This window comes from Streptomyces sp. JH002, assembly GCF_050916115.1.
Taxonomy (GTDB): Bacteria; Actinomycetota; Actinomycetes; order Streptomycetales; family Streptomycetaceae; genus Streptomyces; species Streptomyces xiamenensis.
Genome location: NZ_CP087989.1, coordinates 3,568,766 through 3,626,436 on the forward strand (window position 1 = coordinate 3,568,766; position 57,671 = coordinate 3,626,436).

Genomic DNA, 57,671 nt, shown 5'->3' on the forward strand with positions numbered 1-57,671 from the left:
GGAGGTGGGTAGACATGAGGTGCGTGCCTCTCCTGAGGATCGGGTGGCCCGTTGTGGGGCGTCGCCGATCCTCTCCCCGGGTTACCCGGCGTTGTGCCCAGCAGTGGGCACTCGGGCGGTGAGGGCACTCACACTCGAGACGCCATGCCGGGGCGGCGGCAGAGGGGGCACGGCTTCGCCTCCCGATGTCTGGCGTGCAGACACGGGTAGCCCGCCCACGCTCCCAGCGTGCCCGGATCGATGATGTCGATGATCCTGCGGGCGGTCGTCACCGCGCCGGCGTCGCGGAGGTGTTGCAGCGCTTCGGCGACGCTGTTGCGCGAGCTGCCGACTGCCTGGGCAAGCTCTTCCTGGGTGAGTCCGGCTAACTGTCGGGATTCGGCGAGGCCGGAAAGCCGGAGAAGGGTGCGTGCGAGCCGCTCGGGAACCGATAACGTGACCAGCTCAGCACGGTGCTCATCAGACTCTCGGGTCTTTTTCATCGCATGGTCCAGCAGTTCCGCCTCGAGGCGGTTTGCCTGGACGAAACGCCGGAACCAGTCCGCGTGCAGCACACGCGTCACACATCCCGTGACAGCGACGACATCCGCGCCCCGGGGCAGACGCCCTTTGCTGAGCACTGACACCTCGCCGAGCAGTTCGCCCGGGCCGCGGAAGGCCAACCACAGGCAGGTTCCGTCCGGCCGGTGCTGGATGACCTTGGTCAGCCCGGCGGAGAGCGCCAGCAAGTGTGTTCCGGGGGCGCCCTGCCGTAACATCACCGCGCCTGCCGCGAAGCGTCGTTCCACGCCCTGCCCGGCCAGTGCTTCCCACATTTGATCCGACCGCACGTTCGCGCCCTCCCGCCACAAATGGCCAACTTCGGGTCGGACAGGTCCGGAATATCGGGACCACGCGCCACTCACTGCCACCACTCCGGAGCCTGCCCGGAACAGCCTGGACCGAAATCACCGGATCGAAACTGCCCATCGATCGAAGTGGCCTGACGCGGTGTCTATGGACGCGCTTGGACCGTGAGGGTACGGCCATGCAGGTTGTGGGTGGTCGCATGGATGTGCGTACGGTCCGGGAGGCGGCGCACCCGCACGCCCTCGTCGGCGGATGTGGCGTGCAGGCTGTGTCCTATCAGGGTGACCGAGATGGTGTCGCGCTTCGTGGTGGGGTCCGCGATCGCGATCGAGAGGGTGCCGTCGGGGGTGGTGTGGAGGAGGACGGAGGCGGGGCCCTCGATGGTCAGGGAGCCCGCTTGGTGGCGGCCGGGGGTGAAGGTGTTGGCCATCAGGAGGGAGAGGTCTTTGTGTTCGACGGCCTGGAGGTGGGAGGTGTTGGACAGGATGGTCAGGGGGCTGTCGGCGTATGAGGCCAGTTGGGCGCGTGTGGCGTTGGGGAGCAGGGCGTAGGCCAGTGAGTGGGGGTGGGGCGTCGGGGGGTGTTCCTGGAGGAGGGTGAAGATCTGTTTTGTGATCAAGGTGTCGGGGTTGGCGGTGCGGATCAGGCGGCGGGAGTTGGTCACCGTGGTCAGGTGTGCGGTGGGGGTGGTGTCGGTGAGGAAGAGGTAGCCGATCGAGAAGTCGGGGCCGGTGCAGTGCAGCCAGCCGGGGCCCTCTTCGAGGGTCATGGGAGAGGCGGGGTCGGTGATGCGGGTGTCCAGGGTGGTGGTCAGGGGGCGGCCGGCCGGGTCGGTGATACCGGTGGTCAGGATGACGATCTCGTCGTCGAACATGAACCAGGACTTCGTGGCGCGGGCGTTGGCGTAGGTGACGAAGTCCGGGGGGAGTTCGTGGCGGGCGGCGTGGGCCGCGTCGTCGCCGAGGACGAGGGATGCCGTGCCGTACGGGCCGAGGTGGGCGCCGCCGGAGTGGGTGTTGGTGGCGAGGGGGAAGTAGACGTACTGGTTTTGGCGCGTGGACGAGGCCGTGAAGCCGGCCTCCGGGTTGTCGTACCAGGGGGTGCCGTAGAGGTCCGGGATCGTGCGGCGGGGTTCGACCGGGGTCGTGACACCGGCGAGGTGGTAGGGGGAGACCGTCGTGAAGTGGTGGATGCCGAAGGTCTGCGACTGGTCCTGGCCGGTCAGGTAGAGGTAGTGGGCGCCGTCGCCCTGGAACCAGGGGGTGAGGTTCTCGCCGTTCATGTACTCGTACTTGCTGATCCGCCGCGAGCTGCGGGCCAGGGCGAAGGCGTAGCCGGGGCGGCGGTGGACCGTGCGGTCCATCGCGTTGAAGGCCGCGTGATGTTCCGCGGGTACGAGGTCCTCGGCCGGGATGGTGGGGTCGGCCAGGATGTCGGCGTACGCGGCGATGGTGACCGGGGAGACGAAGTCCTTCGGGTCGGGGGGCGAGGGGGAGACCTGGGCGAGGGATTTCGCGTAGGACTTGAGGACGTGGGCGTCCTGGTCTGAGGTGTGGGAGGAGAGGTCGGTGACCGCTTCGACGATGGTGGAGACGTCCGCGTACCCGGTCTGCGGGCGGGAGACGGTGCGGCCCTTGACGATCTCCATCAGCCAGCCCTCGAAGATGACCGGGGCGAAGCTGTGGGTGATCCAGCCCTGGATGACCGGGGCCAGGGGTGTGGCGGGGGCGAAGCCCGTGCCGTGCAGGAGTTTGAGGGTCTGGACGGCACGGGTGAGGAGGTTCTTGCCGTAGGCGCCGGTGTAGGCGACCGATTCGTGCTGGATGAAGGAGCCGTCTGCGTGGAAGCCGTCGCCCTCCTCGACCGTGGCGTAGACGGTGAGTTGGTCGGCGACCGCCTTGGTCACGCGGGCGCCGTCGCCCGTCAGCGCGCCCTGGAGGATGCGGTTGGTGGTGATGTCGGCGAGGTTGGCACCGGTGTGGAAGCGGGAGTCCAGGTCGACATCGCCGTTCTTGCCGTTGCGCAGGTAGGCGTCCATCGAGGCGAGGTAGGTGGCGGTCAGGGTGGGGTGGTGGGTGGCGAGTTCGTCCCGCAGCAGGATGAGGGCCTTGGTCACGTGGGTGGAGATGCCGATCTCCCAGGTGAACCAGTTGCCGTAGTAACCCAGGGACTGGTCGCCGTAGTACGTGTCGTGGAGCTGGGCCAAGGCGTCGATCACGCGGCGCTGGGTGGCCGGGGACGGGGTGGCGAGGGCGATCTCGTACAGGTAGCGGTAGGTGGTGTGGAGGTTCGGGTCGCTCGTGCCGAGGGGGAGGTTCGGGAAGAGTTCGCCCGGTGCGGCCCCGTCCATCGCGGTGAGGTGACGTTGGGCGGTGGACGCGATGTCGGCGAGTCGCGCCGCCACTTCGGGGCGGGCGTTGGACTCCGGGGTGCCGGTCAGGATCGCGAGGGCGTTGGACAGGATTCTGTCGTGGTCGTCCACTCCCGGCGCGGCGGCAGGGGAGCGCGCGGGCACCGCCACGCTCAGCAGGGCGGACGCGGGCAGGGTGGTCAGCAGGGCGCGGCGTGAGAAATCCATGGGGCCTCCCCCGTCCAAGCAACCACGCCCGGACGGGGGCGGCAAGACACCCGTCAGGTGGTGGAGAGGTCCAGCAGGACCTTGGAGGCGAGTTCGCGGTTGCCGGCCAGGTCGAAGGCTTCGGTGGCCCGGTCGAGCGGGTACGTGTGGGTGATGACCGGGTCGACGGGGAGGCCCTGAGCCAGGAGGGACAGGGCCTCGTCGAATTCGGTGTCGAACCGGAAGGCGCCGCGAAGGTCGAGTTCGCGGGTGACCGCGACGTTGCCGAGCAGGCCCACTTCGCCGGGCGGCAGCAGCCCGAGCAGGACGACGGTGCCGCCGCGGCGGGTGCGTTCCACGCAGGTGCGCAGGCCGGCCGGGGCGCCGGATGCCTCGATGGTGATGTCGAACGGGGCCGCCCAGGCCGGGTCTTCGGGGTGGTCCGCCCGGACGGTGGCGGTGGCGCCCACCTCGGCGGCGATGCGCAGGGGTTCGTCCACGAGGTCGGAGGCCACGATCTCGGCGGCGCCGTGGTGGCGCAGGGCGGCCACGACGAGGCAGCCGATGGGGCCGGCTCCGGTGACCAGGACGCGCTTGCCCCGTACGTCCCCGGCCCGGTTGACCGCGTGCAGGGCGACGGACAGGGGTTCGGCGAGGACGGCTCGGTGCAGGGTGAGGCCGGGCGGGAGGGTACGGATCTGGGCGGCGGGCACGGTGACGCGCTGGGCGAACCCGCCCTGGACGTGCGGAAGGTGGGCGGCGCTGCCCAGGTAGCGGGTGTGCCCGCAGATGTTGCGGCGATCGGCGGCGCACTCGGGGCAACTGCCGCATGGGGTGGCGGGGTGGATCGCGACGGCAGTGCCCACGGCGGGGCCCTCCGTCTCGGGGCCGAGAGCCGCTACGTGGCCGACCACTTCGTGGCCGAGCACCATGGGCTCGCGCACGGCGAAGTCGCCGACCCGGCCCCGGTGGTAGTAGTGCAGGTCGGAGCCGCAGATTCCGCCGAGCGCGATGGCGACCGCGATCTCCCCGGGGGCGGGTGCGGGGGTGGGCCGTTCCTCGATCCGCAGATCGCCGGCGCCGTGGACGGTGCAGGCGCGGATGGTCGTGGGGTGCATGAAGGGCTCCAGAGGGTTACAGGACGGAGAGCATGCCGCCGTCGACGTACAGCAGTTGTCCGTTGACGAAGTCAGATGCGGGCGAGGCGAGGAAGATCAGGGCGCCCACGAGATCGTCGGTCTGGCCCCAGCGGCCGGCCGGGGTCCGCTTGCGTACCCAGGCGCTGAACTCCTCGTCCGCGACCAGCGCGGAGGTCAGCTCGGTGTCGAAGTAGCCCGGGCCGATGCCGTTGACCTGGATGCCCGAGGGCCCGAGGTCCGCGCACATCCCCTTGGTGAGCATCTTCAGGCCGCCCTTGGTGGCGGAGTACGGGGCGATGCCGGGCCGGACGGCCTCGCTCTGGAGCGAGCAGATGTTGATGATCTTGCCGTGGCCCCGGGGCACCATGCGGCGCGCGACCTCGCGGCCGACGAGGAAGGCGCTGGTGAGGTTGGTGTCGAGCAGGCCGTGCCAGTCCTCGTCGGTGAACTCGGTGAAGGGGGCGCGGCGCTGGGCGCCGGTGTTGTTGACCAGGATGTCGATCGCCCCGGCCCGCTCCTCGATGCGGCCGACGGCGGCGGCCACGGCGGTGGAGTCGGTGACGTCGAAGGCTTCGGCGAGGACGGTGGCGTCGCCGAAGGTCGCGGCGAGCTCCGCGCGGGTGGCCTCCAGGGTGGCGGCGTCGCGGCCGTTGAGGACGACGGTGCAGCCGGCTTCCAGGAGTCCCTGGGCCAGGGCCCGGCCGATGCCGCGGCTCGATCCGGTGACCAGGGCCACCTTGCCGGTGACGTCGAACAGGGGGTGGCTCATGGGGTCGTCCTCTCAGGTGCGGCACGGCCCGCCTTGCTGGTTTCCCATTGAGTGGAAAACATATCTGCTGACCGGAAATCATCGTTGGCATGATGCCCGCGCGCTGTCAAGCCCAGAATGGGAAGCATTTCCATTCAGTGGTAACTTTTCGGGCGTGAGCACCAGCGAATCCAGCGCAGTCCCGGCCGATGTCGTCGGCCGGGCGATCCGGCTCCTCGTCCTGGTCGGCGAGCATCCGCACGGCATCACGCTCTCCGAGCTGTCCCGGGCCAGCGGCGTCCCCGTCAGCACGGCCCACCGGCTGGTCAACTCGCTGGCCCGCGAGGGACTGGTGGACTTCGAGGCGAGCGGCAAGCGCTACAAGCCGGGCCTGCGCCTGTTCCAGCTCGGCCAGCAGGCGGGCCAGGCGTACGGATTCGCCGGCACCGCGCTCCCCGTGATGCGACGCGTGACGGAGCGCACCGAGGAAGCCACCCTCATGTCCGTGCTCGACGGCACCCGCCACCTGTACGTGCACTACGTGGACGGTCCGCTGCCGGTCGGGGTGCGCAGCGAGCCCGGGCGCCACGGCCCGCTGCACTGCACCTCGATGGGCAAGGTGCTGATGGCCTTCGCCCCCGAGGAGGTGCGCGAGGACCTGCTGGAGGGCGTGGAGCTGACCCCGTACGGGCCGCACAGCATCACCGACCGGGACGTGCTGCGGGCGGAGGTCGCCCGCGCCGCCGCACACGGGTACGCGACGGCCGACGAGGAGCACCACGCCGGGCTGCGCGCCGTGGCGGTCCCCATCCTGCGGCCCGACGGCAGCCTGTTCGCCTGCCTGTCCACCGCGGCCCCCGCCTTCCGCCGCTCCCTGGACGACCTGATCGCCCTGGTGCCGGTGCTCCGGGAAGCGGCCACCGAACTGGGCGTCCGGCTGCCCGCACGCTGAGGGCGGTACGCCCCCGCCGAAACAGCTCGTAGGCCCGGTCCGGCGGTGGATAGAGTGCCGGTGCGGCAGGGGGAGGGGTGACCCATGGGGATGGGTGAGGACGAGCTCGCGGCGTTCGGCGCCACCGTCGCCCGGCTGCGGGCCCTGCCCGCCGACGATCCGGTGCGGCTGCGGGCGGAGCAGATGGTGGCACCGCTGACCCGCGAGGCACGGCGGCGGCGCGGCAGGGCGCGGCGGGCCGAGGCACGGGAGGCGGACGCGCTGGTGCAGGGGCGCACCGCGACCGGTGACGCCGGACGGATCGAGGACGCGCCCCTGACGGTGGGCGGGGAGACGCCCGGGTGGTACGTGAGGCCACGGCGCTGCTACGTGTGCAAGGAGCCCTACCGCGAAGTCCATCGCTTCTATCACGCGCTGTGCCCCGGTTGTGCCGCCGACCATGCCGCGCGGCGCGAGGCGGGGACCGACCTGCGCGGGCGGCGGGCGTTGCTCACCGGCGGCCGGGTCAAGATCGGCTTCCAGCTGGCGCTGATGATGCTGCGCGACGGCGTGGAACTGATGGTGACCAGCCGGTTCCCGGCGGATACGCTGCGCCGCTTCCGTGACGTGCCCGGCAGCGGGGAGTGGTTCGGACGGCTCACCGTGATCGGGATCGATCTGCGCGACCCGCGCCAGGTCGCCGGGCTGTGCGACGCGTTGCTGCGCGAGGGCAGGCCGCTGGACGTTCTGGTGAACAACGCGGCGCAGACCATACGGCGTCCCCCGGGTGCCTACGCGGTGCTGTCCGCCGGGGAGCGGGCGGCAGCCGAACTGCCGCCAGCCGGGCGGACCCTGGCTGCGCCCGGGTTCCGGGGCACCGTCGCAGCGGAGCTGCCGGCCGGTGTCCTGGCGGAAGTGGACCAGGCCGGGCTGCTGCCGGACCACTCGCCGGTCAACTCCTGGTCGGTGCGACTGGGCGAGCTGGACGGCGCGGAGATCCTGGAGACGCATCTCATCAACGCCATCGCTCCGCTGCTGCTGTGCGACCGGCTGCTGCCGCTGCTGCTGGCCTCGCCCCGGCCACGCCGCTACATCGTCAACGTCTCGGCGGTGGAAGGCCGTTTCGCCGTACGGAACAAGGCGCCCCGGAAGGCATCGATGGCCGCCGCCGGATTCCGTACCCCACTGGACGTGGTGGACGGCGCGGCACGGGTGTACGACCCGATCGTGCGCGGCGAGGCGGGGGATCCGGTCGCGGGGGTGTTCTTGAAGGACTACCGCGAGGCGGCCTGGTAGCGGGGACGGTGGTACGTGGCACGTGTCTGTGCACCGACACGTGTCCGGGGCGCGCGAGGAGTTGGTTCAGGCCGCGAGGGCGGCGGGCTCGGGTGGGGTGAGGCGGAGTTCGAACCAGACGGTTTTGCCGCCCGGGCCCCAGGGGCCGTCTTCGAGGGCGCAGCCGCCCCAGTGGTCCGCGAGGGCGTCGAGGAGGAGCAGGCCCCTGCCGTTGTGGGAGTCCGGGGGAGGGGCCGGGCGGGGTGTGCCGGGGGTGTCGGGGAGCGCGGGGCTGGTGTCCCACACGCTGACCCGGAGGACGGGGTGCCGCCAGTGAAGTTGTACGGAGGCCGGTCCGCCGGTGTGGCACACGGCGTTGCAGGCCAGCTCGGAGGTGAGGAGTTCGGCCCGCTCGGTGAGTTCGGTGAGGCCGTGGGCGTGCAGGACGGTGCGGAGGGTGAGCCGGGCGATGCGCGGGGCGCGCGGGTCGCGGGGGAAGTGGAGTTCGTAGCGCCAGGGTTCGGCGAACGGGATGGGGGCGAGGCGGGGAATCCCCGCGCAGGTGGCGTTCTGGGCGGGCACGGTCGGCTGTTGGGGTTCTGGGGACATCTGCGCCTCCTGAGACGCGATCAGGCGGGGAACGGACGCTGGCCACAGGCTGGTTGTCCGGGCGGTGTCATTGCCGCCTCGCGGGGAGACGGTGCGCTTCCGCTCGGGAGCAGGATGAGTGGCACAGGTCACAGGCTAGCCCGAAATTACAACAGGTAGTAATGGATTCACTCCAACGTGTTTAGGTAACTTCACTGAGTCGACCGAGGGCGTCACGGACGGCCACAATGGGCGCGAGCGGAGAAGGAGAGCACATGGCACAGCGGGAAGGGCCGACGATCCTTCAGCGTCGCTTCGGTGCGGAGCTGCGGCGCATGCGAGAGTCGACCGGGATGTCGGCGTCCGCGGCGGCTGAGGCGCTGAGCACCGATCGCACCACGATTTCGAACATTGAGTCCGGCCGTTTCGGTATCAGCGAGGCGCGGTTGCGTCGATTCGCGACGATCTACGCGTGTGACAACCCCGCTCTCGTCGATGCGCTGGCCACCATGACGGGTGGGCGCAAGAAGGGCTGGTGGGACGAGTACCGGGGAAAGATCCCGCCGGAGTTTCTCGACGTCTCGGAGCTTGAGGGCTTCGCCGAGCGGATGCGGACGGTGCAGACGGCACACCTGCCGGCGCTCTTCCAGACGGAGGAGTACGCGCGGGCCTTGTTCAACCTCTTGGATCCGCCTCTGTCCCGCCTCGAAGTGGAGTTGCGGGTGGCGCATCGACTGGCCCGGCGGGCCAGGATCGCCGTGGACGCCGTGCCCTATGTCGGGGTGATCCACGAGGCGGCGCTGCGGATGCAGGTGGGCGGCAGGAAGGCCGCCAGGCGGCAGATCGGCCAACTGCTGGAGGGCAGCGAGTGGGACAGTGTGACGCTTTTGGTGATTCCCTTCAGCGCCGGTGAGTTCCCCATGATGGGGGAGTCGGTGCTGTATGTGGAGGGCAAGGGCGGGCAGCTTGACACCGCACACATGGGCTCACCTGCCGGTGCCATCTTCATCGACGTGCCGGAATCGCTGGCCGTCGTCCGGAGTGGGATGGACGCCAACGAGCGGGTGGCGCTGTCGGCTGTTGAGTCCCGGGACCTGATCCGTTCCATTCGGCAAGAGCTGTAGGAGTGAGGGAAGCATGACCGAGTACCGCTGGCAGAAGTCTTCGTTCTCCGAGCACGACGGCAACAACTGCGTGGAGATAGCCGTGGTGGGGCCAGGCGTCGCGCTTCGGGAGAGTGATGAGCCGGGACGGGTCATACAGGCGGATCCCGTGGCCTTCCGCGCCCTGACGGGCTGGATCAAGGCGGGTCGGTGGGGCGCGCCAGGTCGGTGAGGAGGTCGGGGGGACCCGTTCTTCCTCGATACGGCGGCCGTGGGCCGCGAGGACGGCGGCCAGGGGTGGGCCGCCAGGGCCTGCTCGCCGTCGGTCTCGTCATCGGGGTGGTGGTAGCGCCGGGGGCGACGGAGTCGGGGCGGAGTCACCGGCCGGGCGCGGCCGTCAAGGGGCCGCGCCCTTCGGTGGGTCAGGCGATGCGCCGGGAGGCGACCGGCTCGTGGGTGTCCTGCGGTTCCAGGGCGTGGAAGGGGTGGACGGGGCCGAAGCGGGAGATCAGCTGCTCGTACCAGCGGGTCTCGGTCTCGCGCCGCAGGTGGCTGGGAGGGTAGCCGTAGGCGGCCCGGAAGACCCGGCTGAAGTGGGCGTTGTCGGTGAAGCCCCAGCGCACCGCGATGGACTGGATGGGCTGGGCGAACTTGGCCAGGTCGGTGAGGTCGCGCCGGCAGCCTTCGAGGCGCTGGCGGCGTATCCAGGCGGCGACGGTCAGGCCGTGCAGCCGGAACAGCCGGTGCAGGTGGCGCAGCGAGATGTGGTGGGCACAGGCGATGGTGCTGGGTGAGAGGTCGGGGTCCGAGAGACGCTCACGTATGTACTGCTGGATGACGAGGAAGAGTTCCCGTTGCGGCGGCAGGAGTAAGGAGGGGCTCAGCTCCCCGTGGGCCGAGGGCGTCGGCGGCTGATGGTTCTGGCTGTCGCTGTGGTCGGCTGGGAAATCCATTTTTCCCCCTAGGTGTTCTTTGCGCCTTCTTGCAGATGTACCGGCTCGGTTATCGCGTTCCCGTGCGGCGGCGGGCGGTGATGGGCACGTGCTTGTACCCGGAGACGAAGTTGGAGACCATCCGCTCCGGCTTTCCCGCGGGGCGGAAGTCATCAAAACCCGCCAGCAGTTCCTCGAAGAGGGTCCTGATGGTGATACGGGCGACGCTGTGCCCCACGCAGTAGTGCGGGCCGATGCCGAATGCCAGGTGCTTGTTCGGCTTGCGCCGGATGTCGAACCGCCCCGCGTCGGGGAATTCCCGCTCGTCCCGGTTGGCGGAGCCGATCCACACCACCACGGCGTCCCCGGCCGCGATGGTGGTGCCGTGCAGTTCCAGGTCCCGGGTGGCGTAGCGCAGCATGTGGTTGACCGGCGAGGACCAGCGCAGCGCCTCCTCGACGGCGGTGGCGCCCACCTCGGGATGCGCGGCCCAGTCCTGGAGCACCCCGGACTCGATGAACTCGGCCATCACGTAGTTGGGGGCGTGCGGTGTGGTGACGTTGGCGCCCAGCAGCAGGCTGTAGCAGTTGGCGACGATCTCGCCCGGCGACATGTGCCGCCCCTCGAACCGGGTGGAGATCAGTGCGCTCAGCAGGTCATCACCCAGCTGGTCGCGCCGGAAGGAGACCAGGTCCTGGAAGTAGGCGAACAGTTCGCGGTGCGCCGCGGCCAGGGTCGCCTCCTTGCCGCCCGGATCCTGGTACTCGGGGTCATCCGCGGCGATGCAGGCGGTGGTGGCGCGGATCAGCCAGGGCCAGTCGGAACGCGGCAGCCCGATCATGGTGCCGGTCACCGACATCGGCATGTCGATCATGGCCTGCGCGAAGTCGAAGACCCCGCCGTCGCCCAGCGGTTCGATCAGCTCCAGGACGAGGCCGCGGATCATGTCCCGCTGCTTGTCGACGGTCTTCAGCGCCAGGGCCTTCTTCAGCCGGGCCTGCATGATGGTGTGCCGGGGCGGATCGGTGACCACCAGCTGCTGTCCGCCGGCCGGGTCGTCCATGCCGAGCAGTTCGAGCATGGTGCCGCGTTCGGAGGTGAAGTCGGCGGTGGTGCGCAGGACATGTTCGGTGTCGGCGAATTCCACCACCGACCAGAAGCCCCGGTCGGCGTCCACCTGGGTCCAGCTCAGGGTGTCCAGACCGCGTAAGGCCGCCCACTGGCGGTGCGGCTCGCCTGAGGTGTAGAAGGCGGGGTCGATCAGGTCGGTCGTCCCCAGGTGTACCGGGCAGCCCGAGGTGGTCCGATGGGCGGTCATGTCCGTTCCTCTCTGTCGAACGTCATCGGTTCCCGGCCGGTAGGGCCGGGCGGGAACCGGCGACGGCGCGGCGCGTGGGGCGCGCCGCGCCGTCGCCCGGTCACGGGCGCCGGGGCGGTCGTGGCTAGAAGGCCGTGTCGAGCCGGGCCCGCTGGTCCGCGGTCAGCTCCAGGTCCACGGCGGCCAGGCTCTCGTTGAGCTGGGCCACCGAGGAGGCGCCGGTGATCGGCAGCACCGGGATCTCGCCGCCCATCAGCCAGGCCAGGACGACCTGGTTGGGGGTGGCGTCCGCCTCCTTGGCCACCTCGCGCAGCGCGGCCAGCCGGATCGGCGTGCCCGGGTGCTCGTAGTCGTGCTCCAGCGGCTTGTCCTCGCGTACGTAACTGCCGGAGAGCAGCGGTGAGTAGGCGACGAGGGTCAGCTCCGGGTGGGCGCGCAGATAGCTCAGCAGCTCACCGTCGAGCAGGCCGGGGCTGCCGTCGGGGGAGCGGCGGGCGGGCAGATCGGTGCGCGGGCGCAGGTAGCTGTGCTGGTACTGGAGCACCTCGTAGCCGGGCAGTCCGGCGGCGGCGGCGATGGATCGGGACCGCTCGACCTTCCACGCCCAGTGGTTGCTGACCCCGGCGATGCCGACGAGGCCGTCCGCCACCAGGTCGGCGAAGGCCTGCACGGTCTCCTCGAGGGGGGTGCCGGGGTCCTCGATGTGCGCGTACATCAGGTGCAGTTTCTCCAGGCCGAGCAGTTCACGGCTGCGCTCGGCCGCCTCGCGCAGGGCCTTGGCGGACAGGCCCTCGATGTTCTCCAGCCGGCCGGTCTCCGCGAAGCTGAGGCCGGGCTTGTTCGGCCGGCCGCCGGCCTTGGTGGCGATGGTGATCTCGTCGCCGACACCCCGGCTGGCCCGCCACCGGCCCAGCAGTGCCTCGCTCTCGCCGCCCTGCGTCCCCTTCGCCCAGAAGGCGTAGTTGTTGGCGGTATCGACGAACGAACCCCCGGCCTCGGCAAAGCGGTCGAGAATGGCGAAAGACGTTTCCTCGTCCGTGCTCGTGCCGAACAGCATGGCGCCCAGGCCCAGGACGCTCACCTCGCGGCGGGTGGTCGGGTTACTGCCAATCGTGCGGTATTTCATGGTTTCCTTCCGTGCGGATTCCATAGGCCGACCAGTTGTTTTCGGCCAGCGGCTGCCCCGCGAATGGCGCTCGCGATCGGGGGCGACTGTAGCCGAGCGGGGGTGAAAAATCTGATGCTTGGTGAATACCTGACTATTTGCTCGTGAGAATGATCATTTCGGTGCGGAGGAGCCGTGCACGACCTTGTCGATCAGCGAGACCAGAGAAGCCGCCCCGTCCACCAGATACATGTGTCCGCCCGCCGGTTCGTGCAGGTCGAAACCGGCCGCGGTGACCTCCCGCCAGGCCGCCGCCTGCGCTCGCGGCACCAGTTGGTCCTCCGCTCCCCGGAGCGCGGTGATCGGCACCGGCAGCGGATCCAGCGTGCTGGGCCGGTACGCCTCGTGCATCTCGACGTCCGCGCGCAGCGTGGGCAGCAGCAACTCCCGCAGCTCCGGCACCGCCATCGCGTCGTGGCTGTATCCGGCGATCTCGCCCACCCGTTCCAGGAACGCGTCGTCCGGCAGCCCGGTGGCGCGCAGCGTGCGCTGGGTGCCGGGCTCGGGCGAGCCGCTGACGATCAGCCGCAGCACCTCGACCTCCGGCACGGCGCGCAGCCGCTGGGCCAGTTCGTAGGCCAGCACCGCGCCGACGCTGTGCCCGAAGAGCACCACCCCGGCGGGGCCGCCGAGTTCCTCCAGCAGGTCGGCGAGCAGCCCGTCGGTGGCCCGGTGGACGTCCCGGTACGGTTCGACGTCGATCAGGTGCTCGCGACCGGGCAGCCGCAGCGGGAGCACCTCGAAGCGCCCGCCGGTGAGTTCGTCCCAGGGCCGGAAGAACGAGGTGCCCGAGCCGCCGAACGGCAGGCACACCAGGCGGATCGGGTCCTGGCCGGCCTGCGCGCCGGTGGCGGCCTCGGCGACCGCGCCGGTCGTGGCCTCAGGCATCGGAGCCTCCGTTCCCCCCGGCGGCCGGCGCCGTGCGCGGCAGCCTGCGGTCGTAGGTGATCGGCAGCCGTTCCAGGCCCCGGCTGGCCGAGTTGTCGTACCGCCACTCCAGTTCGTTCTCCGGCACGGCCAGCGCGAGCCCGGGGAGCCGGCGCAGCAGGGTCGTGAACGCGACCTGGCCCTCCACCCGGGACAGCGGCGCCCCCGGACAGAAGTGGATGCTGTGCCCGAACGACAGATGGCGGTTGGGCTTGCGCGTGATGTCCAGCCGGTCGGGATCCTCGAAGACCTCCGGGTCGCGGTTGGCCGAGTTGATCAGCAGGTGCACGAAGCTGCGGCAGGGGATGTCCACCCCGCCCACCGTGACGTCCTCGGCGGCGTACCGCGGCGGGGCCCGGTAGACCGGCCCCTCGTAGCGCAGGAACTCCTCGACGGCGGTGTCCACCAGCTCGGGCCGCTCGCGCAGCAGCGTGAGCTGGTCGGGGTGGCGCAGCAGGGCCTGGGTGCCGTTGCCGATCAGGTTGGCGGTGGTCTTGTGGCCGGCGATGATCAGCAGGATCAGGGTGGAGACGAGTTCCTCGTCGGTGTAGGCGTCGTCGGCGTCCGCGGCCCGCAGGATCACGCTGACCAGGTCCTCGCCCAGGTCGGCGCGGCGGGTGCCGAGCAGGTCCGTCAGGTACACCTCGACGGCCTCGCTGACCTCCTTCAGCCGCCGGTTGGACTCCTCGTCGGGGTACGGGGCGCCGCTGAGCACCAGGCCCCACTGGTGGAGCTGTTCGCGGTCCTCCACGGGGATGCCGAGGAAGCGGCAGATGACCTTCATCGGGATCTGGAGGGCGAAGTCGTGGAAGAGGTCCACCACTCCGCGCTCGGGCATCTCGTCGATCAGGTCGTCCGCGATCTCCTGGATCCGCGGCCGCAGCAGCTCCATGCGGCGCGGCACGAACGCCTTGCTCACCAGCTTGCGCAGCCGGGTGTGCACGGGCGGGTCGGAGGTCAGCATGTTCTTGATGAGGATGGGGCTGCTTTCCTTCAGCGCCTCACGGAACCAGTCGGGGGCGTGCTCCACGCTCTTGGCGACGGTGTGGTTGCCGAACGTCTCGGCCACCGTGCGGTAGTCGGCGACGACGTACGCCTCGGAGTCCGCCGGGTAGTCGACCCGGCGCACGGGGCAGGTGCGCCGTACCTCCGCGTACCCGTCGTAGGGGTTGTCGCCCGGTGCCATGAAGAACTCCGTCGGCAGCGGGTCACTGGGCTTCTTGGGTATCTCTGTGGTCATCGCGCAGCCTCCGAGGGGGATCAGGACGCCAACTCGTGCGGGGCGGGCAGGGTGCGAATGGTCCGGGTGAGGGTGGGCAGGGCGGCCAGGACTCCGGCGACGGCCATGAAGAAGAACACCCAGGTCGGGCCGGCCAGGTCGAAGATGACGCCGATGGAGAAGATGCCGAGGGGTTGCGCGATCATCCCGACGAAGCCGACCGCGCCCAGGACACGGCCCTGGAGGTCGTCGGGGACGAGCGCGGCGATGTAGCCGTAGATGAGGGCGTTGACGACGCCGGCGCGGACGAAGACGCAGGCGACGATGACGCCCAGCGGCAGGACACCGGGTGTCAGCATCAGCAGGACGGCCGCCACCGGGCCGATCCACACGGCGTAGACGATGATGAGCGAGGGCTTGACCCACTTCAGGACGAGCCCGGCGAGCAGCGAGCCGATGAGGCCGCCGCTGCCGGCCACGGCGAGGGTGGTGCCGATGGCGGCCTCGGAGGCGTCGCGGTGTTCGGCGGTGGCGATGAGGGCCAGGAACATGCCGGAGTGGTTGAACGCCATGTTGGAGGCCATGGCCCAGATGAGCAGGATGAGGATGACGGGCTGGCGGCGGATGAAGCGGAAGCCCTGGAGCATCCCGCCCTTGGCCGGTTTCCCGGGTTTCCCGTCCTTGCCGTCCTTGCCCTCCTCGCCGTCCTTGCGGCCCTCGGGGTCCGCGTCCCCGGTGGCCGGGGCGCTGTCCGTGACGGCCTCGCGGGGCGCCTGGAGCGGCTTCTTGATGAACAGCAGCAGCACCGCCGAGATCAGGAAGGCCACCGCCGCGCTGAGGAACGGCAGGGCCCTGGCGATGCCGAAGAAGGCGCCGCCGATGGGCGGGCCGATCACGGTGGCCCCGAAGAACCTGATCTGGTTCTGCGCGGTCGCCTGGGTGAACTGGGACGGCGGCACCAGCTGTTTGATCGCGGCGAGCCCGGCCGGGTTGGAGATGCCCAGGCACGCCGCCGACAGCACCACGATCGCGAAGATCACCGCCATCGGCGGTTCCCCGGCGATCACCAGCAGGCCGAACAGCGTTAGCAGCACCACCCGCGCCAGATCGCACAGGATGATGGTCATCCGCCGGTCGAACCGGTCGGTGAGGCTGCCGCCGGGCAGCGACATCAGCCCGGCGACGACCAGTTGGACCGCCCCGACCGCGCCGGCGTAGGTCGCCGAGCCGGTCGTCGCCAGGATGAGCAGCGGATAGGCGATCTCCGCCGACTCCTTGGCCACCGCGGCGAAGAACTGGCTGATCCACATCGCCTGGAAGTCGCGGTTGCGGAACAGCGGTTTCTCGGGCGCGGCGGGTACGGCGGACTCGGCGGCCCCGGCCGCGTCGGCGGGCCCGGTCACCTCGCTCGCCCCGGCGCTCCCGGCCGTCCCGGTGGCGCCGGCGCGCGTGGACTCAGTGGTCATGACCCGACCCTTCGACTCTCGACAGAACAGTGCGCAACCGCTGTGCCAGCACCCCCACATGGGGCGGTGTCAGCAGCGACCAGTGGTCCCCGGGCACCGGGTGGATCTCGACTCCCTGCGCGTAGAGCGGCGCCAGCCGGCCCAGCAGCCGCCGGGCCTGCCGCCGGTCCGTACCGGCCCGCAGCACCACGGCCCGGGTGGCCACCGGCGCCGGGCGGTACACCGCGAGCGTGCGCGACTTGGCACGCAGCACCCGGGGCAGGCCCGGATCGCGCCGCACCGCCGCGCCGACCGCGCCGACCCCCAGCGCGGCGCCGATCCGCACCCATGCCTGGCCGGCCAGGAACTCCGGATCGAGGCCGACCGGCAGGCCGTACCGGCCCTGGACGAACGCGTCCAGGCAGACGACGGCGTTCACCCGCTCGCCCGCGGCCACCAGTTGGCGTGCCGCCTCGTGCGCGAGGACGGCGCCGAAGGACCAGCCGCCCAGCAGATAGGGGCCGGTGGGACGGACCCGGCGCAGCGCCGCCACGTGGTGCGCGGCGAGCGCCGCCACGGACTCGGCGCGGGGCGTGCCACCGGCCGGGGCGAGGTCCAGGTCGAGGGCGTGCACGGGCCGGGTGCCGTCGAGTTCGCCGGCCAGGGAACGGTAGGCGAGCGAGCCGCCGGTGGAGTCGGCGATCAGGAACAGCGGCAGGCCGGGGCCGTCGGGGGCCAGGGTCACCACCGTCACCGGGCCGGGGCCCGGGGCGGGCGCGACGGTGACCGGTTCCGGCTCCGGGTCGGGGTGCGCCGCCGCGTGGGCCAGCAGGGTGCCGAACGTCGGGTGCGCGGTGAACTCGGCCACCGGGACGGCGATCCCGGTCCGTTCCCGTACCCGGGTCAGCAGTTGGACGGCCATCAGCGACTCGCCGCCCAGCCGGAAGAAGTGGTCGCCCTCCGCCGCCCGGGGCACGCCGAGCGCGGCGCACCACAGTTCCTCGACGGCGGCCAGGATCCGCGTCCGGCCGGTGACCTGGGTGGTGCGCGCGCCGGCGGGGGCCGCAGCCGGCCGGGGCCCCGGCGACGGCGCGGCCTGCGGGCTCACCCGGGCGAAGGGGTGGCCGGGCAGTGAACGGCGCGTGGCCCGCCCGCCGTCCGCCAGGTCGAGGTCGAGCAGTGCCTGCCGTACCTCGTCCACGCCGCTCTCCCACAGCGCGCCGAGGGCGGCCGGTATCCCGCGGGCGGTGTCTTCCTCGCGGCCGAGCATCGGGACCGTACGGTGCCCGGCCGGCCAGTCCGGGTGCCGGCGCGCGGTGCCCAGCATCGAGGTGCCGGGGCCGAGTTCGACGAAGGTGTCGCAGCCGGCGGTCAGCAGGGTGCCGACCGCGTCGGCCAGCCGTACGGGGCGCCGCAGCTGTTCGGACCAGTAGTCGCTGCCGCGCACCGCGCCCGGATCGGCGAAGGTGCCCGTGGTGTTGGAGACGAAGCGCAGGCCGGGCGCGGCGTTCGGGGCGGTGGCGACGGCCTTCGCGAGGGTCTCGGCCGCCGGTTCCATCGCCGCGCAGTGCGACGCCTGCCGGATGTTGAGCCGCCGTACGTCCAGGCCCGCCAGGGCGTCCCCGGCCAGCAGCCGGTCCATCGCCTCCTCGGGTCCTGACAGCACCACGGCCCCGGCGCCCAGGACGGCGACGGTGACCTCGTCGCCGGGCCGCAGCCGCGCCGTGACCTCCTCGTACGGCGCGTGCACGGCCGCCATGCCGCCGGGGACGGTGTCGGCCATGGCGGCGGCCCGCCGGTGCACCAGGTCGGCGGCGACGGTGGGTTCCCACAGCCCGGCCAGGGCGGCGGGCGCGTACTCGCCGACGCTGTTGCCGAGCATCGCCACCGGGCGCACGCCCCAGTCGAGGAGCTGCCGGCCCAGGGCGTGGCCGAGGGCGAACAGGCCCAGGTGGTGGTGGGTGAGGTCGGAGAACCAGCCCGGTTCGGCGGCCTGTTCGTCCACCACCGGGCTCAGGTCGATGCCGTGGGTGGCGCGCACGTGTGCGCGCAGCGTGTCGAAGTGGTCGCGGAAGCCCGGCAGCAGCCGGTAGGCGCTCGCCCCGGCCGCGTAGGAGAGGGGGCCGTGCCCGGGGAAGAGGAACGCGATCGCCGGCCGGCCGGTGGCCGCCCGGGAGGACGGCGCGGCGGGCGCGGCCAGCAATTCGGCGGCCTCGGCGGCCGAGTCGGCGACCACGGTACGGCGGTGCCGGTGGGCCCGCCGCTCCGTGAGCGACCGGGCGACCTCGGCGAGATCGGCGTCCGGCTCCTCGCGCAGCACCGCCGCGAGCTGGGCGCCCGTCGTCTCCAGCGCACCGGGGGTGGCGGCGGACAGGGTGAGCGCCCGGGCGCCCCGGCCGGCCACCGGCCCAGGGCGCTGGGGCGGCTGCCCGAGGATCACGTGCGCGTTGGTGCCGCCGACGCCGAAGGAGCTGACGGCGGCGAGGCGCACGCCCCGTTCGGGCCACGGCTGGTGCCGGTCGGCGACCAGGAACGGTGTGGTCTCCAGTTCCTGGAGCGGGTTGGGGCGCCGGTAGTGCACGGTGGGCACGAGTTCACCGCGCTCCAGCATGAGCACCGTCTTGATGAGCCCGGCCACGCCGGCGGCCGAACCGGTGTGGCCCAGATTGCTCTTGACCGCACCGAGCCGGCACCAGCCGGTGTCGGAGCCGCCGGCCGGGCCGAACGCGTCGGTGAGCGCCTGCACCTCGACGGGATCGCCGATCGGGGTGGCTGTCCCGTGCGCCTCGATGTAGTCGAGGTCGGCCGGGTCGACGCCGGCCATCCGCTGGGCGTGCCGGATGACCTCGCTCTGGCCCGAGACGGAGGGCGCGGTGTAGCCCATCTTCTCGGCGCCGTCGTTGTTGATGGCCGAGCCCATGAGCACGGCGGCGATCCGGTCGCCGTCGCGCAGGGCGTCGGCCAGCCGCCGCAGGACGACCACCCCGACGCCCTCGCTGGGCACGGTCCCCGCCGCGTCGGCGTCGAAGGGGCGGCAGTGGCCGTCGGGCGACAGGATGCCGCCCGGCTCGTAGCGGTAGCCCCGGTCGCGCCGGTCCGCGACGGCGACGCCGCCGGCCAGCGCCGCGTCGCACTCCCCGGCGCGCAGCGCGGCGGCGGCCAGGTGCACGGCCGTCAGCGAGGTGGAGCAGGCGGTCTGCACGGTGACCGCCGGGCCGCGCAGGCCCAGCTTGTAGGCGACCCGGGTGGCCAGGAAGTCGCGTTCGCGCCCGATGAAGCGGGCCAGCTCCCCCATCTCGTCGCCGTCGCGGGGGCTGTCGTCCGCGCCGACCTGGTCGGCGCCGCCGTACACCCCGATCCGGCCGGGGAAGCGGGTGGGATCCAGCGCGGCGTCGTCCAGCGCGGTCGCGGCGGCCTCCAGGAACACCCGCTGCTGCGGGTCGATCCCGGCGGCCTCGGCCCGGCTGTAGCCGAAGTGGGACCAGTCGAAGTCGGTGGCGCCGGCCAGCACGCCCATGGCGGGCACGAAGTCCGGGTGCCGGACCCGTTCGGGGTCGGCGCCGGCCGCCAGCAGGTCCTCGATCCGGAAGCGGGTGATGCCCTCCGTACCGGCGCGCAGCGCGGCCCAGTAGGCGCCGACGGTGGGTGCGCCGGGGAGGCGGCAGGCCATGCCGACGACGGCCAGGGGCTCGTGGGTGTCCATGGTCACCGCCCCCGTGCCGGACCGCCGGCGGGCTCCGCGGCGGCGGCGTCCGTCACCAGCCGGTGCAGCCCTTCGGGGGTGGGCGTTCGCAGGAAGTCGCGCAGCGGTACGGAGACGCCGAAGCGGTCGCGTACCAGCCGTACCAGGCGCACGGCGGCCAGTGAGTTGCCGCCGGCCCGGAAGAAGTCGGTGCCGGGGGCCGGGTCGAGCGCCTTGTCGCGCAGCGACTCGGCGAAGACGGCGGCCACTTCCTCGAACCCGGGCCCGGAGACGGGGGCCGGGGTGGTGGACGGCGCGGGCGGCGCCGTTGTCCCGGCCGGTCCCGCGGCGGCGGCCAGGGCGCGCCGGTCCACCTTGCCGTTGGGGGTCAGGGGCACCCGGTCCAGGACGGCCCACAGCACCGGCACCATGTACGAGGGCAGCCGCCGCGCCAGCAGATCCCGCAGCCGCGCGGTGTCGGGGACGGTTCCCGGTTCGGGCACGACGGCGGCGATCAGCTGCTTGCCCGCGCTGTCCCCGTCCGTGACGGCCACGACGGCGTCGCGCACGCCCGGCGCCCGGGTCAGTTCGTCGCTGATGGCGCTCAGTTCGACGCGGTAGCCGCGCAGCTTCACCTGGCTGTCGCGCCGGCCGAGGAACCGCACCCGGCCGCCGCCGTCCACCCGCACCAGGTCACCGGTGCGGTAGAGCCGCTCGGGCACATCGGGGGAGAAGGCGCCGAACGCGCGGGCGGTCTCGGCCTCGTCGTGCAGATAGCCGTCCGCCAGGCCGGCGCCGCCGGTGTACAGCTCGCCGACGCCGCCGGGCGGGACCAGCCGGCGCCGGTCGTCCAGCACGTACACCCGGGTGCCGGGCACCGGGGTGCCGATGGGCAGCGGCCCGTCGGCCTCCTCGGGGGTGCGCACGGTGTGGGTGGTGGTGAAGGTGGTGTTCTCGGTCGGGCCGTAGCCGTTGGTGATCTCCAGCCCCGGATGGCGGCGCAGCAGGCGCGCGACGTGCTCGTGCGGCACCACGTCCCCACCGGTGAGCACCTGCCGCAGCCCGCCCAGCGAGTCGGCGGCGAACTCCTCGACGAGCCGGAAGAGGCCGGCGGTCAGCCAGGCGACGGTCACCCCGCGCTCGGCCAGGAACTCCCCCAGGTCGGTGGGGGCCGGCAGGCCGGGCGGCAGCACCTCCAGGGTGGCGCCGCTCAGCAGGGCGCCCCAGATCTCCAGCGTGGAGGCGTCGAAGGCGAGCGGGGACAGGCGCAGCACGCGTTCCCCCGGGCCCAGCCGGACGAAGTCCGCCTCGTGCACCAGGCGTACGACGGCGCGGTGCGGCACCTGTACGCCCTTGGGGCGGCCGGTGGAGCCGGAGGTGAACGCCACGTACACCGGCTGGTCCTCCGTCACCGGCGGCGGCCCGCCGTCCGCCGCCCCGTCACCGTCGGTCCCGGTGTCCTCCGGTGGGGAGGACGGGTCCCAGGCCGGGGCGGTGGGCACGCCGAGCGCGGCCAGCCGGGGCGCGTCCCGCGGGGCGGCGAGCGCGACCCGGGGCGCGGCGGCGGCGACGATCCGCGCGGTGTGTTCGGACGCCTGGTCCAGGTCGACGCCGACGTAGGCGGCACCGGCGGCGGCCACGCCCAGCAGCGCGACGGCCTCGGCGGCGGAGCGGGGCAGCGCCACCAGGACCCGGTCGCCGGGCCGTACCCCGGCCCGGCGCAACCGCCGGGTCTGCTCGTCGGCGGCCTGCGCCAGCGCGCGGTAGGTCAGTTCGGTGGCGCCGTCCCGTACGGCGATCGCGTCGGGGGTGCGGGCGGCGGTCGCGCGGAACAGCGCGTCGACGGAGCGGGCCGGGAAGTCGCGCCGTACGTCGTTGAGCTGCTCCAGGAGCGCGCGGCGTTCCGGTGCCAGGCAACGCACGTCGGCCAGCGGCGTGCCGCCGTCGGAGGTGAGGCCGGCGACGGCGGCGGTCAGGTCGGCGAGCAGCCCTTCGGCCTCGGCCGCGTCGAACACCCCGGTGGCGTACTCCAGATGGCCGGCCAGCGTGGGATCGGACCGGCCGATCAGCAGCGACAGATCGAACTGGGCCCCGCCGCCGTGCGCCTCCTCGACCCGCAGTTCGACGTCCGCGGTGCGCAGCCGCTGCGGCACCAGCTGGTCGTGCATCCCGAAGGAGACCTGCACCAGGGGGTGGTGGCCCAGGGCGCGTTCCACGCCCAGCCGGGAGGAGAGTTCCTCGAAGGGCAGTCCTCCGGCGTCGATGGCGAGGCCGAGCGCGTGGTGGACGGACCGGAGGTAGGCGTCGACGGTCGCGTCGTCGTCCACGTCGACGCGGACCGGCACCAGATTGCCGGCGACCGCGACCAGCCGCTCCAGCTCGCTGGTGTCCCGGCCGGTGAGCGGCACCCCCACGAGCAGGGCGCGGACCCCGGTGCGGCGGGCGAGCGTCAGCGCGAAGGCGGCGAGCAGCAGCGCGAACGGGGTGACGCCCGCCTCGCGGGCCCGGGCGGTGACGGCCTCGCTGGCGGCGGCCCCCAGGTCCAGCGGGGCGCGGGCCCCGGCGGGGTCCTGGAGCGCGGGGCGCGGCCGGTCGGCCGGCACCTCCAGCACGGTGGGCACCCCGTCCAGGTGCTTGACCCAGAACTCGGCCTGCCGCTCCCAGTCGCCGCCGTCGCGGGCGGCGGCCTGGTGGCGGGCGAGCGCCTGGGGCGCCACGCCGGGCTCGGCGGACGGCGTGGGGGTGCCGGCGGTCAGCGCGCCGTACCGGGCGACGATCTCGTCCAGGAGCAGGCCGACGGACCAGCCGTCCAGCACCATGTGGTGGGCCGTCAGCACCAGCGCCTGCCCGCCGGCGCCGTCCTCGATCAGCAGGTAGCGGTGGGCGGGGGCGGCGGCGAGGTCGAAGGGGCGCCGGCCGAACTCCTCGGCGGCCCGGCGCACCGCCGCCTCCGTCCCGGCGGTGTCCGTGGTGGACGCGCTCAGGGTGAGGGTCTCGACCTGGGGCGTGTGGTCGGCGAGGACCTCGGGCACGGCCTCGTCGTCGTGTTCGCGGTAGACGGTGCGCAGACCGGGATGGCGGGCGGCCGTCTGCGCGAGCGCGGCGGCCAGCGGGCCCGCCTCCAGCCGGCCGGCGGTGACGAAGCAGATGAAGACCAGGTGGTACGGGGAGTCGCCGGTGAGCCGTTCGATGAGCCACATCCCGCGCTGCGCCGGGGAGAGGGCGGCGGGCACCGGTTGCGCCGCGTCGGCTTCCGGGGCGGCGGTGACGGGGCCGCCGGGCGGGGCGGTGGCCACCGCCTCGGCGAACACCCCGGCGAGCGGGGTGCGGTCCAGCAGAGCCGACAACGACAGCCGTACGCCCAGGCGTTCGCGCGCCAGGGCGGCCAGTCTCATGGCGCGCAGCGAATCACCGCCGAGTGCCAGAAAGCTGTGGTCGGTGAAGGTTCCCGGGTCGGTGTCCGGTCCGAGAACGGCGATCGCGCACGCATCAAGCGACATCTTTTCTCTCCAGGGCGAGCCGGATTCCCGCCGTGGCCCGCCCGCGCACGGCCGGGCACGGCCGCCGGGGCCACAGGCGAGAGGGGAACGAGGTCGGGGCGGACGGTCGGTGACGGGCGGGTGGGGACGGGCGTACGGGGGCCGCGGGGCCGCCACGGGAGGAGCTCCCGGGCGGGCCCGCGGGCATTCCGTCGGACAGGCCCTAGCCCTGCGGTCCGGCCGCCTTCTGCTGCCGCACCGCGCCGAGCAGCCGGTCGCGCGCGCTGCCACCGCCGCCGTTCCCGTCGCCGGTGGTGCCCAGGGTGGCCAGCAGATCGGCCTGGCCGCGCACGGTGCCGGCCCGGAAGAGGTCCACGGTCTTCACCATCCGCCCGGACACCTCGCGCAGCCGTTCCACCAGGACGACCAGGCGCAGCGAGTCGCCGCCGGCGTCGAAGAAGCTGATGTCGTCGGTGACGTGGTCGGTGCCGAGCACCTCGCACCACACCGCGCGCACCATCTCCAGCCGGGCAGCCGGGTCGTTGACTTTGTCTTCCGCCGCGGGCTTCAGCACCAGGTCCTCCGGGTCGTGTGCGAGATCGGCGGCACCGCGTCGCAGTGCCGTGAGCAGGTCGTTGATGGCGGCGTCGTCGAACAGCGCCGCCGGGTGGTCGAGGGAGAAGCCCAGCCGGGGACGCTCGCCGTCCTCCTCGTCGAGATGGACGAACAGGGCCAGGTCCCATTTGCTGTACTGGGGTTCCAGCGGCCGGTAGCGGCCCCGCACGCCGGGGGCGAGGGCGATGGTGCCGGGGCTGTCGGCCATGTTGACCAGGACGGGGGACAGGGGGAGCCGGCCCACTTCGCGGTCGGCGTCGAGTTCGGCGGCGAGCGCGTCCAGCGGGACATCGCAGTCGATGAAGGTCTCCATGCCCGCGGTCCGTGCGGTGGCCAGGAGTTCGCGCCAGGTGGTGGTCGCGGTGAGGCCGACCCGCAGGATCAGCGTCGACATGAACATCCCGACGACCTCGGCGGAGGCCGGGTCGTCCCGGCCGGGCCAGACGACGGCGAACAGGAAGTCGCGCTGCTCGCCGCGCCGGGCGAGCGCCCCGGCGAGCAGCGCCACCCCCGTCATGAACGGGGTGCAGCCCTCGCGGGCGGCGGCCTCGGTCACCCGCTCGGTGGTGCCGGCGTCGAGCGTGGTGCGCTGCCAGCCGCCCAGCATGGGGAGGTCGCCGTGCGGGTCACGGACGTAGGGCAGGTCCACGGTGGTGGGGGCGCCCCGCAGGCGGGCGGCGGCCTCGCTCACCCGCTCGGCCAGGTCCGCCGCCGGGGCGGCCGGCCGCACCTCGTCCGGGTGGACGGCGCGGCGCGGGGTGAAGGGCGTGCCCAGGACCGCCGCGCGGTAGCGGCCGGTGATCTCGTCCAGGACGAGTTCCCGGGAGGTCGCGTCGAAGACGATGTGGTGCACGGTGAGGACGAGGAGGGTGCTCTCGGCACCGGTGCGGATGATCTCGGCGCGGGCCGGTGCCTCGGCGCCGAGGTCGAACGGGGTGTAGCACAGCGCCTCGATGAGGGCGGCCAGTTCCTCCGCCGTCCACTCCTCGGCGACCGCGTCGATGAAGCCGACCTCCGCGGGCGGACCGTCGGTGCGGTACTCCACCCGGCGGTGCCGGGTGTCCAGCCGGAACCGGGAGCGCAGGGCGGGGTAACGGGCGAGGGTGGCGCGGGTGGCCCCGGTGAGCGCCTGGTGGTCCACTGGGCCGGTGAACTCCAGGACCGTGGGGATGAGATAGGTCGGGCGCAGGCGCTCGATCCGGTCGAGGATCCAGATGCCCTGCTGGGCCGGCGTCGCCCCGTACCAGGTGGTCCGGGGTGTGGAAACGGACGGTGGCGTGGAAACAGACATGCGCAGTCTGACCCTCTGTGAGACATGCGATCCGAGTGAGCCGGTCGGCCCGGGAGGCACCCAACTCCGGGAGTCTGCATGAGGAGTACCCGTGCAGGCATTGACGATCAGCGACAACATGTTGGCAATCCGTGCACGCCGTGGCGGTTGTGTGGCGCCGGTCCGGAGGCGGGCCGGGCGCCGGTGACCTGCGAGAGAGTGGCCGACGCCCGCTCTGAGGCGGTCACCGAACGGTCAGAATGCGCACGCGGACGGTCATGTGCGCCGGTCGTACGCCTGTCGCGGCCGACCGGGAGGCGGGGCGCGCGGGGTGAGCCCGGTTTCGGCCGGGTAAATCCCCGATCAACTCCGGTCGACCCGTATCGCAACTCGGCGTATTCACTGTATACAGAAGGGCATGAGCCGAGCAGACCGAACTCTCCGGGGTGACGCGGGCGGTGCCGACGCCGTCACCAGTGAGCTGCGCCGACTGGTGGTCGAGGGCGTCTACCCGCCCGGGCACCGCCTGGTGCAGGACGAACTCGCCGACCGCTTCGGGGTGAGCCGCATCCCGCTGCGCGAGGCCATGCGCACCCTGATCAGCGAGGGCCTGCTGCGCTCGACACCGGGCCGCGGCACCTTCGTGACGGTGCTCGACCTGGAGGAGATCGACGAGGTCTACAACCTGCGCCGGCTCATTGAACCGAGCTTCGCCGAGCACGTCGCCGAGCGCGTCTCGCGGCGCGACATCAGCCGGTTCGAGGAGATGGTGGACCGCATGGACCGCGTCGCCGAGACCGGCGCGGACTCCTGGTCCCGCACCAACCTCGCCTTCCACCTCGACATGTACCGGCTCTCCCGGCTGCCGCTGCGCTACGAGATCATCGCGCAGATGTACCACCGCCTGGAGCCGTACTCGCGGTTCTACGTGCACGGCACCTGCGCCTACGACCGCGTCCAGAGCGAACACGCCGCCATGGTCCAGGCCCTGGCCGACGGCGACGCCGCCGAACTCGCCCGGCAGATCACCGCCCACATCGACGGCGGCCAGCAAGGGCTGCACACCGCCTGGGAGAACAGCAGCGGCACCATCGCGGACTACTGGGCGGAGTCCGGCCGATGACCGTGCTCGCCCTCAACACCGATGTCGGCGAAGGCTTCGGCGCCTGGGGCCCGGACGACGAGGGGCCGCTGCTCGACCGGGTCACCGCCGCCAACGTCGCCTGCGGATTCCACGCCGGGGACCCCGACATCCTGCGCCGCACCTGCGCGGACGCCGCCGCCCGGGGGGTCGCGATCGGCGCGCAGGTCTCCTACCGCGACCTGGCCGGCTTCGGCCGGCGCTTCATCGAGGTGCCGCCCGCCACGCTGGTCAACGAACTGCTGTACCAGATGGGCGCCCTGGAGGTCTTCGCCCGCCTGGCCGGGAGCCGGATCAGCTATGTGAAGGCCCACGGAGCGCTCTACAACGCGGCGGCCCGGCACGCCGGGCACGCCTCGGCGATCGTCGAGGCCGTCACCCTCTACGACCGGGAGCTGCCGCTGCTGTGCCAGCCGCGCACCGAGGTCTGGGACCGCGCGCTGATCGCCGGAGTACGGCCCCTGGCGGAGGCGTTCGTGGACCGCGGCTACACCGACGAGGGCCTGCTCGTCCCGCGCTCCCAGCCGGGCGCCGTCATCACCGACCCGGCCGAGGCGGCGCGGCGCGCGCTGCGGATGGCGCAGACCGGAACGGTGCTCTCGGTGAACGGCCACGCGGTGCGGGTCGCCCCGGACGGCGGGGACATCGCGGCGCTGTGCGTACACAGCGACACCCCCGGCGCGGTCGCGATTGCCGCCGCCGTACGGGAGGCCCTGGCGGTGGGCGGGGTCACGGTGGGCACCCCGGCCGAACTCCCGGGCGGGGCGGGCGCGTCGGTGGAGGTCACCGCGGAGGTCACGGCGGAGGCCGCGCCGTGACGGGCGCGGCTGCCGGCGGGGCGCGGCTGCGGCGGGCGGGTGACCGCGGCTGGCTGGTCGAGTGTCCCGGCCACCGCCCCGCCGAACTGGCCCTGGCCATCCGGGCCGCGTCCTGGTCCGCCGAGCTGCGGGAGGTCGTCCCGGCCGCCACCACCGTGCTGGTGGTGGCCGAACACGCCGCCGCCATGGAGCGGCTGGCCGGCCGGCTGACCCGGCTCCTCGACGCGGCGGCGGTCGGTAACGACGGTGACGACGGCGGCATACGCTCCGGGCCGCGGACCGCCGCCCGTACCGTGGTGATCCCGGTCCGCTACGACGGCGCCGACCTCGACGCGGTCGCCGCCCGCGCCGGCCTCACCCGGGCCGAGGCCGTGCGCCGGCACACCGGCGGCCGGCACACCGTCGCCTTCTTCGGCTTCGCCCCCGGATTCGCCTACCTCGACGGCCTCCCCGAACCCCTGCGGCTGCCCCGGCTGGACAGCCCGCGCGCCCGGGTCCCGGCCGGCGTGGTCGCCATCGCCGGGAACCAGACCGTCGTCTACCCCGGCGGAACCCCGGGCGGCTGGCACCAGATCGGGGTCACCACCACCCGGCTGTGGGACGTGGACGCCACCCCGCCGAACCGCCTCGCCATCGGCGACCGCGTCGTCTTCGAGGCGGTCGGCCCATGACCACCGGCACCGTCACCACCCCCACCACCGGAACCACCGGCACCCTGACCGTCGCCGCGGCCGGCGTCGCCACCACCGTCCAGGACCTGGGCCGTACCGGGCTCGCCCACCTCGGCGTGCCCACCGCCGGGCCCGCCGACCGGCGCAGCTTCACGCTCGCCAACCGCCTGGTCGGCAACCCCGAGAACACCCCCGCCCTCGAAATGACCCTCGGCGGACTGGAACTCACGCTCTCGACGGCCCGGTACGCGGCCGTCACCGGGGCCCCGGCGCCGGTGACGGTGAACGGCGTCCGCGTCCCCGACCCCACCCTCGTGCACCTGCCCGCCGGCGCCCGCCTCACCATCGGACGCCCCTGGGCCGGCTGCCGCACGTACCTGGCGGTCTGCGGCGGCGTCGAGGCCACCCGCGTCCTGGGCTCCGCCTCCCGCGACTCCCTCACCGGCCTCGGGCCCCCGCCCCTGGCCGCCGGTACGGTGCTGGGCCTGGGCCCCGCCCGCCCGGTCCCCGGCGTCCCGGTCGAACTGGCCTTCAGCGCCGTACCGTCCGCCGGCGCCGCCACCGCCAGGTTCCGCTGGGGGCCGCGCGAGGACCTGTTCGACACGGCCGACCGGCAGCGGCTGACCGCCACCACCTGGCGGATCTCCGCCCAGACCGACCGCGTCGGCGCCCGGCTCACCGGGCCGCCGCTGGCCATCGGCTCCGTACACCTGCCCAGTGAGGGCACCGTGCGCGGCGCCATCCAGATCCCGCCGTCCGGCGAGCCGATCGTGTTCCTCTCCGACCACCCCGTCACCGGCGGCTATCCGGTCATCGGGGTGGTCACGGACACCGACATCGACCTCGTCGGCCAGACCCTGCCCGGGGACGAGCTGCGCCTCGTACCGGCCCGCTGACAGGAGGCCCCGGCCCGCACCACCGCACCCGCACACACCCGCACGTCAACGACCGTCCCTCTCACCCCTCCCAGCGAAAGAGAGCCACCATGACCACCAAGCCCACCGGCCTCGTCCCCTTCCACCTGGCCATCCCCGTCGACGACATCGAAGCGGCCCGCGCCTTCTACGGAACGGTGCTCGGCTTCACCGAGGGCCGCTCGGACACCAAGTGGATCGACTGGAACTTCGGCGGCCACCAGGTCGTCACCCACCAGGTCGGCGACGGCCCCTCCGGCACCCCCCGGGACGGCGTCGCCGGCACCAACCCGGTCGACGGTCATCAGGTCCCGGTGCCGCACTTCGGACTGGTGCTGCCCGTCGAGGAGTTCAAGGCGCTGGCCGAGCGGCTCACCGCGATCGGCACCGCGTTCGTCATCGAGCCCTACGTCCGCTTCGAGGGCGAGCCCGGCGAGCAGTGGACGATGTTCTTCCTCGACCCGGCCGGCAACGCCATGGAGTTCAAGGCGTTCGCCGACCTGGAGCAGCTCTTCGCCGTCTGACACCGCCCGGACGGAGCGACGGTCATCAGCAGGAGGTCCAGTCCTGCGGATGACCGTCATACGGGCCCCGGCGCCGTACCCGCACCCGCGTCTGCACGCGGACGCCCCGCACGACTGGCCGCACATCCCTGCCACAGGACATGTCAGAACCGGAGCACGCCCATGACGAGCCTATCAACGCCCCCGCCCGCGACCGGGGAGAGAACAGCGGGTCAGGACAGCACCCCGCGCCGCTCCCGCAGGGCGGCCGTCGCCGCCGCCGCGGGCACCGCCATCGAGTACTACGAGTTCGGCGTCTACGGCTACCTCGCCGTCGTCATCGGACCGCACTTCTTCCCCGACGACGACCCCACCGCCTCGCTGCTGGCCACCCTCGCCGTCTTCGGCAGCGCCTTCCTGATGCGCCCGCTGGGCGGCATCGTGCTCGGCCGGCTCGGTGACCGGATGGGCCGCAAGCCCGTGCTGATCCTCACCGTCGTGGGCATGGGATCCGCCACCGCGGCCGTCGGACTTCTGCCCACCGCGGAGACCGTCGGCGTCGCCGCGCCCATCGGGCTCCTTCTGGTCCGGCTGGCGCAGGGCTTCTTCGCCGGAGGCGAGGTCACCGGCTCCGCCACCTACCTCGCCGAGTCCGCCCCGCCCGGACGGCGCGGCTTCTTCGGCGCCTTCACCCCCGTCGGCGTCGCGCTCGGCGGCGGAACGGCCGCGCTGGTGGCCGGCGTCCTGAGCACCGTCCTGACCGAACAGCAGCTCCAGGACTTCGGCTGGCGCATCCCCTTCCTGCTCTCCCTGCCGCTGATCGCCGTCGCGCTGCTCGCCCGCAACCGACTTGAGGACTCCGAGGCGTTCCTGACCACCAAGGAGGAGGACGCCACGGCCAAGGCGCCGCTGACCGAGGTGCTCACCCGGTACCGGGGCCCGGTCCTCAAGGTGACGCTGCTGGCCATCGGGTCCAACTGCGGCTACTGGGTCGGCCTGATCTTCATGAACATCTACCTCACCTCGGAACTGGGCTACCCCAAGTCCTCCACCTTCTGGATCATGGGCGGGATCAGCTTCTTCGTGGCCTGTCTGATGCCCCTGTTCGGCGGGCTCTCCGACACCTGGGGCCGCAAGAAGGTCATCACCGTCGGCTTCACCGGCTACGCGGTCCTCGTCGTGCCGGCCATGCTCGTCATGGGCATCGGCAGCTTCCCGCTCGCCGTCCTCGCCATGATCGTCCTCGCCCTGCCGATGCCGATCGTCCAGTCCGTCACCTACCCGACGTACGCCGAACAGTTCCCGACCCGGGTGCGGTACACCGGCCTGTCCTTCAGCTTCAACATCGGCACCATCATCGGCGGCGGCCTCACCCCGTACCTGGCGACCTGGCTCATCGCCACCACCGGCAACCTCCTGGCCCCCGGCTTCCTGCTGATGGGCGCGGCCGCGATGGCGCTGATCACGCTGCGCACCGTGCCCGAGTCCAGCAAGCTGGAGCTGACATGAGCGCCGGGGCCCCCGACACCCCCCGTGAGCTGCGCGAGTTGGCGGCGGCGGGGCGGTGGACCGGCCCCACGGCCGGGATCCTGGACGGCCACCAGCAGGCCAACCTCGTCATCGTGCCGCGCGAACTGGCCTACGACGTCCTGCTGTACTGCGTCCGCAACCCGAAGCCCTGCCCGGTCATCGCGGTGACCGAACCGGGCGACCCGGTGGTGCGCGTCGGGACGACGGTGGCCGACCTGCGCACCGACCTGCCGCGCTACCGCCTGTGGCGCCACGGCGAACCGGCCGGCGAGCCGCACGACATCACGCCGTACTGGCGCGAGGACTCCGTGGGGTTCCTGCTGGGGTGCAGCCACACCTTCGAGGGGCCGCTGCGCCGGGCCGGCGTCCCGGTGCGGTACGCGCCCGGCTCGGCGGCGCCGCCGGTGTACGTCACGGACGTGCCGACCCGGCCGGCCGGGCGGCTGTCGGGGCCGCTCGTGGTCAGCATGCGGGCCATCCCGGCCGCCCTGGTCGCGCGCGCCGTCGAGATCACCGCGCGCTACCCGACCGGCCACGGCGCCCCCGTCCACATCGGCGACCCGGCGGCCCTGGGCATCGCCGACCTGTCCCGCCCGGACTTCGGCCCGTCCCCGGTGATCGAGGACGGCGACGTCCCGGTCTTCTGGGCCTGCGGGGTCACCCCCCAACTCGCCCTCCCGGCCGCGGCCCCGGAGTACGCCATCACCCACGCCCCGGGCCACATGCTGGTCCTGGACCACCTGGTGGACGCGGCACCCGAAGCACAGTGACACCGGGGCCCGCGGCGAGCGGGCCCCGGCGTTTCCCGGGGCCGACGCAGCGGGATGACAGGCGACCGGTCCGCTCCGTGCCCGGCCGATGACCGGGTACGACTCGGTGCCGCACCGTGGTCAGGTGCTCAAGCGGGTCGGCGAGGGCGTTTCCGAGAGGGCGGGGCCCCGGGATCGCCGGGCTCGAAGTCCAGTGTGTCCTGCTGGGAGGGTGCCGGGACCCGGGGTGCCTTCTTCGCGGAGGGGGACACCGGCAGTACACCGAGACGGGTGAGTTCGGAGGTGCTGATCTGTGGACCGGCGTCGATCGCGCTCAGCAGAGCCGCCTGATCGGGTTCCATCTTCACCAGCAGGCCCAGGACGTTGAGCACACGCAGCAGCTCTCTGGTGTACTCGGTGGGCCAGCAGTCGGGAAGGATGTCGTTCAGCGGGGTCTGCCGTTCCACGTCGGGCGCCCGCTTGCGGAAGCCGAACCACTTGCGGATCACCTGGACACCGCCGATGCGGTACTCCCACACCTCCCGGGGCACTGGGCTGATCGTGCCGGTTCCGACGGTCAGTGTGCGGGTGCTCGCGTCGTGGGTGATCGTCTCGGGCATGCCGCCCGGTGTGTCCCCGATCGGGTTGTGGCACAACGGGCGCTCCGCGTCCGGGAGGCGCGGGGTGCCGTGCGGGCGCCCCGCCGAGGGGTCGGCGCAGCGTTCCCCGAACGTGTGCAGCCACAGAACGCGCCGTCCCGCCTCGACGGTGGCGCGCCAGAGTTCGGGATCGCGGGTGAGCGGAACGCGGACTCCCCGGGAGGCCAGTTCCTGTTGATAGTGGGCGGTGTAGCCGGGGTGGGCGGCGACCCCCGCCGTGTAGCTGAAGATGTCCTCGGCCGGTACGGGAATGCCGAGGGCGCCGGACAGGGCGGCGGCCAGGCCTGGGGTGACATTCGGGAGGTTGCCGAACGGGTCGCGGTATAGGGGGGTGACACGACCGCCTTCGGTCCCCTTGAAGTGGTGCATGTCGGGGAGCAACGCGGTGAATCCGAGCGCGGGCCCCTGGCGTCCCGCTTCGGTGTGCAACTCGGTGAGATGGATCTGGCGGTCGCCCCGCGCGAGCCACAGCGGCGGACGGGGAAAGTCGATGACCCGGCGGTCCGCCACGATCCATTGTCGATCGAAGGTCATCCTGCCGTAGGAGCACAGAACCGCGGAGTTGTCCGTTTCGGTGCTCAGGGGGCTGCTCGCTCGCTGACCGGGCAGCGCTGGCTCGGCCTTGTCCGGGTGCCTGTCCCGCGTGCTTTTCAGGAGGTTCGGCTTGAGTGCCTTGGGAGCATTGACGAGGGCCCGCCAGCGTTCGCGCAGTGTGCTCTGATCGGGAGACACAGGCCAGCTGCGATTGTTCTTGTTCCCCGGGCTGTGCCATGGCAGAAGATCTTCCAGCGACGGCATCGCCGACCAATCGCTCCCCGCCGCCGGCTGGAACGGGTCGGTCCAGCCGTTCGCGCACTCCTGCCACCCGCTGCCCGACCGGTGGCCGTCCGGAGTCAGCCCGTCCAGCCACGCGAACTTCGCTTCCCGGCTGCCCGCCGGCACGTCCAAGCGCCGTACCACGGCCGGTTCGTCCGTCTGTGGCTGCCCGCGCCGCACGAAGACCGCCACGCAGATCTCCCTGTGGACGCCGGCGAAGACCCTGGTTCCGACATCCGGGTAGGGGGAGCGCTCCGGGGTCAGGCCGATGATCCACCCCTCGTCGGCCACCCGGCGCAGATACTGCCGCATCCCCGCCGTGCCGGAACTGTCCAGGAAGCCGGAGTGGGTGATGAAGGCGATCACACCGGGCCGCGTCTCCCCCTCGTCCGGCCCGGGCTCCGCCGCGGGGAGATCGAAGACCTTCCAGGCCGCCCACGCCCAGAAGTAGATGTAGAGGTTGTCCAGGGCGTACTGGGTACGGGCCGGTCCGGCTCCCCGGAACCGGTCGAGGATCGCGGTGCGGTCGTTGTCGTTGCCCTCGGCCACCCACCGTCCGAGACCGGCCCGCTTGACCCCGCGCCGGTAAGGGGGATTGCCGATGACGACCATGACCTGCTCGCGTGCCTTGACCTGGTTGGCGAGGCGGCGGTGCTTGGCGATGGCCTCGTAGTGGAAGCCGAGGTGGTGTTCGACGGCGGGGTCGTCCAGGGTGTCCGCCACGTGCAGCCGCAGTGAGTCTTCGGGGATCTCCGTTCCATGGGCCTTGAACGTGTGGCTGAGCCGCAGTTCGGCCACCGCGTACGGCCCGGTCTGCTTCTCGAAGCCGATCAGCCGCCGGGACAGATCCCGCAGGGTCCCCGGCACCAGCCCTTCGCCGAGTTCGCTCGCCTCGTCCTTGGCCACCCGGTCGATGATGTTGATGAGGAACGTTCCGGTGCCGGTCGCCGGGTCCACCACCGTGACGTCCTCGTCGCGGAACCCCTTGCGGCGGCCGAGTCGTTCCCGCAGCAGGGAGTCCGTGAAGCGGACCATGAAGTCCACGACCTCGTTGGGTGTGTAGTACGTGCCCGTCTCCTGCCGCAGCTTCGGGTCGTACGCGGACAGAAAGCGTTCGTAGAAGTGCAGGTAGGCGTCTCCGGTCCGGTCCTCGAACAGCGCCGGGTCCACGGCGGAGACCACCTGGACCATCGTGCCCACCACTCCCCGGAGATCGTCGAGCGCGTCGTCGGTGAGCACGGCGAGGGCCTTGCCCATGAGGGAGTGCGTCTTGCTCAGTTTGCCCGCCACTTCGCGCAGCGGCTGATCGGCGAGGTCGATGCCTTCGATGCGGGCGAGCAGCAGCGCGAAGGTCAGCGTCTGGGCGTACTGGTCGGCGAACTCCTCCCGCGTGGCGTCCGGGAAGAGCAGGTCACGCCAGTCGTTGGCGAGCACGGTGAAGGCCTGGCCGGTCTCCTGGCGGGTCTCGCGCTCCAGGCGTTCGCGTACCTCCTCGCGCAGCAGTGAGCAGAGCCGGGCGATCCGGGGGACGAGGACGCCGACGCTGTCCGAGCGCGGCGGGGTGGCGTGGAGGAATCGCGTGATCAGCGCCTCGAATTCCGGGCCCGGGGTGAGTTCCCCGGCACGGAGATCGCCGGCCAGGACGGCGGTCGGGCCGACCTGGGTCCCTTCGCGGTACAGCGCCCAGTGCGTGCCGTCCGTGTACAGCACATTGGTCAGGGCACGGAATTTCTCCCATTGCGTGCGGTCGTGGTCCTTCGGCCGCCACCGGGTGGGATCGACCCCTTTGCCGGGAGCTTTCAGTTCGATGTGCCCGATGATCCGGTTGCTGATTCCGATGGCGAAGTCGGGTCTGACTCTCAGGCTGGGGATGGGGATCTGGCCGTGCGCCACCAGGGAGACGCCCTGTCGGCGGCCCATGGCGCGCAGCAGGGTTTCCACGGGTGTGGTCAGTGCGTCTTCTCTGCTGCCGTCGCCGCGCAGTTTCGCGGCGACCTCCCGCGCGAAGACGGTCACGAGGTGTTCCACGGATGCTGTGGATGCGATGTGTGGCTGGTGTTCTCCGGAATTGTGGCGCGCCAACGTCCACCCCCCACCAGGGCTGATTCGGGTCGCGGTGAGCGTAGTGGAATGAGAAATATGGATGAAGAGGCCAACTCATGTTTATTTCATGCGGACTTCCTCTTATGGGGATAATGCGTTCCATGGGCTTCATGGGTTCCCTGGGGTGGGTCGTGCGGGTTGATCAGGACTTCCGGGTGGAGGCGCGGGTGACCGGATAGGCTGGGTCGCTCCGCCGGAGTGTGTGGGGTGTGGGGAGATCATGAACATGATCCCGGAGCGAATCGGGCGTTATGTGGTGGTACGGGAGCTGGGCACCGGGGGCATGGGGGAGGTATTTCTCGCCTATTCGCCCGCCGGGGCGCCCGTCGCCGTCAAACTGATCCGCGGCGACCGGCTCGATCCGCACGCCCGGCAGCGCTTCGAACGGGAAGCGCTCATCGCCCGGACCGTCAGCGGCACCGACCGGGTCGCCCGCTTCCTCGACGCCGACCCGTACGCGGACCGTCCCTGGATGGCCATGGAGTACGTGCCCGGCGGCACACTGCTGGAGGGTGTCGACGAGCACGGCCCGCTGCCGCCCGCGCTGGTGGCCAGCGCCGGTGCCCTCCTCGCCGAAGGGCTGTCCGCCGTCCACGCCGTGGGCCTGCTGCACCGTGACCTCAAGCCGCAGAACGTCATCATGGGCGAGGGCGGCCCGAGCATCATCGACTTCGGTCTGGGCGCCATCACCGAGGCCGGCCACGCCACGCTCACCCGATCCGGCGTGGTCATCGGCACCATCCGCTGCATGCCGCCCGAACAAGCGCTGGGCGAAGGCGATCCGAGCCCGGCAGGCGACGTGTACGGGCTCGGCACGGTGCTGCTGTACGCGGCGAGCGGCCACTACCCGTACGACGGGAACGGCTGGGAGGCCGTGCACCGAAAGGTCGTCCTGCGGGAGACCGCCCCGGACCTGAGCGGACTGCCGGCCGGTCCGCTGCACGACCTGCTGGCGGCCATGCTGGCGCACGACCCGCACGCGCGGCCCGGGCTGGAGGAGGTGGGGGAGATCTGCGCCACGCTGCTGCGGGATGCCGGACTGAGCCCGGCCCTGGGGCGCCGCGCCCTGATCACGCGTACGTTCCGCCCGGCGGAGACAGCGCCCGAGGAGAGAATGACCCCGTCGATCGAGGAGCGACTGCGGCGGCTGGAGGAGCAGTTCGGGGCCAGGCTCGACGAGGACGCCCTGGACGCGGTCGGCGCCCCACGGCCCGGTGACGCGGACGCGCCGGCGGAACCCGGCGCCTCCTCCGGCGCGCACGGCTCCGGCTCGCACCACTCCCGTGCCGCCGACGGCCCCGGGAAGCCCGGCGCGCCGGCCGCCTCCGGCCGGAGCCCTCAGCAAGCGGCACAGCCGGGCCCCGTGGCCATCACCACGCACCCGGAAACCGACGACAGCACCACCGCCACCGGCGCCCGGCAGCTCCCGGGCCGTGGCCACACGTCCCGCCTGCCCGCTTCCCGGCGCGTCGCCGACGAACTGCGCGCCGCCTACGCGACGGGACCCCAGCTGTGACGCACACCCCCACCCCCGAGCGGCCGCGACCCACCGAGAACACCGGTGCCGCACCCGCCTCCGGCCCGGACGCCGACAACTGGGCCCGCTGGCTCCCCGAACAGTCCGCCACTCCGCCGGACGAGCAGGGCGGACGCGCCCGGCGCCACTCCGGGTTCCCGCCCGGCGCACAGGTCATCGTCCGCGAGGAGCAGTGGCTGGTCCGCAAGTCCGAGAACATCGGCAACGGCGACACTCTGGTCGAGGTCACCGGCGTCAGCCCCTTCGTCCGCGACATCGAGGCCGTCTTCTACGACAAGCTCGACCACATCCAGCTGCTGGACCCGCACGCCACCACCCTGGTCCCCGACCGCTCCGCCAACCACAGCCGGGCCCGCCTCTACCTGGAAGCACTCATCCGCAAGTCCTTCCTGCCCCAGACCGAGCACGGCCTGGCCCTGGCCGACAACTTCCTCATGGACTCCCAGCGCCACCAGCTGCGCCCCGCCGAGCTGGCCCTGTCCATGGCTAACCCGCAGCCCAGGCTGCTGATCGCCGATGTGGTCGGCCTCGGCAAGACCCTGGAGATCGGCCTGCTGCTCGCCGAACTGATCCGCCGCGGCCGGGGCGAGCGCATCCTCGTGGTGAGCCCGCAGCACGTCCTCGAACAGTTCCAGCGCGAACTGTGGACCCGCTTCTCCATCCCCCTGGTACGCCTGGACTCGGCCGGCATCCAGCGCGCCCAGCAGGAAATCCCCTCCGGACGGAACCCGTTCGCCTACTTCAAGCGGGTCATAGTCTCCGTCGACACCCTCAAGAACAAGAACCTCTACGCCCACCACCTGGAGAACACCCGCTGGGACGCCGTCGTCATCGACGAGTCCCACAACCTCATCTCGCGCGGCTCCGAGCGCAACGCCCTCGCCCGGCTGCTGGCCCCCCGCACCGACGCCCTGATCCTGGCCTCGGCCACCCCGCACAACGGCGACCCGGCCTCCTTCGCCGAACTGATCCGGCTGCTGGACCCGGCCGCCATCGCCGACCCGCACCAGTACGAGGTGAAGGACCTCTCCCACCTCTACATCCGCCGCACCAAGACCAGCCCCGAGGTCCGCGAGTCCCTTCAGGGAGCCTGGGCGACGCGCGGCCCCTCACTCCCCGTGCACGCCCCGGCCGGCGAGAAGGAACAGGCCGTCCTCGCCGAACTGGCCGACCGCTGGATCCCGCGCGACGAGGCCACCGCGTCGGTCAGCGGCCACCAGCTGTTCCCGTACACCCTGCTGAAGTCGTTCCTCTCCTCCCACCACGCGCTGCTCGCCACCGTCACCACCCGGCAGCGCACCATCGCCAAGAGCCCCGACCCCGCCGCGCGGGCGGCCGAGAGCGCCGCCCTGGAGGACCTGCGCGCCCTCGCCGCCCGGATCGAGGACCGGGACTCCGCCAAACTCGCCGCACTCGTGGACCAGTTGCGCGCCCTCGGCGTCGGCCCCGGCTCCGACACCCGCGTCGTGGTCTTCTCCGAGAGTGTGCCCACGCTCACCTGGCTGGGCGCGGCCGTACCCGCGGCCCTCGGCTTCCCGGTGACCGACCCGGAAGCCCGCGAGACCAACCCCAAGAAGCCCTGGCTCGCGTACGGCGGCACCGTCCAGGTGATGCACGGCGACGCCAACAGCGACGAGGAACAGCAGAAGATCGTCAGCGACTTCGGCCTCCAGGCCTCCCCGCTGCGCGTGCTGCTCACCGGCGACATCGCCTCCGAGGGCGTCAACCTCCACCACCAGTGCCACCAGCTGATCCACTACGACCTGCCCTGGTCCCTGATCCGCATCGAACAGCGCAACGGCCGTATCGACCGCTACGGGCAGGAACACAGCCCCGAGTTCCGCGCCCTCGTCCTCACCTCCGACATCCCGTGGCGCTCCGACCCCGAGACCGGCGAGCCACGGCCCCTGGACGACCGCCTGGTCGGTGAGAAGCTGCTCGCCCGCGAGGAACACGCGCACCGCATCGACGGCACGGCGGAAGCCGTCACCGGCCTGTACCGGGCGAAGGAGGAGGACGACCGGCTGACCAAGGACCTGATCGCCGGCCGCACGGTCGAACAGTCCATCGACACCTCCCGCAAGGCCGGCCCCTCCGTCATGGCCGGCCTGCTCGGCCGCGTCGAGGCCGCCCGGGCGCGCGGCGCCGAGGCCTCGGCGCAGGAGATTCCCCGCGCCGAGGTCCCCAGCCTCTTCGAGACCTCCGCCGACTACTTCGACGCCGCCATCCAGCAGGTCTGCGACGGCCGCGCCCCCGAGGACGTCCTGGCGCTGCGCCGCGAACAGGACGGCACCGTCGCCTTCGAGCCACCCGCCGACCTCCAGCACCGCTTCCGCGACCTGCCCCGCTCCTACCTGCGCGAACAGGGCGTCCTGCCCAGCGAGAAGAGCCCCGGCCGGCTCCTTGTCACCTTCGACAAGACCCTCGCCGACCGCCGCCTCAAGGCCGCGCTGGACTCCGCCGACACCCAGTGGCCCACCGTCTCCTACGTGAGCGATGTCCACCCCGTCCTGGACTGGCTCACCGACAAGGTGCTGGTGGCCTTCGGCCGCAACGAGGCCCCCGTGCTGTCCGCGCCCGTCCCCGGACCGGTCTTCCTCGTCCAGGGCATCTACTCCAACGCCCTGGGCCGCCCCACCGTCGTGGAGTGGATCGCCGTGACGGCGACCCGGGAAGCGGACGGGAGCGACGGCACGCCGCCCATGACCGCGGAGCGCATGGACAACGCGTTCCTCGCCCGGTGCGGCGTCACCTCCCGCATGCCGGGACGCGCCGCCACCCCGGACGAGCTGGCACACCTGCAACACCTCGTCCCCGGCGCCATGGAGGCCGCCCTCGGCCATCTCCGGGAACGGGAGGCCGCCTACGCGCGGCAGATCGAGGACACCCTCGCCCCGTACCGCAAGCGCGTCACCCACTGGAAGCAGGAGGCGATCGGCGGCACCGCCCGGCACCAGGCCGCGGTGACCGCCGATGAGCGGCTGCGACTGGTGAAGTCCATGGAAACCTCAGGCGAACCCATGCTGCGGCTGATGGCCGTACTGCACGGACCGGAAGGAGCGGCAGCCACCCGATGAGCGCCGAATTCCCCTCCCTCGTCAACCGCGGCGAGTACTTCACGGCCCACTACTACGCCGAGCAGCTGGGCACCGACCTGCGCAAGGGCCTGCTCGCCACCTGGTCGGTGCGGGAGAACGACGAGCTCGAACAGCGCCGCACGCCGCGCGAGGCCCTGCGCTCCCTGCGCATGGGCTACGTGACGGACGAGCGGCGCGGCTTCTTCGCCCGGCGCGCCCACCGTGAGGACGAGGCCGGTGACGACGCCCTCGGTCTGAACACCCACCAGGACCCGGACTGGCGCCGGCGGCTCACCGACTGGCACCGCGAGATCCTGCGGGCCCTCGGCTACGGGGAACACGGGCCGGATCGGGGAGACGGGCCGGCCGAGGCGGACGGCGCCCCCGAATCCGAGGAGATCACGGTACGGCAGGCCGGACGCGATCACACCGTCCGCGTCGCCTGGCACGGCGACGGCATCATCGCCCTGGACTGCGGCTGGACGGCGGACACCGACGCCGCCGTGGAACCCGAGGGCCCCGGCCGTCTGCTGCACCCGGTACGGCTCAGCGCGGCCGAAACCCTCACCTCCGGCGCCGCCCTCGCCTCCTGGCTTTTCCACAGCGACGCCATCACGAGCGGCGGCCCCGCCCCCGGACCCGACGCCCCCGAGCCCGGCGCCGACGACAACGGCACCGGCGTACCCACGCCCGGCGACACCGAGGACAGCGCACCAGCGACCACCAGCGAGGCACCCCGCTTCGTCCTGCTGCTGGCCGGCGGCGTCCTCGTCCTCGCCGACCGCACCACCTGGGGCGAGGGCCGCCACTTGGCCGTCTCCCTGGACACCGCCCTCGAACACAACGACCGCACCCAGACCGGCGAACTCGCCACCATCGCCGCCCTCTTCAGCCACGAGGCACTGCGCCCCGGCGACAACGGCGAAGCACCGCTCATCGACGCGCTGCTCAAGTCCAGCGGTGAGAACGCGGTCGGCGTCTCCGGCGAACTGCGCCACGGCCTCCAGCGCTCCGTGGAGATCATCGCCAACGAGGTACTGGACCGGCTGCGCGCCACCGGCCTCACCCCGGCGGACATCGAGGACCCCGCAGTCCCCATCGAGAAGGAACTCACCCGCGAGACACTGCGCTACCTGTACCGCGTCCTCTTCCTGCTGTACGCCGAGGCCCGCCCCGAACTGGGCATCCTGCCCGCGGACGACCGCACGTACGAGGCCGGGTACTCCATGGCCCGACTGCGTGAACTCGTCGCCCGCGACGTCATGCTGACCGAGCAGGCCGCGCGCGACAGCTGCCACCTGTACGAGTCGCTGAACGTGCTGTTCGCCAAGGTCAACTTCGGCCACCGCCCCTACGGCACCGAGGAGTACGACGACCAGCCGGGCGATGACGAGGAAACCCGCCGGGAGAAGGCCGCCCGCCGCAGCCGTGACCGGGGCCTGCGGTTCGAACCGCTGCACAGCGTCCTGTTCGACCCCAAGTCGATACGGCTCATCGGCCGGGGCGTGCGCGACCCGCGCCGCGCGGACGGCGAGGAACCGGCCTGGCTCGACCTGCGCCCCCGCAACCAGGCGCTGCACGAGGTACTGCGGCTGCTCACCATGAAGCGCGCCGAGAAACGCGGACGGCGCGGCGGGTTCATCTCGTACCGCAACCTCGGCATCAACCAGCTGGGCGCCGTGTACGAGGGCCTGATGTCCTACACCGGGCGCATCGCCGAGGAGGAACTGCGCGAGGTCGCCAAGAACGGCAAGCCGGAGGGCGGATCGTGGCTGATCCCCGCCAGTCGGCAGCAGGCGTACGACGACAGCGTGTTCGTCCACTACGGCGAGGAGGACGAGCGCAAGGGCCTGCGTGGGCGCAAGGTGTACGAGGAGGGCCGGTTCGTCTACCGGCTCGCCGGACGGGACCGGGAGACCTCCGCCTCGTACTACACGCCCGAGTCCCTGACCAAGGTGACGGTCGAACTCGCCCTGCGGCACCTGCTGGACCAGGAGAAGGACGATGCGGGCGAGGTCGTGGAGACCCGGGCCGCCGAACTGCTCACCTACCGGATCTGCGAACCCGCCCTGGGGTCGGGTGCGTTCCTCAACGAGGCCATCAACCAGGTCGCCGACGAGTACATCCGGCGGCGCCAGAAGGAACTGGGCCGGCCCATCCCCACGGCCGACCAGCTGACCGAGAAGCAGAAGGTCAAGGCGTACATCGCGCTGCACAACGCCTATGGCGTGGATCTCAACGCCACCGGCGTGGAACTGGCCGAGGTGTCGATGTGGCTCAACACCATGCACCCCGGCATGCGCGCCCCCTGGTTCGGCCTGCATCTGCGGCGCGGCAACTCGCTGATCGGCGGGCGGCGCGCCGTGTACGCGGCGGAGGATGTGGTCGCCAAGGAGAAGCTCTGGCTCAAGCCGAAGGGCGGACTGCCGCCGACCAACCTGCCGTTCCGGGGCGGGGGCGAGACCGGGGACGAGGCCGAGCGGCAGGAGTTGCCGGACGGCGCCATCCACCACTTCCTGCTCCCGGCGCCCGGATGGGGTGCGGTGGCGGGCGAGGCGGAGGCCAAACGGCTGGCGCCGGTGCAGGCGGAGGCGCTGGCGAAGTGGCGGCGCGGCATCCGCAAACCGCCGAACGCCAAGGCGACGGGGAGCAGGCGTTCCCAGCTGGAGCGGATGCAGGCGGTGGCCCGGCGGGCGGAGTTCCTGTGGGACCTGGTGATCCGCAGGATGCAGCTCTCGGAGGAGGAGATCTCCCGCCGGATCGAGGTGTGGGGCGCGGACCCGGCCGACCCGGAGTACGCCTTCCTGCGGTGGCCCGAGCAGCCGGTGCCCAAGGAGAAGGTTTTCCGGGACCTGTTCGGGACCACCGGGACCCCGTACTGGCGGCTGAAGACGGTCATGGACGCCTGGTGCGCGCTGTGGTTCTGGCCGGTGGACAAGGCCGGTCTGGTGGACGGCACGGACGCGGTGTACGAGGAGACCGCCAGTAGCGCACGCGTCGTCACGGAATCGGTGCTGGCTGCTCTGCCCCAGGTGGGCGAGCAGCGGTGGGACCCGGAACCGCTGGAGCCGCAGCCTGACGCGGCCGGGGCGGTGGCCGCTGCCGGGATGCTGCCGGAACAGGGCGCCATGTTCGTCGTGGATGGCGAACAGACCTCGCTCTTCGCCGAAATGGTGACGGGAGAGGAGAACAGCGGGACGAGCCGGGAGCGCCTGGCCGAGTCGGCTCCTCAGCCCAGGCGCAGGCAGAAGAAGACCGCCCCTGGCGGATCGAAGGCCGGCACCCCGACCCCGAGCCGTGGCATGGAGGGCCGCCGGGCCCGCATCCCGCTGGCAACGTTCGAGGACTGGCTGGACTTCGCCGAGGCCCTGCTGGGCACCTACGGCGAGGCGGGCGACCTGCTGGAGGCGGACAGTCTCCTGTCCCTGGACGACATCGAGGCGTACGAACGCGGCCTTGAGGCCCTGATGGGCATGGACGAGGTCTGGCGCCTGGAGGAACGCTTCCCATGGCTGGCCGTGGTCCAGGAGATCGCGGCGGAGCAAGGATTCCTGCACTGGGAACTGGACTTCGGCTTCGTCTTCGCCCAACGCGGCGGCTTCGACTTGCAGGTGGGAAACCCACCGTGGGTGCGGCCCCGGTGGAACGAGCCCGCGGTGCTGGCGGAGTTTGATCCGTGGTTCCTGCTACAGGAAAAGGCATCGAACGCGGACAAGGTGAGGCGTCGAGATGCGTTGCTGGAGGACAGGCGGGCGAAGTCCTATCTGTTGCGCGAGCTGACCTCCACAAGCGCAACGGTGGCGGTGTTGGGCTCGCCGCAGATGTATCCGTTGCTGGAGGGGACGCAGCCGGACCTCTATCGGGCATTCATGTGCCAGACGTGGGATCACATGTCGAGGGGGGGCATGGTGGGGCTGGTGCATCCGGACAGCCATTTCAGTGGTGATAAGGAGGCTGCGCTCAGGGAAGCTGCGTATCGGAGACTACGGATGCACGGCGATTTTGTTAATGCCGGAAATCGCTTCTTTCCTCCTCCGGTTGGCCGATCGAGTCACTTCGGAGTGCATATCTCTGGAGGCTGGAAAGAGGAGATCGATTTTCAGCACCTTTCATGGCTGTTCTCTGTGGACGCGTTTCGATTGTCGAAAAATGGGCAAAGTGGACGTCCCGACCCTGGTGTTCGCTTCGGAAATACTTGGGATGAGAGGCCACACCGGAAGAGGGTGATTCGTGTAAACAAGAAGACATTGGCTCTGTGGCAACTGCTCACCGGTGATGATCAACCGGTGGGGCAGGCGCGCCTCTTGTCGCCCGTTAGTACTGCCGAGGCGGAGGCCATCGAGGCGCTGGCAAACTACCCCGTCAGGCTTGCTGAGCTCGCACCGCAAGTGTCGCGCGGCTTTGATGAGAGCGGCGCCAAGAAAAATGGGCTCATTAGCTACAACTCTGCCAAAAATGGCGGAGGTGCGATAATTCCGAAGACTTGGGCTCAGGTAATTCTCAAAGGACCTCAGATCGGAGTATCCAATCCCCTGTTTAAGCAGCCCAGTCAGGGTTCTGGCGAGATTCATGGTCTTGACCCTGAACGGATTGCCGTGAATGAAATTCCTGAGACGGAGTACGTTCGCGCCACTCACGAGCTAGTTTATTCAGCGGCTCAAGATAAGTGGATCGATCACGAGGAGCTGGCGCGCCTACTCGTTTCGAAGAAATATTTGGATGTGGCGCGATCTGCGGTCGCCAAAGCTCGTAAGGTCGCCGAAGAAAGTGTGAGTGGAGAGGAAATCAAGAATTATCTTGCAGACCTCTCGCGACGGCCTTATGCAGACTTCTATCGGGCCGTTTGGCGGAGGCAAATTCCGCCTGATACAGAGCGGAGTCTGTATGTAGCCTTGATTCCTCCAGGCCCCGTTCATGTAGATTCAGTTCAAAGTATGGCGTCTCTCGATCCGCTCCATACGGCGCTCATCGCGGGATTTTGGTCTTCGATTCCAATCGATTACTTCTTGCGGACGACCGGCAGGGGTGACCTTCGTGTTGCTGCGGCCAAGACTCTTCCAGTGCCGCGTGTGGGGCATCCCCTATCCGCTCCTTTGCTTATGCGCACTCTGCGCCTCAATTGTCTGACGGTAGAGTACGCATCACTTTGGTCCTCCCTGTACGAGCAGGCTCGGCCGAACGATGACGGCTGGGCCTATGGGTGGGAAGAATTGCCGCCGGTAAATTCTGTTGCGGAGAGTTGGCAATATGAAACACCGTTGCGGTCGGAGCGGTCTCGTCGCAGTGCTCTTGTAGAGATCGACGCCCTTGTGGCTGCATGGATGGGGGTTTCAGCTGATGCTCTCGTTGCTATGTACAACAGTCGCTTTCCGATTCTCCAAGACTTCGAGGCCGTTACTTGGTTCGATTCCAAGGGGCGTAAGATAGCCGGTCATCGGTATGCCTACGGCCACCGACAGACGAAACAGCACTGGGAGCAGTTCGAGCGTTATCTGAAGGATCCCGAGAAAACTCCGCCGCCCGAGGGGTACACGGCGCCGTTCTACAAGGCAAACCGGGAAGTGGAAATGCGGGAGGCGCATGCCGTGTTCAAGGCGCGTTTGGATGCGGCTATCGCTCGGGGGGAGTGGGACCCCGAGACGCATTCGGTTCCGGGGAAGTGATGGCGCGCTCGCGGTATTCGCGTACGCGGGCGGCCACCCAGCGGTGGCAGTCCCAGCAGGCGAACACCGGAGCGTAGCCGCCGTGATAGCGGGCCGTGCCGTACCAGGTGACCGGCACGGCCTCGTTGCGGCACATCCAGCACAGGCCGAGGTGCCACGACGCCAGTGGCGTGTTCACGCGCCGCGCTGCCTGCGGCAGGGCCGGCGGGCCGGGGCGCACTGGCGGGTAGCTGTCAGAACCGTCTCGGTATGGATGGTCAGGATCTCGCCCGAGAAGAATTCCATCCGCTTCATGCCGCCGCGCAGTTGCGTCAGATCGATCACCAGGAGTGGTCGCCCGCCCACCGTGATGATGTCCCCGCACTGAACGGTGTTGGCGTTGATGGTTACCTGAGTGGGGATCTTGCCCGGGGTGCTCACTTCTTCTCCTTCAGCTGGTGTTGGTGGCAGCGGCACACGCAGACGTCGAACCTGATGCCGAGCTTGGTCAGGGGAGAACGGGCCGTTCCGTCCCGGCAGTCGTCGTGCCGCTTGAGGTGGCAAGGCGACGAGACGTACACCGCCTCGGCCGGCGGACGGGTCACCGGGCGCCACACCCGTGGGACCTCCCAACGTGGATGTGGCGGCAGTCGATGTTGATTCCCAGGCCTGCGAGATGGAACGTCCAGTGGCGAAGCCGACGGGTGCAGCCCGTATCCGCGCGGTGGTTGGCCGGAACGAGCACCCCCGTCAGGCTGTGGCCACTCCGGGTGAGGGCATGGGCAATACAGTGGGGAACTGTCATCAGCTCTTTTTCTCTCTCTCGGCTGGTGGCTATGCCCCGGGACGGTTGCCCCCGTCCCGGGGTCCCTGCGTCAGTCGCTCTTCTGACGCTCCGCCGCGCGCCTCAGTGCGGCGGTGAGCAGCTCCACGGTCTGCACGTTGCAGCGGCCCAGGTTCACGAGCGGACGGGTGTTCTGGGCGGCCATGGTCATGGGGTCGAGACCGAGTGACGGCAGGGTGATGCCGTTGGCCCTGAGCGCGGCGTCCAGCTCATCGCGGGCGTCCGGCACCAGGTTGGTCAACCGAGCGGATTCAGCAGATCTCTTGCGATGGGCGTTTGTCATATCGCGCTCCCGGAAGGCGAGTCGGTGCGTTGATTATTTCAAGGATTGCCCGGGAAGCGTGCTGACAACAGCGCTACGCTGTGACTAATTGACCCTGGTGTACAGCCAGTTGGGCACAAGGAGGTCGTGCGCAATGGAACTCAATCCCGAAGATGGCACCCGGGCTACCCCTGCGAGTTCCCTGGCGCGACGAGTGAGGAGGGCCCGGGAGAAGGCCGGGATCTCCCTTCGGGATATGGCTGCGCAGATCAACTTCCCGCACTCGTATATCCATCGCATTGAGACGGGGAAACAGCTTCCGTCCGATGACCTGGCCAAGGCATTGGACAGGTTTTTTGACGCCGAAGGACTGTTTGTCGAGTTGCTGGAGATGGCCCGGGACCACTCGCTGCCCGACTACGGGCGCGCAGTGCTTGCGAAGGAGCCATTGGCCCTTCGCATCCAGACGATGACCAGCACCGTTGTGCCGGGACTGCTACAGACCGAGGACTATGCCCGTGAGCTTATTCGGATCGGACATATCTGGGACTCTGAGGATCAGTTGGAGAGTTGGGTAGCCATCCGTATGCGGCGCAAGCAGATCTTTGACCGGAAGGTGCCCCCTCATCATGCGGTGCTTATGGACGAAGCGGTCCTTAAGCGCCCTATTGGGGGCATCACGTGTATGGCATCACAACTGGAACACCTTCTGCAAGTCTCCGAGAGCGTCTACAGTACGGTTCTGGTGCTGCCCTTTTCATGTGGGGCGCACTCGCTCCCCGGGGGTAGCGCAACGCTGCTGACGCTGGAAGACGGGACGACGGTTGGCCACGTAGAGGGCATCATGGTGGGCGAGCCGCTTGTCAGCCCGGACAGGCTGGTCAAGCTGGCGCGAAAGTTCGACATGGCTCGTTCTAAAGCTCTTCCAGAGCAAGATTCCGTCGAATTGATCCGCCATTACCTGAGAGGATACGTAAGTGGAGGCTAAAAATCCGTCGTTCTCGGCGGCAGATGTCTCTTGGCGCAAGTCGTCATACAGCAATGACGAGGGCGCTGAATGCGTCGAAGTCGCCGACAACCACCCCCACGCCGTCCCCGTCCGGGACAGCAAAGCCCCCGCCCACCCCCACCTCCTCATCCCCCGGGGCTCCTGGCAGGTGTTCGTGACCCACCTCAAGCAGGGCTGACGGCGGCAGTCCGGAGTGGCTGCCTGCGACCGGCGGTCGTCGCAGGCAGGGGCCGTCCACGTAACCTCCCACTCCGAAGCGTCCTGTGGCCCCGGGTCTGCCGCCGGGCGCCGCCGTATCGACCCGGTGGATTCGGCTCACACCGCACGGTGCCGGACCGTAGACTCCGCGATGACGCCGACGACATCCGGCCGTTGCGCGCTGTCACGGGGGAGGACACGCATGCAGGACCCTTCGGACTCGTCGGAGCACCGCGAGCCTGAGGAGGCCGGCCGGAGCGGGCCCGCCGACGTGCCCGGCGCCGAGGAGCCGACCGGCGACGTCCCCGCCGACGCCGCGACCACGTCAACGGTCGTGGCGGAGGTGCTTCCCGGGATCGCCGTTGTCTTCGGCCACCAGCTCCCCGCCGAGTTCAAGGGAGCCTTGACCGACTTCGGGCTCGTCTCGCCCGCCGACCGCGAAAGCATCTCCGCCGTCCTCGCCTCCGTGGGCGGCATGGCGACCGTGGGAGGCAACCTCGGCAGCGCCTTCACCAGCGCGCAAGGGCTCTACCGCATCGGTGACACGGGGCGGACCCTGCTGAACTCCGGTGCGACGCTCGCCGTCAAGGACGGCGCGAACCTCGGAGCGGTGCTGGTCAACGGCAAGATCGTCCATCAGGTCCGCTGGGTCCCGGTGCGCGCGATGAGCGCGGCACGGACCACGGCCGCGATCGGGCCCGCGCTGGCCATGGTCGCTCTCCAGTTGCAGTTGAGCGAGGTCGCGGGGCTCGTCAAGACCAACATCGAGCTGACCCGACAGGTGCTCACCGCCATCCACACCGAACAGCGCGCCGAACTGACGGCCCTGTGCGCCACCGTCGATCGCGCCATCGACCAGGCGCGGGAGATCGAAGCGGTCCCCGCCTCGCTGTGGGAGAACGTCGCGGGCAGCGAGGCGTCGCTGCGCAAACAACTCAACCTCTACTCGGAGAACATCGTCATCCACGTCGCCCGGATCGACGGTGCCGACGCACGTCGCCGTCGGGAGTACCTCCAGGCGCACGCCGAAGCCATCGTCTTCGACACCTTCGCCCTCCTGGACTCCCTCAAGGCCTGGACCGGATACCAGGCACTGCGCGTCGGGCGGGCGCGAGACTCCGGACGTGCGGATGCAACCGAGGCACGGTATGCCGATGTCCTGGTGCGGGACACCCGCGCCGAGTTCGACGCGGCGCTCGCCGGGATGACGGGCCTGGTCGCCTCGCTGACCCGGGAACTGCGCGTCATCGCCCTGCTCACCGGACGCGAAACACGGACACCGTCACTGACCGGGAAGCAGAGGAACGCGAAGACGGCTCGCGAGATCTCCGGCCGTCTCCTGGAAGCGATCGAGCCCCTCGCCCGCGTACTCCATCCGCCTGCCCCGCCGCTGACGGTTCCCGAGATCGTGTGCGCACCCGGGTCGCTGGACCCCGAGCCGTACCTGGGCATCCTGCGCTGGTTCCTCCAGGACGGTGAGACGCTGCGGGCTCTCGGCTTCCCCGAACAACTCGACTCCCTCGGCCCGCTGTCCGCGCTCCTGGGCGGAGCGAAGGAGAAACTGGCCGCCGTGCGGGACAAACCGGCCAGGACCCTGGTGGCCGTCACGGACCGCCGCGTCATCACGGCCAGGACCACCGTGTTCCTGGAACAGGGTGAGATCGCCCAGGACATTCCGATCGATCAGGTGCGTTATGTCCGGTCGGCGGCCTCACCGGACAAGGCCGGGCGCATGGCCATCGACCTCATCACCCGTGACGAGAACATCCGCTGGCTGTTCCCCACCGACATCGGCAGCCCGCACGTGTACGGACTCGCCGCCGTACTGGCCGAGTCGATGACCATCCCGGACGCCGAACGCCGGGATCTGCGGCAGCGGGGCCACACCGCCCTTCAGACGGGTACGAGCGGCGGCGAGGACAAGGGGCTGACAGAACCGTCCGGCTGACGCCCGGGCACCACGGCTTCCCACCGCCCCCCGCCAGGGCGCGTGCGGCGGTTCAGGCCAGCAGCGCGGTGAGGCGCTCCCGGAGTGCCACGGAGCGTGCGTCCTCGTAGGGAGTCAGCAGCCGGAGCGCCGCCGCCCGGTGCTGTGCGGCGGCGCTCCGTGGGTCCGCCGCTGCCGCTTCCGCCTCCGTGTCCGCGCCCGTTTCCGCGGTGGCACCGTCCCCGTCTCCCGCCGCTTCGAGGGCCCGCGCCAGCAGTTCCAGCGCCAGCGCCTCGTGCCACGCGTCGCCCAGCTCCCGCTGGACGGCTGCCGCCCGGCGGGCGAAGCCGGCCGCCAGGTCCGGGCGTCCCAGCGCGAGGTACGTCTGGCCGGTCTCCCACCACGCCAGCGCCTCGCGCCCCCGCAACCCCAGCCGCCGGTGCAGGGCGGCCGAGCGCTGGTAGCCGGCCAGGGCATCGTGGGGCAGCCCGTTGGCGCGCTGTGCGTTGCCGAGGGTGATGAGCCAGTACGCCTCGCCGATGTGGAACCGCAGCTCAAGGGCGAGGTCCACGGCCTCCTTGGCCGAGGCCAGCGCCGCCTCGACCCGGCCCGACTCGTTCTGGAGGGCGCTCAGCAGGTGCAGCGCGTTGCCCCTCGGGCGCAGGCCGGCCGGGCCCATCCCGGCGAAGACCGACAGCGCCTCCCGCACATCGGATTCCGCCCGGTCCAGCAGCCCGGCCCGGTACCGGGTCTCGCCCCGGTTGGCCAGGGCGAGAGCGTACCGGTGGCGTTCGCCCAGCATGTCCCACTGTCCGAGAGCCCGGACGAACCAGCTCTCCGCCTCCCCCAGCCGCCGGTCGCGCAGTTCGGTCACGCCCAGCAGGTTCAGGGATTCGGCCACCCCGTGCGCGTCCCCGAGCTCCCGGCGGATCGCCAGTGCCCGCTTGTGGTGCTCTCCGGCCGTAGCGGCCCGTCCCGCCTGGGTGTGGGTCATGCCGAGCCGTTCGTGCAGCAGCGCCTCCACGGCACGGTCTTCCTCCGCGCGCGCCGCGCGCAGTCCGGCCGTACCGATCGGCAGCCAGCCCGCCGCCCCACCGGACGGTGGCAGCGCGTCATGAAGGAGGGCCGCCAGCAACGAGAGTCGCCGTCGTTCACCGGCGCGTTCCGCCGCGCGGGCCAGCGGGAGGGCGTTCGCGTACTCCGTCTCCGTCCAGTCGACGGCCTGGTCGTAGTCGGCGAACGTCACGGCCGGCACACCCTCGCCCGGCCGGTCGAGGCCCACGGGCGCACCGTCCGGGGACAGCCGGGAGCGGGCTGCCGCTACCCCGTGCAGATACCAGTCGAGCAGCCGGCGCAGCGCCTCGCCGCGCTCCCGTGCCGTCTCCTCCCGCTCCGCCTGGTCCAGCGCGTAGGCGCGCAGCAGGTCGTGGAAGGTGTACCGGTCGGGGCCGCTCTGTTCCAGCAGGTGCGCGCCCACCAGGGTGTCCAGCAGTTGCCGTGCGCGCCGCCGCTCCGTCCCGGACAGCGCTGCGATGGCGTCCAGCCCGAAGCCCTGGCCCGGATGCAGGCCCAGCAGCCGGAAGATCCGGGCGGCGGGCGGGGGCAGCGCACGGTAGGACCAGGCGAAGACGGTGTGGACGGCCTCCGCCTCGTCGCCGTCACCCGCGCCCGCGCTGAGGGCGTCCCACAGGCCGGAGGCGTCACGCAGCTCATCGATCAGCCGGTCCAGGGGCAGGTGGGGGTGCACCACGGCACGTTCGGCCGCTATGCGCAGAGCGAGCGGCAGCCGGGCGCACCGGCGTGCCAGCTGGGCGAGAAGTTCCGGGTCATCGCCGTGTCGGTGGCGGGCGGTGACGGCGCGCAGCAGGGCGACGGCTTCCGGCTCCGGCAGGACTCCGAGGGTGAGGCGGTGCGCTCCGTCCCGGATGGTCAGGCCCGGCAGGCGTTCGCGGCTGGTGACGATGGCCAGCGAACCGGCCGTTCCGGGCAGTGCGGGCCGCACCTGAGCCGTGGTGGCCGCGTTGTCGAGAAGGACGAGCACGCGGCGGTTCGCCAGCAGGGAACGGTAGAGCGCCGCCGCCGCGTCGAGGTCCTGTGGCACGGCCGGGGCGGGGACACCCAGGGACGTGAGGAAGTACCGCAGCGCCTGCCCGCCGGAGAGCGGTGATCCGGGGTCGTAGCCGCGCAGATTGACGTACAGCTGGCCGTCGGGGAACGCGCCGCTTACCCGATGGGCCCAACGCAGCGCCAGGGAGGTCTTGCCCGCTCCGGCGGTGCCGGCGATCAGGCAGACCGTGGCCGCCGGTTCCCGGCGGTCGGTGCCGCCGTCGGCGGTGCCGGCGTCCGGGCTCGTGCCGATGCCGCCGGAGTCGGAGTCGGCGCCGAACGGACCGTCCATGCCGGTGAGGACGGCGTCCAGCTCGGCGAGCTGTTCCGCGCGGTTCACGAAGCCGCGCGGCGCTGAGGGCAGTTGCCGGGGCGGGTCGCGTCGTGCGGGCTCGCCGGAGGGGTGAAGGGCGGGGGAGTGGAAGTGCACTCCGCCGGTGATGCGGCCGGCCTGGACGGCGTCTCGTGCCGAACCCGACAGCTCGGACCAGCTGCCGGTGGTCGGCCACCGCTCGCTGTCCTCGTGTCCGCCGGCGTCCGGCACCGTGCGCTCTACCTCTCCGGCTCGCTGACGCGCGGTGCGGTGGGCCGGATGTACGGCTCGGTCACCGTCGGCGGCGGGAGGGGAGCCACCTCACGGTCGTGGAAGGCCACCATGTCCTGACCATGCGCGAACAGTTCCCGCAGGAAGCGTTCCCACGGCCGGACGAGCGCCGGATCGGTGAAGCGGATCGCCCCGTCCAGCAGGCCGTCATCGGTGTACTGGACGTGGTAGAGCCGCTCACCGCCGAGGACGACCAGTTCGGGCAGGTGAGCGTCGCTCTCGTAGGGGCGGACGGTCGAGCCGTCGACCACCCGGACCGGAGCCCCGCATTCCGCCTGCTGCCGCAGGGAGGTCAGTTCCCACTGGAGATAGGGCGTCAACGGCCGCTCCACCACCCGCACCCGGTGGAAGAGATGGCCTCGTCCCCGGCTCTCCCGTTCCGTGCGCACCTGCTCCCCGCGGCGCTCTTCCAGCAGCCGCAGCGAACGTTCCCAGTCGCCGTCCCGGTGTGCCTGCCAGCTGGGGTTGCGCGGCTCCTGGAAGCTCTGCCGGCGCTCCAGCTTCCACGAGGACCGGTGCGCGACGGCATCGTGGAAGGGCCAGAAGTCCGCCGGGTATCCGTCACGGGCCAGCCGGTCGCCGGCCGAGGGATCAAGGGCCGGTGGGTGTTCGTCAGGCATCCGGAATGTCCGCCTTGGCCGCGCTCAGTGTGGTGCCCGGGATGATGACGATCCGCTCGTCCGCCGCGACCTTGGCGTCCGCCGGGAGTCTTTCGAGATAGGCACTCGTCAGGTCGCGCCCGATGACGGCGATGTCACCGTTGTCGAGCTGCCAGATGTCCGGGCAGCCGTCCCGGTCATTGGTGTGGCCCAGCTCCGCCGGCGATTTTCCCAGCCGGCGGGTGAAGGAAGCGGTGCGATCCGCCTCCCATGGACGGGTCATGGTCCCCCCTGGCGCTGGAAACGTTCGGACCTTTGTGCGTCATGGCTGACGCTTCCTCAGGTTAGGAAGCGGCCTGCACGCGTGCAAGGGAGCGCGGGGAGCGTCAACCCGAATGAGGTGTACGCCCGGTGCGGTGTTGACCTGAGGTGGTGCGTGGCTGGTTCACGTGAGGCGACCGCTCGCATTCCGCACCACCGACCGGACCGGAGGGAGCGGCCGGACAACCGCTACGCCATTGTCGCGGGCACCCGCGATTCCCTACACTGAGTGACGGGCATTACACGCCCTGATCGGCTCGCGAGGGGGAAACGGCCATGGAACGTCACTGGGAGGCGGACCCGTCCGCCTTATTCGCCCGCCGACTGGGCAAGTCGGCGCGGGAACTGGGCAACTCCGACGAACGCGATCAGTGCCCGGACATCTGGCAGCTCGACAATGGTGACATCGCCGTCATCGGCCGTGACCTGACCAGCGCGTACCGCTCACGGCTTCCGGCGGGCGTCACGCTCGCCACGGACGAGCGGCTGGTCGTCATCCCCGGCAACATGCTCAGCGCGGCCAAGGCGGACATCCCCGATGCGTGACCCGGACCTCCCCACCCTGGATCCCTCACAAGGCACCTGGCTGGACAACCCCGCCTACCGCCGGGACTTCCGGGAGCGGACCACCGGAATCCGGGACGGCGGCTCCTGGAAGCTGGAACGCGCGCAGCACTTCGAGGAGCCGGCCAACCGCAGCCCCAGCCGGGAAGCACTCCGCCACGGAGACTGGGAAGCCTCCCTGCGGCTGCTGGAGGACCGTCGCGAGAGTCTCCTGAACGCCTGGCGCGAGGACCAGCGGCGCAACTACGTGTTCCACCGGGTGCGGGTGGTGGAATGGCCCCTGACCCCCTACGTCCAGTGGGAACTGCACTCGCTGCGGCAGCAGTCCGCGTACGGTGTGCCGGTCCGGGTGATCAGCGACGAGGCGGACGCCGTGCGGGCCCGGGAGACCCGGGGCAGCCTCCCCGAGATCGTCACCCACGACGGCTCCGCCCTCCACCACGTCCGCTACTCGGAGGCGGGGGACCCGCAGGGGGCGTATCTGTTCACCGACCCGGCGGTCGTGAGGCCTTGGGAGGACTACATCAAGGGCCTCTTCGAAGCAGGCGAAGACGTACGGACCTACGTCGAGCGCGACGTGGCACCGCTGCCCCCACCACGGCTCACCACGGCGAGGGAACCAGCGGCGGACACGGAGCAGCGGACACGGTGAGCGCGGAGAACGAACTGTCGGTGGTGACGAACCGGGGCCGGCTGTCCGGCCTCGCCGTACGGGTCGGCGCCCACCGCCTGACCCTGGGGACCCTGCCCGAGCCGGGGTAGCACTGAGAGAAGCGCGGCACGCCCGCGCCCTGAGCGGGTCCTGAGCGCCGCGACGCCTTCACCGTGAACCACGGGGCCCGTGGGGCGGTACGTGTGCATGAGGTGTACGCCCGGTGTGTGGTTGACATAGGGTAATGCGCTCGAAGTCTTCCGTGACGGGGGTTGGGGCACGATGAGACCGACGCTGGAGGCGCGGGGGCTGAAGGAGAACCTGCTCCAGTACCTCTCCACCACCTACGCGTTGACCGACGAGGGGGCCAGGGAAGCCCTGCACCGGTTCCTGGGGGACGACACCTCCGGGATGTTCCGGGGCCCCTATCTCCGCATCCGGGCCCCGTTCACCGTCGCGGAAGACCAGGCGTGGCGACGGACCCTCGACTGGGCCCCGTACGGGTTCACCCCGTACGCCCACCAGGCCCGTGCCTTCGCGCGGCTGTCCTCCGCGCGCGGACACACCCCGCTGCCCACCCTCATCACCACCGGTACCGGCTCCGGGAAGACCGAGTCGTTCCTCTTCCCCGTGCTCGACCACTGTGCCCGCGAGCGCGCCGCGGGCACCCCGGGGGTCAAGGCACTGCTGCTGTACCCGATGAACGCGCTCGCCACCGACCAGGCGCAGCGCATCAACGAACTTCTCATCCGTCACCGCGAGCTGAGCGGTGTCACCGCGGGGCTGTACATCGGCGAGCGGTCCGCCATCCGCTACGAACGGGTGGAGACCCGGCGTTCGGCGATGCAGTCCTCGCCGCCCGACATCCTCATCACCAACTACAAGATGCTGGACCTGCTGCTCCAGCGGGCTGACGACGCCCCGTTGTGGCACCAAGCCGATCTGCGCTATGCCGTCGTCGACGAGTTCCACACCTACGACGGTGCCCAGGGCACCGACGTGGCCATGCTGCTGCGCCGGCTGGCCGCCGCGCTCGGCGCCTCCCGGGAGGGCCGGCCGCTCGGAGACATCTGCCCGGTGGCCACCTCCGCCACCCTGGCCTCCGGAGCAACCGACGACGCGGGCACGGAACGGCTGCGCACCGTGGCCGGGCAGGTGTTCGCGACCCCGTTCCCGGTCGACGCGGTCATCGGCGAGGAACGGCAGCCCGTGGACGCCCTCCTGCCCTGGGACGCCATCGACTGGCGGCTGCCCCTGCCCACTCCCGAGGAGCTGACGGCCCTTCCGGACCCGGCCCGGGGCGAAGAGGAGTTCGCGGATCTGGTCGAGGCCGTGACCGGTACCCGGAACACCGACCCGCACGTCCTGGGCGAGGTCATGAAGCGGCACATCCTCACCCGGGCCGTCCTGGCCTCCCTCGCCGACGGGCTCAGGTCGGCTCCCGATGTGCTGGACGCGCTGCGGCAGCACGGCGCCTCCTCGTGGGGGCGCTCCATCACCGAGCGGCCCGGGGTGAGCGCCGACGCGCTGGCCCGGCTCATCGCCCTCCTGTCGGTGGCCCGCGATCCCCAATCGCCCCCCGGGGAGCGGGCGCGCCCGTTCGTCCATGTGGAAGTGCACCAGTGGGCGCGGTCGGTGACCCGGCTGCTGCGCGGGGTACTGCCGTGGCCGCGCGCCGAGTTCCGCTGGGACGCGGCGGACGTCCGGGACGAGAGGGCCACGGCGGCCGACCGGGCCGCCCCCGTGCACACCGGCACCTCCGGCCAGGTCGCCAATCTCTTCCTGCCCGCCGTGTACTGCCGCGAGTGCGGCCGGTCCGGCTGGGCGGTGTTCTCGCCGGAGAGCGACGATCAGGCCGTCGAGTTCGACCCGGCCCGCATCCGGCGGGCATCCACCAGCCAGGACAAGCTGCGGGTCCGGAACCTGATCGTCGCCACCGACGGTGAGGCGGGAGAGGGCGCCGCCCGCGGACCGGTGCGGGTCAGCGGCCGCACCCAGGGGAACACGGGTTCCGGGCGGCCCACTCAACTGCACGGCGCCGGCGGCATGCTGATGGTGCTGGACGGGGTGAACGGACGGCTGCGCCCGCCCGACCCGGCCCGGGACTACGACCCGGCCACCGGCGAGCCGGACCTGAAGTCGCCGGACACCGCCTTCGTCCTGGCCCTTCTCGGCGAGACCGCCAACACGGCCGGCAAGGAGGACTGGTGCCCCGCCTGCGGCGAGCGGCAGGCCATCCGCTATCTGGGCACCGGCCCCGCCGCCCTCGCCGCCGCCGCGATCACCCGGCTGTTCACCGGGAACGAACTGGGCAGGGACCGCCGGGAGCGCAAGACGCTCATGTTCAGTGACTCCGTCCAGGACGCCGCGCACCGGGCCGGGTTCGTCGCCAACCGCTCCTACACCTTCTCACTGCGCGCTCTGCTCAAGGGGCAGCTGAGCGCCGAGCGACCCACCGCGCTCCACGACCTGATCGCCGACACGGTCGCGGCCACCACCGACCCCGAGGTGCTGGCGGCGGTCGTACCCCCGGACCTGCACGGGCTGCGCAACGTGCCCACTCTGCTGGAGGGCGCCGGACGCGGCGGAGATCTGCGCACCTGGCGGCTGGTCGGGGAACGGCTCGCGTTCGACACCGTCATGGAGTTCGGGTTCGGCTCCCGCCGGGGCCGCACGCTGGAGCTGACCCGGACCGTCGCGGCGTCCGTCCGGATCGCCGACCCGGACGCGGCGGCGGCGCTGGTGCGCTCCGTGCACCTGGACCCGGAGGCCAGGCACCGGCACGGACCGGAGCCGGAGGAGCAGACCCCGCAGCGGTATCTGGGCTTCCTGCGGGTGCTGCTGGAACGTCTGCGGACCCGTGGCGCCGTCGGACACCGCTGGCTGGATCGGTACACGGAACGGATGGGGACCGACCGTTACTTCATCAACGGGCGGCGGGCGCAGGGCATGCGGGCGTTCCCGCCGTGGGTGGCGGCACCCGTGTTCCTGCTCGACAAGCCGAAGGCGGGCAGCGAGTTCGACTTCGCGACCGGCCGGCTGTCCTGGTACGAGCGGTGGGCGCAGAGCGCCCTGCGGCTCACCCGGGAACAGGCACCGGACTTCTGGCTACGACTGCTGCCCGCCCTGCACGAGGCCGGGCTGCTGGCCTCCCGGGTACCCGGTGACAGCGCGCTGCGGGTG

The 57,671-nt window shown here is 71.3% G+C and carries 42 protein-coding genes (2 of these 42 running past the window's edge); 20 read left to right on the forward strand and 22 right to left on the reverse strand.

Going from position 1 to position 57,671, the window contains the following annotated elements:
- The 5 genes from H7827_RS16205 to H7827_RS16225 form a co-directional block, all read right to left on the reverse strand.
- Positions 1 to 16 carry the 5' portion of a hypothetical protein gene (locus H7827_RS16205; RefSeq protein ID WP_432746047.1) on the reverse strand. 836 nt of this gene lie to the left of the window's left edge, so the window shows 16 of its 852 coding nt (coding positions 1–16); its start codon is at positions 14 to 16; its stop codon lies off the left edge, out of view.
- Between the two features lie 112 nt (positions 17 to 128).
- Positions 129 to 815 (reverse strand): Crp/Fnr family transcriptional regulator, encoded by a 687-nt coding sequence (locus H7827_RS16210; protein ID WP_432746049.1) that lies wholly within the window; start codon positions 813 to 815, stop codon positions 129 to 131.
- A gap of 179 nt (positions 816 to 994) precedes the next feature.
- A complete protein-coding gene (locus H7827_RS16215) occupies positions 995 to 3,427 on the reverse strand; it encodes a polysaccharide lyase family 8 super-sandwich domain-containing protein (RefSeq protein WP_432746051.1) in 2,433 nt (810 codons plus the stop codon).
- A 53-nt stretch (positions 3,428 to 3,480) separates the two neighbouring features.
- Positions 3,481 to 4,524 carry an L-idonate 5-dehydrogenase gene (locus H7827_RS16220; protein ID WP_432746053.1) on the reverse strand — a complete coding sequence of 348 codons (1,044 nt, stop codon included), beginning with the start codon at positions 4,522 to 4,524 and terminating at the stop codon, positions 3,481 to 3,483.
- Positions 4,525 to 4,540: 16 nt separating this feature from the next.
- Entirely contained in the window at positions 4,541 to 5,314 is a 774-nt protein-coding gene (locus H7827_RS16225) for an SDR family oxidoreductase (RefSeq protein ID WP_432746055.1), read from the reverse strand.
- Between the two features lie 154 nt (positions 5,315 to 5,468).
- Here H7827_RS16225 and H7827_RS16230 point away from each other — a divergent pair, with 154 nt between their 5' ends.
- Both H7827_RS16230 and H7827_RS16235 read left to right on the forward strand, forming a co-directional pair.
- Positions 5,469 to 6,245 carry an IclR family transcriptional regulator gene (locus H7827_RS16230; RefSeq protein WP_432746057.1) on the forward strand — a complete coding sequence of 259 codons (777 nt, stop codon included), beginning with the start codon at positions 5,469 to 5,471 and terminating at the stop codon, positions 6,243 to 6,245.
- 90 nt (positions 6,246 to 6,335) lie between these two features.
- A complete protein-coding gene (locus tag H7827_RS16235) occupies positions 6,336 to 7,520 on the forward strand; it encodes an SDR family NAD(P)-dependent oxidoreductase (RefSeq protein ID WP_432747992.1) in 1,185 nt (394 codons plus the stop codon).
- Positions 7,521 to 7,586: 66 nt separating this feature from the next.
- Here H7827_RS16235 and H7827_RS16240 read toward each other — a convergent pair whose 3' ends face one another.
- Positions 7,587 to 8,108: an ATP-binding protein gene (locus H7827_RS16240; protein ID WP_432746059.1), complete on the reverse strand. Its 522-nt coding sequence runs from the start codon at positions 8,106 to 8,108 to the stop codon at positions 7,587 to 7,589.
- 254 nt (positions 8,109 to 8,362) lie between these two features.
- On the opposite strand from H7827_RS16240, the gene H7827_RS16245 reads away from it, so the two are divergent.
- Positions 8,363 to 9,211 carry a helix-turn-helix domain-containing protein gene (locus H7827_RS16245; RefSeq protein WP_432746061.1) on the forward strand — a complete coding sequence of 283 codons (849 nt, stop codon included), beginning with the start codon at positions 8,363 to 8,365 and terminating at the stop codon, positions 9,209 to 9,211.
- A gap of 13 nt (positions 9,212 to 9,224) precedes the next feature.
- Positions 9,225 to 9,422: a DUF397 domain-containing protein gene (locus H7827_RS16250; RefSeq protein ID WP_432746063.1), complete on the forward strand. Its 198-nt coding sequence runs from the start codon at positions 9,225 to 9,227 to the stop codon at positions 9,420 to 9,422.
- A 190-nt stretch (positions 9,423 to 9,612) separates the two neighbouring features.
- On the opposite strand, the gene H7827_RS16255 is transcribed toward H7827_RS16250, so the two are convergent.
- The 9 genes from H7827_RS16255 to H7827_RS16295 form a co-directional block, all read right to left on the reverse strand.
- The gene (locus H7827_RS16255) at positions 9,613 to 10,143 is read right to left on the reverse strand and encodes a helix-turn-helix domain-containing protein (RefSeq protein WP_432746065.1); all 531 of its coding nucleotides are present in this window, start codon (positions 10,141 to 10,143) and stop codon (positions 9,613 to 9,615) included.
- 49 nt (positions 10,144 to 10,192) lie between these two features.
- The gene (locus H7827_RS16260; RefSeq protein WP_432746067.1) at positions 10,193 to 11,440 is read right to left on the reverse strand and encodes a cytochrome P450; all 1,248 of its coding nucleotides are present in this window, start codon (positions 11,438 to 11,440) and stop codon (positions 10,193 to 10,195) included.
- 124 nt (positions 11,441 to 11,564) lie between these two features.
- Positions 11,565 to 12,566 (reverse strand): aldo/keto reductase, encoded by a 1,002-nt coding sequence (locus H7827_RS16265; RefSeq protein WP_432746069.1) that lies wholly within the window; start codon positions 12,564 to 12,566, stop codon positions 11,565 to 11,567.
- 153 nt (positions 12,567 to 12,719) lie between these two features.
- Positions 12,720 to 13,493, reverse strand: coding sequence for a thioesterase II family protein (locus tag H7827_RS16270; RefSeq protein WP_432746071.1), 774 nt, complete (start codon positions 13,491 to 13,493; stop codon positions 12,720 to 12,722).
- Entirely contained in the window at positions 13,486 to 14,772 is a 1,287-nt protein-coding gene (locus tag H7827_RS16275; protein ID WP_432746073.1) for a cytochrome P450 family protein, read from the reverse strand. The genes H7827_RS16270 and H7827_RS16275 overlap by 8 nt, the downstream gene beginning before the upstream one ends.
- 20 nt (positions 14,773 to 14,792) lie before the next feature.
- The gene (locus H7827_RS16280) at positions 14,793 to 16,217 is read right to left on the reverse strand and encodes an MFS transporter (protein ID WP_432746075.1); all 1,425 of its coding nucleotides are present in this window, start codon (positions 16,215 to 16,217) and stop codon (positions 14,793 to 14,795) included.
- Positions 16,207 to 19,899: a type I polyketide synthase gene (locus H7827_RS16285; protein WP_432746077.1), complete on the reverse strand. Its 3,693-nt coding sequence runs from the start codon at positions 19,897 to 19,899 to the stop codon at positions 16,207 to 16,209. Before H7827_RS16285 ends, H7827_RS16280 begins: the two co-directional genes overlap by 11 nt.
- A gap of 2 nt (positions 19,900 to 19,901) precedes the next feature.
- A complete protein-coding gene (locus H7827_RS16290) occupies positions 19,902 to 23,378 on the reverse strand; it encodes an amino acid adenylation domain-containing protein (protein WP_432746079.1) in 3,477 nt (1,158 codons plus the stop codon).
- Between the two features lie 202 nt (positions 23,379 to 23,580).
- Positions 23,581 to 25,263, reverse strand: coding sequence for a condensation domain-containing protein (locus H7827_RS16295; RefSeq protein ID WP_432746081.1), 1,683 nt, complete (start codon positions 25,261 to 25,263; stop codon positions 23,581 to 23,583).
- Positions 25,264 to 25,660: 397 nt separating this feature from the next.
- On the opposite strand from H7827_RS16295, the gene H7827_RS16300 reads away from it, so the two are divergent.
- The 7 genes from H7827_RS16300 to H7827_RS16330 all read left to right on the forward strand — a co-directional run bounded on the left by H7827_RS16300 (position 25,661) and on the right by H7827_RS16330 (position 31,589).
- Positions 25,661 to 26,365 carry a GntR family transcriptional regulator gene (locus H7827_RS16300; protein ID WP_158708054.1) on the forward strand — a complete coding sequence of 235 codons (705 nt, stop codon included), beginning with the start codon at positions 25,661 to 25,663 and terminating at the stop codon, positions 26,363 to 26,365.
- Positions 26,362 to 27,201 (forward strand): LamB/YcsF family protein, encoded by an 840-nt coding sequence (locus H7827_RS16305; RefSeq protein ID WP_432746084.1) that lies wholly within the window; start codon positions 26,362 to 26,364, stop codon positions 27,199 to 27,201. Before H7827_RS16300 ends, H7827_RS16305 begins: the two co-directional genes overlap by 4 nt.
- Positions 27,198 to 27,872: a 5-oxoprolinase subunit B family protein gene (locus H7827_RS16310; protein ID WP_432746086.1), complete on the forward strand. Its 675-nt coding sequence runs from the start codon at positions 27,198 to 27,200 to the stop codon at positions 27,870 to 27,872. Before H7827_RS16305 ends, H7827_RS16310 begins: the two co-directional genes overlap by 4 nt.
- Positions 27,869 to 28,768, forward strand: a complete 900-nt coding sequence (locus tag H7827_RS16315; RefSeq protein WP_432746088.1) for a biotin-dependent carboxyltransferase family protein — start codon at positions 27,869 to 27,871, stop codon at positions 28,766 to 28,768. The genes H7827_RS16310 and H7827_RS16315 overlap by 4 nt, the downstream gene beginning before the upstream one ends.
- Before the next feature lie 89 nt (positions 28,769 to 28,857).
- Positions 28,858 to 29,310, forward strand: a complete 453-nt coding sequence (locus H7827_RS16320) for a VOC family protein (protein WP_386532346.1) — start codon at positions 28,858 to 28,860, stop codon at positions 29,308 to 29,310.
- A 162-nt stretch (positions 29,311 to 29,472) separates the two neighbouring features.
- Positions 29,473 to 30,798 (forward strand): MFS transporter, encoded by a 1,326-nt coding sequence (locus tag H7827_RS16325; RefSeq protein WP_364240911.1) that lies wholly within the window; start codon positions 29,473 to 29,475, stop codon positions 30,796 to 30,798.
- Positions 30,795 to 31,589 (forward strand): putative hydro-lyase, encoded by a 795-nt coding sequence (locus H7827_RS16330; protein WP_432746090.1) that lies wholly within the window; start codon positions 30,795 to 30,797, stop codon positions 31,587 to 31,589. Before H7827_RS16325 ends, H7827_RS16330 begins: the two co-directional genes overlap by 4 nt.
- A 128-nt stretch (positions 31,590 to 31,717) precedes the next feature.
- On the opposite strand, the gene H7827_RS16335 is transcribed toward H7827_RS16330, so the two are convergent.
- Entirely contained in the window at positions 31,718 to 35,071 is a 3,354-nt protein-coding gene (locus H7827_RS16335) for a type ISP restriction/modification enzyme (RefSeq protein ID WP_432746092.1), read from the reverse strand.
- A gap of 301 nt (positions 35,072 to 35,372) precedes the next feature.
- Between H7827_RS16335 and H7827_RS16340 the strand changes: the two genes are divergently transcribed.
- Genes H7827_RS16340 through H7827_RS16350 form a run of 3 tightly spaced genes read left to right on the forward strand, consistent with a single transcriptional unit; the run spans position 35,373 to position 45,423 of the window.
- Positions 35,373 to 36,662 (forward strand): serine/threonine protein kinase, encoded by a 1,290-nt coding sequence (locus H7827_RS16340; protein WP_432746094.1) that lies wholly within the window; start codon positions 35,373 to 35,375, stop codon positions 36,660 to 36,662.
- Entirely contained in the window at positions 36,659 to 39,760 is a 3,102-nt protein-coding gene (locus tag H7827_RS16345) for an SNF2-related protein (RefSeq protein WP_432746096.1), read from the forward strand. Before H7827_RS16340 ends, H7827_RS16345 begins: the two co-directional genes overlap by 4 nt.
- Entirely contained in the window at positions 39,757 to 45,423 is a 5,667-nt protein-coding gene (locus H7827_RS16350) for a hypothetical protein (RefSeq protein ID WP_432746098.1), read from the forward strand. Before H7827_RS16345 ends, H7827_RS16350 begins: the two co-directional genes overlap by 4 nt.
- Positions 45,424 to 45,597: 174 nt before the next feature.
- On the opposite strand, the gene H7827_RS16355 is transcribed toward H7827_RS16350, so the two are convergent.
- The 3 genes from H7827_RS16355 to H7827_RS16365 form a co-directional block, all read right to left on the reverse strand.
- On the reverse strand, positions 45,598 to 45,843 hold the full coding sequence (locus H7827_RS16355) for a hypothetical protein (RefSeq protein WP_432746100.1): 246 nt from the start codon (positions 45,841 to 45,843) through the stop codon (positions 45,598 to 45,600).
- On the reverse strand, positions 45,840 to 46,007 hold the full coding sequence (locus tag H7827_RS16360; RefSeq protein ID WP_432746102.1) for a hypothetical protein: 168 nt from the start codon (positions 46,005 to 46,007) through the stop codon (positions 45,840 to 45,842). Before H7827_RS16360 ends, H7827_RS16355 begins: the two co-directional genes overlap by 4 nt.
- 270 nt (positions 46,008 to 46,277) lie before the next feature.
- Positions 46,278 to 46,487, reverse strand: coding sequence for a hypothetical protein (locus H7827_RS16365; protein ID WP_432746104.1), 210 nt, complete (start codon positions 46,485 to 46,487; stop codon positions 46,278 to 46,280).
- 175 nt (positions 46,488 to 46,662) lie between these two features.
- On the opposite strand from H7827_RS16365, the gene H7827_RS16370 reads away from it, so the two are divergent.
- The 3 genes from H7827_RS16370 (at position 46,663) to H7827_RS16380 (ending at position 49,663) form a co-directional block, all read left to right on the forward strand.
- Positions 46,663 to 47,496 carry a helix-turn-helix domain-containing protein gene (locus H7827_RS16370; protein ID WP_432746106.1) on the forward strand — a complete coding sequence of 278 codons (834 nt, stop codon included), beginning with the start codon at positions 46,663 to 46,665 and terminating at the stop codon, positions 47,494 to 47,496.
- Positions 47,486 to 47,695: a DUF397 domain-containing protein gene (locus H7827_RS16375; protein WP_432746108.1), complete on the forward strand. Its 210-nt coding sequence runs from the start codon at positions 47,486 to 47,488 to the stop codon at positions 47,693 to 47,695. The genes H7827_RS16370 and H7827_RS16375 overlap by 11 nt, the downstream gene beginning before the upstream one ends.
- A 222-nt stretch (positions 47,696 to 47,917) precedes the next feature.
- Positions 47,918 to 49,663, forward strand: coding sequence for a hypothetical protein (locus tag H7827_RS16380; RefSeq protein ID WP_432746110.1), 1,746 nt, complete (start codon positions 47,918 to 47,920; stop codon positions 49,661 to 49,663).
- A 52-nt stretch (positions 49,664 to 49,715) separates the two neighbouring features.
- Here the strand turns inward: H7827_RS16380 and H7827_RS16385 are convergent, their stop codons facing one another.
- From H7827_RS16385 to H7827_RS16395, 3 genes are read right to left on the reverse strand one after another with little or no spacing between them, the layout of a single operon-like run.
- Entirely contained in the window at positions 49,716 to 52,292 is a 2,577-nt protein-coding gene (locus H7827_RS16385) for an ATP-binding protein (protein ID WP_432746112.1), read from the reverse strand.
- Positions 52,293 to 52,300: 8 nt separating this feature from the next.
- Entirely contained in the window at positions 52,301 to 52,972 is a 672-nt protein-coding gene (locus H7827_RS16390) for a DUF6879 family protein (RefSeq protein WP_432746114.1), read from the reverse strand.
- Positions 52,965 to 53,234, reverse strand: a complete 270-nt coding sequence (locus H7827_RS16395) for a hypothetical protein (RefSeq protein ID WP_432746117.1) — start codon at positions 53,232 to 53,234, stop codon at positions 52,965 to 52,967. Before H7827_RS16395 ends, H7827_RS16390 begins: the two co-directional genes overlap by 8 nt.
- Positions 53,235 to 53,548: 314 nt before the next feature.
- Here H7827_RS16395 and H7827_RS16400 point away from each other — a divergent pair, with 314 nt between their 5' ends.
- The 3 genes from H7827_RS16400 to H7827_RS16410 form a co-directional block, all read left to right on the forward strand.
- Positions 53,549 to 53,818, forward strand: a complete 270-nt coding sequence (locus H7827_RS16400) for a hypothetical protein (protein ID WP_432746119.1) — start codon at positions 53,549 to 53,551, stop codon at positions 53,816 to 53,818.
- Positions 53,811 to 54,488 carry a DUF6879 family protein gene (locus H7827_RS16405; RefSeq protein WP_432746121.1) on the forward strand — a complete coding sequence of 226 codons (678 nt, stop codon included), beginning with the start codon at positions 53,811 to 53,813 and terminating at the stop codon, positions 54,486 to 54,488. Before H7827_RS16400 ends, H7827_RS16405 begins: the two co-directional genes overlap by 8 nt.
- Before the next feature lie 282 nt (positions 54,489 to 54,770).
- A protein-coding gene (locus tag H7827_RS16410; RefSeq protein ID WP_432746123.1) for a DEAD/DEAH box helicase crosses the window boundary here: on the forward strand, positions 54,771 to 57,671 show its beginning. 3,921 nt of this gene lie beyond the right edge of the window; 2,901 of the gene's 6,822 nt are visible here — the first part of the coding sequence; its start codon is at positions 54,771 to 54,773; its stop codon lies off the right edge, out of view.

What these genes read in the sequence shown, in the direction of transcription:
- H7827_RS16210 (WP_432746049.1), bottom strand. Translation starts at nt 815, where the DNA reads ATGTGGGAAGCACTGGCCGGGCAGGGCGTGGAACGACGCTTCGCGGCA.
- H7827_RS16215 (WP_432746051.1), bottom strand. Translation starts at nt 3,427, where the DNA reads ATGGATTTCTCACGCCGCGCCCTGCTGACCACCCTGCCCGCGTCCGCC.
- H7827_RS16220 (WP_432746053.1), bottom strand. Translation starts at nt 4,524, where the DNA reads ATGCACCCCACGACCATCCGCGCCTGCACCGTCCACGGCGCCGGCGAT.
- H7827_RS16225 (WP_432746055.1), bottom strand. Translation starts at nt 5,314, where the DNA reads ATGAGCCACCCCCTGTTCGACGTCACCGGCAAGGTGGCCCTGGTCACC.
- H7827_RS16235 (WP_432747992.1), top strand. Translation starts at nt 6,336, where the DNA reads ATGGGTGAGGACGAGCTCGCGGCGTTCGGCGCCACCGTCGCCCGGCTG.
- H7827_RS16240 (WP_432746059.1), bottom strand. Translation starts at nt 8,108, where the DNA reads ATGTCCCCAGAACCCCAACAGCCGACCGTGCCCGCCCAGAACGCCACC.
- H7827_RS16245 (WP_432746061.1), top strand. Translation starts at nt 8,363, where the DNA reads ATGGCACAGCGGGAAGGGCCGACGATCCTTCAGCGTCGCTTCGGTGCG.
- H7827_RS16250 (WP_432746063.1), top strand. Translation starts at nt 9,225, where the DNA reads ATGACCGAGTACCGCTGGCAGAAGTCTTCGTTCTCCGAGCACGACGGC.
- H7827_RS16255 (WP_432746065.1), bottom strand. Translation starts at nt 10,143, where the DNA reads ATGGATTTCCCAGCCGACCACAGCGACAGCCAGAACCATCAGCCGCCG.
- H7827_RS16260 (WP_432746067.1), bottom strand. Translation starts at nt 11,440, where the DNA reads ATGACCGCCCATCGGACCACCTCGGGCTGCCCGGTACACCTGGGGACG.
- H7827_RS16265 (WP_432746069.1), bottom strand. Translation starts at nt 12,566, where the DNA reads ATGAAATACCGCACGATTGGCAGTAACCCGACCACCCGCCGCGAGGTG.
- H7827_RS16270 (WP_432746071.1), bottom strand. Translation starts at nt 13,493, where the DNA reads ATGCCTGAGGCCACGACCGGCGCGGTCGCCGAGGCCGCCACCGGCGCG.
- H7827_RS16275 (WP_432746073.1), bottom strand. Translation starts at nt 14,772, where the DNA reads ATGACCACAGAGATACCCAAGAAGCCCAGTGACCCGCTGCCGACGGAG.
- H7827_RS16280 (WP_432746075.1), bottom strand. Translation starts at nt 16,217, where the DNA reads ATGACCACTGAGTCCACGCGCGCCGGCGCCACCGGGACGGCCGGGAGC.
- H7827_RS16285 (WP_432746077.1), bottom strand. Translation starts at nt 19,899, where the DNA reads ATGGACACCCACGAGCCCCTGGCCGTCGTCGGCATGGCCTGCCGCCTC.
- H7827_RS16290 (WP_432746079.1), bottom strand. Translation starts at nt 23,378, where the DNA reads ATGTCGCTTGATGCGTGCGCGATCGCCGTTCTCGGACCGGACACCGAC.
- H7827_RS16295 (WP_432746081.1), bottom strand. Translation starts at nt 25,263, where the DNA reads ATGTCTGTTTCCACGCCACCGTCCGTTTCCACACCCCGGACCACCTGG.
- H7827_RS16300 (WP_158708054.1), top strand. Translation starts at nt 25,661, where the DNA reads ATGAGCCGAGCAGACCGAACTCTCCGGGGTGACGCGGGCGGTGCCGAC.
- H7827_RS16305 (WP_432746084.1), top strand. Translation starts at nt 26,362, where the DNA reads ATGACCGTGCTCGCCCTCAACACCGATGTCGGCGAAGGCTTCGGCGCC.
- H7827_RS16315 (WP_432746088.1), top strand. Translation starts at nt 27,869, where the DNA reads ATGACCACCGGCACCGTCACCACCCCCACCACCGGAACCACCGGCACC.
- H7827_RS16320 (WP_386532346.1), top strand. Translation starts at nt 28,858, where the DNA reads ATGACCACCAAGCCCACCGGCCTCGTCCCCTTCCACCTGGCCATCCCC.
- H7827_RS16325 (WP_364240911.1), top strand. Translation starts at nt 29,473, where the DNA reads ATGACGAGCCTATCAACGCCCCCGCCCGCGACCGGGGAGAGAACAGCG.
- H7827_RS16330 (WP_432746090.1), top strand. Translation starts at nt 30,795, where the DNA reads ATGAGCGCCGGGGCCCCCGACACCCCCCGTGAGCTGCGCGAGTTGGCG.
- H7827_RS16340 (WP_432746094.1), top strand. Translation starts at nt 35,373, where the DNA reads ATGATCCCGGAGCGAATCGGGCGTTATGTGGTGGTACGGGAGCTGGGC.
- H7827_RS16350 (WP_432746098.1), top strand. Translation starts at nt 39,757, where the DNA reads ATGAGCGCCGAATTCCCCTCCCTCGTCAACCGCGGCGAGTACTTCACG.
- H7827_RS16370 (WP_432746106.1), top strand. Translation starts at nt 46,663, where the DNA reads ATGGAACTCAATCCCGAAGATGGCACCCGGGCTACCCCTGCGAGTTCC.
- H7827_RS16380 (WP_432746110.1), top strand. Translation starts at nt 47,918, where the DNA reads ATGCAGGACCCTTCGGACTCGTCGGAGCACCGCGAGCCTGAGGAGGCC.
- H7827_RS16390 (WP_432746114.1), bottom strand. Translation starts at nt 52,972, where the DNA reads ATGCCTGACGAACACCCACCGGCCCTTGATCCCTCGGCCGGCGACCGG.
- H7827_RS16395 (WP_432746117.1), bottom strand. Translation starts at nt 53,234, where the DNA reads ATGACCCGTCCATGGGAGGCGGATCGCACCGCTTCCTTCACCCGCCGG.
- H7827_RS16400 (WP_432746119.1), top strand. Translation starts at nt 53,549, where the DNA reads ATGGAACGTCACTGGGAGGCGGACCCGTCCGCCTTATTCGCCCGCCGA.
- H7827_RS16405 (WP_432746121.1), top strand. Translation starts at nt 53,811, where the DNA reads ATGCGTGACCCGGACCTCCCCACCCTGGATCCCTCACAAGGCACCTGG.